At 74.1% G+C, this 47,498-nt stretch carries 48 protein-coding genes and 1 pseudogene; 23 read left to right on the top strand and 26 right to left on the bottom strand.

What is annotated here, in order from left to right; translation table 11 throughout:
- Positions 1-459: 459 nt before the first annotated feature.
- Together ACIBAI_RS24465 and ACIBAI_RS24460 are read right to left on the bottom strand one after the other, a co-directional pair.
- Positions 460-1,869 carry a DUF3152 domain-containing protein gene (locus ACIBAI_RS24465; RefSeq protein ID WP_399037402.1) on the bottom strand — a complete coding sequence of 470 codons (1,410 nt, stop codon included), beginning with the start codon at positions 1,867-1,869 and terminating at the stop codon, positions 460-462.
- 8 nt (positions 1,870-1,877) lie between these two features.
- Positions 1,878-2,972 carry an alpha/beta fold hydrolase gene (locus tag ACIBAI_RS24460; protein ID WP_399037400.1) on the bottom strand — a complete coding sequence of 365 codons (1,095 nt, stop codon included), beginning with the start codon at positions 2,970-2,972 and terminating at the stop codon, positions 1,878-1,880.
- A gap of 253 nt (positions 2,973-3,225) precedes the next feature.
- On the opposite strand from ACIBAI_RS24460, the gene ACIBAI_RS24455 reads away from it, so the two are divergent.
- The 4 genes from ACIBAI_RS24455 to ACIBAI_RS24440 all read left to right on the top strand — a co-directional run bounded on the left by ACIBAI_RS24455 (position 3,226) and on the right by ACIBAI_RS24440 (position 5,196).
- Positions 3,226-3,447 (top strand): hypothetical protein, encoded by a 222-nt coding sequence (locus ACIBAI_RS24455; RefSeq protein ID WP_399037398.1) that lies wholly within the window; start codon positions 3,226-3,228, stop codon positions 3,445-3,447.
- A 197-nt stretch (positions 3,448-3,644) separates the two neighbouring features.
- Positions 3,645-4,310, top strand: coding sequence for a TetR/AcrR family transcriptional regulator (locus tag ACIBAI_RS24450; RefSeq protein WP_344602928.1), 666 nt, complete (start codon positions 3,645-3,647; stop codon positions 4,308-4,310).
- A gap of 171 nt (positions 4,311-4,481) precedes the next feature.
- Positions 4,482-4,709, top strand: a complete 228-nt coding sequence (locus ACIBAI_RS24445; protein WP_344602930.1) for a DUF3107 domain-containing protein — start codon at positions 4,482-4,484, stop codon at positions 4,707-4,709.
- A gap of 217 nt (positions 4,710-4,926) precedes the next feature.
- Positions 4,927-5,196 carry a hypothetical protein gene (locus tag ACIBAI_RS24440; protein ID WP_399037396.1) on the top strand — a complete coding sequence of 90 codons (270 nt, stop codon included), beginning with the start codon at positions 4,927-4,929 and terminating at the stop codon, positions 5,194-5,196.
- 47 nt (positions 5,197-5,243) lie between these two features.
- Here the strand turns inward: ACIBAI_RS24440 and ACIBAI_RS24435 are convergent, their stop codons facing one another.
- Positions 5,244-5,996, bottom strand: coding sequence for a ferritin-like domain-containing protein (locus tag ACIBAI_RS24435; protein WP_399037394.1), 753 nt, complete (start codon positions 5,994-5,996; stop codon positions 5,244-5,246).
- A 481-nt stretch (positions 5,997-6,477) separates the two neighbouring features.
- Between ACIBAI_RS24435 and ACIBAI_RS24430 the strand changes: the two genes are divergently transcribed.
- A complete protein-coding gene (locus ACIBAI_RS24430) occupies positions 6,478-8,577 on the top strand; it encodes a DEAD/DEAH box helicase (protein ID WP_399037392.1) in 2,100 nt (699 codons plus the stop codon).
- Positions 8,578-8,710: 133 nt separating this feature from the next.
- Positions 8,711-9,589 (top strand): alpha/beta fold hydrolase, encoded by an 879-nt coding sequence (locus ACIBAI_RS24425; RefSeq protein WP_399037390.1) that lies wholly within the window; start codon positions 8,711-8,713, stop codon positions 9,587-9,589.
- 38 nt (positions 9,590-9,627) lie between these two features.
- Here the strand turns inward: ACIBAI_RS24425 and ACIBAI_RS24420 are convergent, their stop codons facing one another.
- Positions 9,628-10,524: an NYN domain-containing protein gene (locus ACIBAI_RS24420; protein ID WP_399037388.1), complete on the bottom strand. Its 897-nt coding sequence runs from the start codon at positions 10,522-10,524 to the stop codon at positions 9,628-9,630.
- Between the two features lie 237 nt (positions 10,525-10,761).
- Here ACIBAI_RS24420 and ACIBAI_RS24415 point away from each other — a divergent pair, with 237 nt between their 5' ends.
- Positions 10,762-10,914, top strand: coding sequence for a hypothetical protein (locus ACIBAI_RS24415; RefSeq protein ID WP_344602942.1), 153 nt, complete (start codon positions 10,762-10,764; stop codon positions 10,912-10,914).
- 93 nt (positions 10,915-11,007) lie between these two features.
- Here ACIBAI_RS24415 and ACIBAI_RS24410 read toward each other — a convergent pair whose 3' ends face one another.
- The 3 genes from ACIBAI_RS24410 to ACIBAI_RS24400 form a co-directional block, all read right to left on the bottom strand.
- Entirely contained in the window at positions 11,008-11,613 is a 606-nt protein-coding gene (locus ACIBAI_RS24410; protein WP_344602944.1) for a MarC family protein, read from the bottom strand.
- 101 nt (positions 11,614-11,714) lie between these two features.
- The gene (locus ACIBAI_RS24405; RefSeq protein WP_399037385.1) at positions 11,715-12,572 is read right to left on the bottom strand and encodes a PHP domain-containing protein; all 858 of its coding nucleotides are present in this window, start codon (positions 12,570-12,572) and stop codon (positions 11,715-11,717) included.
- A gap of 172 nt (positions 12,573-12,744) precedes the next feature.
- Positions 12,745-13,386: a DUF6758 family protein gene (locus tag ACIBAI_RS24400; protein ID WP_399037384.1), complete on the bottom strand. Its 642-nt coding sequence runs from the start codon at positions 13,384-13,386 to the stop codon at positions 12,745-12,747.
- Between the two features lie 178 nt (positions 13,387-13,564).
- Between ACIBAI_RS24400 and ACIBAI_RS24395 the strand changes: the two genes are divergently transcribed.
- A complete protein-coding gene (locus tag ACIBAI_RS24395) occupies positions 13,565-14,788 on the top strand; it encodes an MFS transporter (RefSeq protein ID WP_399037381.1) in 1,224 nt (407 codons plus the stop codon).
- A 30-nt stretch (positions 14,789-14,818) separates the two neighbouring features.
- On the opposite strand, the gene ACIBAI_RS24390 is transcribed toward ACIBAI_RS24395, so the two are convergent.
- Complete coding sequence (locus ACIBAI_RS24390) at positions 14,819-15,415, bottom strand: suppressor of fused domain protein (RefSeq protein WP_399037379.1); 597 nt, start codon at positions 15,413-15,415, stop codon at positions 14,819-14,821.
- Positions 15,416-15,964: 549 nt separating this feature from the next.
- On the opposite strand from ACIBAI_RS24390, the gene ACIBAI_RS24385 reads away from it, so the two are divergent.
- Both ACIBAI_RS24385 and ACIBAI_RS24380 read left to right on the top strand, forming a co-directional pair.
- The gene (locus ACIBAI_RS24385) at positions 15,965-17,080 is read left to right on the top strand and encodes a magnesium and cobalt transport protein CorA (RefSeq protein ID WP_344602954.1); all 1,116 of its coding nucleotides are present in this window, start codon (positions 15,965-15,967) and stop codon (positions 17,078-17,080) included.
- Positions 17,081-17,210: 130 nt separating this feature from the next.
- Entirely contained in the window at positions 17,211-17,723 is a 513-nt protein-coding gene (locus ACIBAI_RS24380) for a hypothetical protein (RefSeq protein ID WP_399037377.1), read from the top strand.
- Between the two features lie 22 nt (positions 17,724-17,745).
- Here ACIBAI_RS24380 and ACIBAI_RS24375 read toward each other — a convergent pair whose 3' ends face one another.
- Complete coding sequence (locus ACIBAI_RS24375; protein ID WP_399037375.1) at positions 17,746-18,480, bottom strand: hypothetical protein; 735 nt, start codon at positions 18,478-18,480, stop codon at positions 17,746-17,748.
- A gap of 223 nt (positions 18,481-18,703) precedes the next feature.
- On the opposite strand from ACIBAI_RS24375, the gene ACIBAI_RS24370 reads away from it, so the two are divergent.
- Genes ACIBAI_RS24370 through ACIBAI_RS24360 form a run of 3 tightly spaced genes read left to right on the top strand, consistent with a single transcriptional unit; the run spans position 18,704 to position 21,762 of the window.
- On the top strand, positions 18,704-19,993 hold the full coding sequence (locus ACIBAI_RS24370) for a magnesium transporter MgtE N-terminal domain-containing protein (RefSeq protein ID WP_399037373.1): 1,290 nt from the start codon (positions 18,704-18,706) through the stop codon (positions 19,991-19,993).
- Positions 19,983-20,585, top strand: coding sequence for a DUF1003 domain-containing protein (locus tag ACIBAI_RS24365; protein WP_399037371.1), 603 nt, complete (start codon positions 19,983-19,985; stop codon positions 20,583-20,585). Before ACIBAI_RS24370 ends, ACIBAI_RS24365 begins: the two co-directional genes overlap by 11 nt.
- 43 nt (positions 20,586-20,628) lie before the next feature.
- Positions 20,629-21,762: an Mrp/NBP35 family ATP-binding protein gene (locus tag ACIBAI_RS24360; protein ID WP_399037369.1), complete on the top strand. Its 1,134-nt coding sequence runs from the start codon at positions 20,629-20,631 to the stop codon at positions 21,760-21,762.
- A gap of 84 nt (positions 21,763-21,846) precedes the next feature.
- Here the strand turns inward: ACIBAI_RS24360 and ACIBAI_RS24355 are convergent, their stop codons facing one another.
- The 5 genes from ACIBAI_RS24355 to sigE form a co-directional block, all read right to left on the bottom strand.
- The gene (locus ACIBAI_RS24355; protein WP_399037368.1) at positions 21,847-22,515 is read right to left on the bottom strand and encodes a hypothetical protein; all 669 of its coding nucleotides are present in this window, start codon (positions 22,513-22,515) and stop codon (positions 21,847-21,849) included.
- Positions 22,516-22,808: 293 nt separating this feature from the next.
- On the bottom strand, positions 22,809-23,228 hold the full coding sequence (locus ACIBAI_RS24350) for a sec-independent translocase (protein ID WP_399037367.1): 420 nt from the start codon (positions 23,226-23,228) through the stop codon (positions 22,809-22,811).
- Positions 23,229-23,481: 253 nt separating this feature from the next.
- Entirely contained in the window at positions 23,482-25,350 is a 1,869-nt protein-coding gene (locus ACIBAI_RS24345; protein ID WP_399037365.1) for a trypsin-like peptidase domain-containing protein, read from the bottom strand.
- Positions 25,351-25,570: 220 nt separating this feature from the next.
- Positions 25,571-26,578, bottom strand: a complete 1,008-nt coding sequence (locus ACIBAI_RS24340; protein ID WP_399037364.1) for an anti-sigma factor family protein — start codon at positions 26,576-26,578, stop codon at positions 25,571-25,573.
- Positions 26,575-27,360, bottom strand: coding sequence for an RNA polymerase sigma factor SigE (gene sigE / locus ACIBAI_RS24335; protein ID WP_399037361.1), 786 nt, complete (start codon positions 27,358-27,360; stop codon positions 26,575-26,577). Before sigE ends, ACIBAI_RS24340 begins: the two co-directional genes overlap by 4 nt.
- Before the next feature lie 162 nt (positions 27,361-27,522).
- Here sigE and ACIBAI_RS24330 point away from each other — a divergent pair, with 162 nt between their 5' ends.
- Positions 27,523-28,221, top strand: a complete 699-nt coding sequence (locus tag ACIBAI_RS24330) for an O-methyltransferase (protein WP_399037518.1) — start codon at positions 27,523-27,525, stop codon at positions 28,219-28,221.
- A 147-nt stretch (positions 28,222-28,368) separates the two neighbouring features.
- Here ACIBAI_RS24330 and ACIBAI_RS24325 read toward each other — a convergent pair whose 3' ends face one another.
- The gene (locus ACIBAI_RS24325) at positions 28,369-28,536 is read right to left on the bottom strand and encodes a DUF3117 domain-containing protein (RefSeq protein ID WP_003966491.1); all 168 of its coding nucleotides are present in this window, start codon (positions 28,534-28,536) and stop codon (positions 28,369-28,371) included.
- Positions 28,537-28,912: 376 nt separating this feature from the next.
- On the opposite strand from ACIBAI_RS24325, the gene ACIBAI_RS24320 reads away from it, so the two are divergent.
- Positions 28,913-29,716 (top strand): enoyl-CoA hydratase/isomerase family protein, encoded by an 804-nt coding sequence (locus ACIBAI_RS24320; protein WP_399037359.1) that lies wholly within the window; start codon positions 28,913-28,915, stop codon positions 29,714-29,716.
- Positions 29,717-29,862: 146 nt separating this feature from the next.
- On the opposite strand, the gene ACIBAI_RS24315 is transcribed toward ACIBAI_RS24320, so the two are convergent.
- Positions 29,863-30,459, bottom strand: a complete 597-nt coding sequence (locus ACIBAI_RS24315; RefSeq protein ID WP_399037358.1) for a DNA-3-methyladenine glycosylase I — start codon at positions 30,457-30,459, stop codon at positions 29,863-29,865.
- Positions 30,456-30,809 carry a DivIVA domain protein gene (locus ACIBAI_RS24310; protein ID WP_399037356.1) on the bottom strand — a complete coding sequence of 118 codons (354 nt, stop codon included), beginning with the start codon at positions 30,807-30,809 and terminating at the stop codon, positions 30,456-30,458. Before ACIBAI_RS24310 ends, ACIBAI_RS24315 begins: the two co-directional genes overlap by 4 nt.
- Before the next feature lie 138 nt (positions 30,810-30,947).
- Here ACIBAI_RS24310 and folP point away from each other — a divergent pair, with 138 nt between their 5' ends.
- On the top strand, positions 30,948-31,808 hold the full coding sequence (gene folP / locus ACIBAI_RS24305) for a dihydropteroate synthase (protein WP_399037353.1): 861 nt from the start codon (positions 30,948-30,950) through the stop codon (positions 31,806-31,808).
- 139 nt (positions 31,809-31,947) lie between these two features.
- Here folP and ACIBAI_RS24300 read toward each other — a convergent pair whose 3' ends face one another.
- Together ACIBAI_RS24300 and dapE are read right to left on the bottom strand one after the other, a co-directional pair.
- Positions 31,948-32,706: a TIGR00730 family Rossman fold protein gene (locus tag ACIBAI_RS24300; RefSeq protein ID WP_399037351.1), complete on the bottom strand. Its 759-nt coding sequence runs from the start codon at positions 32,704-32,706 to the stop codon at positions 31,948-31,950.
- 147 nt (positions 32,707-32,853) lie between these two features.
- Entirely contained in the window at positions 32,854-33,933 is a 1,080-nt protein-coding gene (gene dapE, locus ACIBAI_RS24295) for a succinyl-diaminopimelate desuccinylase (protein WP_399037349.1), read from the bottom strand.
- 84 nt (positions 33,934-34,017) lie between these two features.
- Between dapE and ACIBAI_RS24290 the strand changes: the two genes are divergently transcribed.
- Both ACIBAI_RS24290 and ACIBAI_RS24285 read left to right on the top strand, forming a co-directional pair.
- Positions 34,018-34,983 carry a heavy metal transporter gene (locus ACIBAI_RS24290; RefSeq protein ID WP_399037346.1) on the top strand — a complete coding sequence of 322 codons (966 nt, stop codon included), beginning with the start codon at positions 34,018-34,020 and terminating at the stop codon, positions 34,981-34,983.
- A gap of 310 nt (positions 34,984-35,293) precedes the next feature.
- Positions 35,294-35,698, top strand: coding sequence for an ATP-binding protein (locus ACIBAI_RS24285; protein WP_399037343.1), 405 nt, complete (start codon positions 35,294-35,296; stop codon positions 35,696-35,698).
- Positions 35,699-35,951: 253 nt separating this feature from the next.
- Here ACIBAI_RS24285 and ACIBAI_RS24280 read toward each other — a convergent pair whose 3' ends face one another.
- The gene (locus ACIBAI_RS24280) at positions 35,952-37,046 is read right to left on the bottom strand and encodes a bifunctional succinyldiaminopimelate transaminase/glutamate-prephenate aminotransferase (protein WP_399037341.1); all 1,095 of its coding nucleotides are present in this window, start codon (positions 37,044-37,046) and stop codon (positions 35,952-35,954) included.
- 148 nt (positions 37,047-37,194) lie between these two features.
- Positions 37,195-37,515 (bottom strand): ferredoxin, encoded by a 321-nt coding sequence (gene fdxA / locus ACIBAI_RS24275; protein ID WP_014674796.1) that lies wholly within the window; start codon positions 37,513-37,515, stop codon positions 37,195-37,197.
- 141 nt (positions 37,516-37,656) lie between these two features.
- Here fdxA and ACIBAI_RS24270 point away from each other — a divergent pair, with 141 nt between their 5' ends.
- Positions 37,657-38,721 (top strand): GNAT family N-acetyltransferase, encoded by a 1,065-nt coding sequence (locus ACIBAI_RS24270; protein WP_399037339.1) that lies wholly within the window; start codon positions 37,657-37,659, stop codon positions 38,719-38,721.
- 14 nt (positions 38,722-38,735) lie between these two features.
- Positions 38,736-39,590: a tetratricopeptide repeat protein gene (locus ACIBAI_RS24265; protein ID WP_399037337.1), complete on the top strand. Its 855-nt coding sequence runs from the start codon at positions 38,736-38,738 to the stop codon at positions 39,588-39,590.
- Positions 39,591-39,657: 67 nt separating this feature from the next.
- On the opposite strand, the gene ACIBAI_RS24260 is transcribed toward ACIBAI_RS24265, so the two are convergent.
- From ACIBAI_RS24260 to mshB, 3 genes are all read right to left on the bottom strand, one after another.
- On the bottom strand, positions 39,658-41,877 hold the full coding sequence (locus tag ACIBAI_RS24260) for a hypothetical protein (protein ID WP_399037335.1): 2,220 nt from the start codon (positions 41,875-41,877) through the stop codon (positions 39,658-39,660).
- A gap of 184 nt (positions 41,878-42,061) precedes the next feature.
- Positions 42,062-42,472: a DUF6113 family protein gene (locus ACIBAI_RS24255; RefSeq protein ID WP_399037334.1), complete on the bottom strand. Its 411-nt coding sequence runs from the start codon at positions 42,470-42,472 to the stop codon at positions 42,062-42,064.
- A complete protein-coding gene (gene mshB, locus ACIBAI_RS24250) occupies positions 42,469-43,341 on the bottom strand; it encodes an N-acetyl-1-D-myo-inositol-2-amino-2-deoxy-alpha-D-glucopyranoside deacetylase (protein WP_399037332.1) in 873 nt (290 codons plus the stop codon). The genes ACIBAI_RS24255 and mshB overlap by 4 nt, the downstream gene beginning before the upstream one ends.
- A 165-nt stretch (positions 43,342-43,506) precedes the next feature.
- Between mshB and ACIBAI_RS24245 the strand changes: the two are divergent.
- Together ACIBAI_RS24245 and ACIBAI_RS24240 are read left to right on the top strand one after the other, a co-directional pair.
- Positions 43,507-44,028 (top strand): annotated as a pseudogene (locus tag ACIBAI_RS24245) (DUF5753 domain-containing protein); the annotation flags it as partial.
- Positions 44,005-44,307, top strand: a complete 303-nt coding sequence (locus ACIBAI_RS24240) for a DUF397 domain-containing protein (RefSeq protein ID WP_399037516.1) — start codon at positions 44,005-44,007, stop codon at positions 44,305-44,307. The pseudogene ACIBAI_RS24245 and the gene ACIBAI_RS24240, both read left to right, overlap by 24 nt.
- 267 nt (positions 44,308-44,574) lie before the next feature.
- On the opposite strand, the gene ACIBAI_RS24235 is transcribed toward ACIBAI_RS24240, so the two are convergent.
- Entirely contained in the window at positions 44,575-44,769 is a 195-nt protein-coding gene (locus tag ACIBAI_RS24235; protein WP_344609988.1) for a hypothetical protein, read from the bottom strand.
- A 195-nt stretch (positions 44,770-44,964) separates the two neighbouring features.
- Between ACIBAI_RS24235 and ACIBAI_RS24230 the strand changes: the two genes are divergently transcribed.
- Positions 44,965-47,082, top strand: a complete 2,118-nt coding sequence (locus ACIBAI_RS24230; RefSeq protein ID WP_399037329.1) for a prolyl oligopeptidase family serine peptidase — start codon at positions 44,965-44,967, stop codon at positions 47,080-47,082.
- A gap of 128 nt (positions 47,083-47,210) precedes the next feature.
- On the opposite strand, the gene ACIBAI_RS24225 is transcribed toward ACIBAI_RS24230, so the two are convergent.
- A partial coding sequence (locus ACIBAI_RS24225) for an oligopeptide/dipeptide ABC transporter ATP-binding protein (protein WP_399037327.1) occupies positions 47,211-47,498 on the bottom strand: 288 nt, incomplete at its 5' end.

Raw genomic sequence — 47,498 nt, 5'->3', positions numbered from 1 at the left:
GCGCAGGCGCCGGCGGGGGCCCCCCGCTCGGGGGGGGGGTGGGCGGGGTTTGTGGGGTCGCGGCGCGGCTGGTTTGGGGGGGCACCAGGGGGGGGGGGGGGGGGGGTGGGGGCCCCCCCCCCCCACCGAAAGGGGTGAACGGTCGTAACTTTCCCGTGCGGATCGCGTTGCGTCGCGCTAAGGTACGGCTCGGTCACGCACCGTCATGCCGCGGCCCACTGCCGTCGTGCCGCCCTGCGCCGTGCCGCGCCCCCGAGATCGAGCACGGGCACGGCGGCCAGGAGTTCCTCGGGGTGCCGCCCCCGTACCCGAGGCCCTTCCCCGGGGTGCACGTCCACACGGACGCGTCCTTGTCGGGGCATCCGGTGTCCGTGGCGGGGTCGGGCGCCTGACGGCACGACACGCCGGGAAACGTGAACGAACTCACGACGCCTGCCGAGGGGGCGCCGGTGTCGCCCGTCAGCTTCCGGGATAGGGCCAGGGGTTGGCCCTGCAGCGGATGCCGTCGTGGTCGAGGAACTTGGTCTGCTGCTGCATGACCGGGGCGAGGTCGCCGTCCTTGTCGCAGGTCACGTGGGAGTGGCCGAGGCGGTGGCCGACCTCGTGGTTGATCAGCATCTGCCGGTAGGCGTGGATCTCGTCGCCGTACGTCTCCGAACCCTGCGCCCACCGGTAGGCGTTGATCATCACGCGTTCGGTGGCGGCGGAGTCGCAGGACACGTTGTCCACGGTGGTGTCCAGACCGGACTTGGCGCACCACAGGGCGGTGGTGCCGGGACTGGCGAGCGTGATCACGAAGTCGGGCCGCCCGGAGTGGATGCGCTCGAAGGTCCGGGCTCCGTTGTGGGCCCAGCTGCGGTCGTCGTTGAGCGTCTTCTGCACGGCCTGCGCGAAGAGTTCGGCGTCGAGGCCGAGGCCCTGCTCCACGTCCACGCGGTAGGTGAACTTCTGCCCGCGGCCCGGCGCCTTGGCGATGCCGGGCACCGCGTCGAACTTCCCCGAGCCCTTGAGCGTGGCGCTCAGCGGGTACTTGGTGTCCATCTTCTGCTCGTACGTCGGCGTGCCGGAGGGCGCGGGCCGCTCGTCCGCGGGCGAGGCGGAGCCGCGGGCGTCGTGCGCCCGGCCGGTGGCCGACTGCGGCCGTACGTCGCCGTCGCCGCGCTCGTCGGCGACCTGGCCGGCCACGACGACGGCCAGCACCGTGGTGACGGCGGCGGCCGCGATGCCGGTGAGGGTCCGGCCCCTGCCGCCCCTGCCCGGCACGGGGCCGCCGACGGGCGGCGCGCCGCCGGGACCGCGCCCGGTGCCGGGACCGGTGTCCCGGCCGGCGACGGGGGCGGCGGGGGTTCCGGCCGTGCGGGGGCCGTGGGAGGCCGGAGGCGCGAAGACGCCGTCGTCCCCGTCGAAGGCGTCGAGGTACTCCTGCCGCGGTCCCTCCCACCGCTGCCGCGGTATGGGCAGACCGGCCCCGGCCGGTCCCCCGGGCGCCGCCGGTACGCCGTGCCCGGCGCCGGCACGGCTCCCCAGCTCGCCCCAGCCGCCTCCGGGCTCACGCTGCTCCGGGTGGCCACCGCGCACCCCGGGGGCGCCGTGGACGGGCACGGCGTCGGACGGCCGCGGCATCCCGCGCGCGGGCGTGTCGTCGAAGGCCTGCGGGACGCCGTACGCGGGCGTGCCGTCGGCCGGGTGCGGAACCCCCCGGGCGGGCGTGGCGCCGGGCATCGGCGGCACGCCGCCGCCCGGCCCGGGAACCGCGGTGCCCGGGATCCATCCCCGTCCGCCCGCCGGCTCCGGCCGGCCGTCTCTCCCGGTGCCGGTGTCCGCGGCGTTCCCCTTGGGGGCCGCTCCCCGTCGGCTGTGGCGTCCCATCTCGCGCCTCAGCCTCCCGTGCTCTCGCCGGCGCCGCCGTCACCGGCCACGTCCGCCCCGACGGCGCGCTCCCGCGCGCTTCCGGCCGGTCCGCCGGCTCCCTCGGCCGCTCCACGCGCGCTGCGCGCGTCCCGCCCGCCGCCGGCCGGCTGTCCCGTGTCCCGGAGGAGTTCGCGGAACGCGCCGGCCACCGTCTCCGGGTACTCCATCATCGCCACGTGCCCCGCCTCCGGCAGGGTCAGCAGCCGGGAGTTCCGGAAGGCGCGGGCCGCCTTCTGGGCCATGCGGAATCCGACGAGCTGGTCCCGGCCGCCGTAGATGAGCAGGGTCGGCGCGAGGACCCGTTCGGCCTGGCGCCACAGCCCGTGCTGGCCGCCCACCGTGTAGGCGTTGACGATCCCGCGCGCGGAGCGCGCCATCGCGTCCCAGAAGTACGGCAGTCGCATCCGCCGCTCCATCTCCTCCACGGCGTTGCGGAACCCTTCCGGGGTCACCCGTCCGGGGTCGCCGTAGCACAGCGCCATGACCCCGCGGACCCGCTGCTCGGCCGTCCACTCCTTGGTGAGCCGGGTGAAGAGCGAGGCCACTCCGGGCAGGGCCAGCAGCCCCGTCGGCACGGCGGTGCGCTGGACGCGGATCTCCGGAAGGGCGGGCGACACGAGCGTCAGCGTACGGACGAGGTCGGGCCGCGCCGCGGCGACGCGCGTCGCGACCGCGCCGCCGAGCGAGTTCCCGAACAGGTGCACGGGGCCGCGGCCCGCGGCGTCGAGGTAGCGGACGATCGCGCGCGCGTGCCCGGTGATCGAGTAGTCGCCGTCGTCCGGCGGCGGGGAGTCGCCGAAGCCGGGCAGGTCGACGGCCTCGCTGTCGACGGCGTCCGTCAGCAGCGGCATCAGCGCGGACCAGTTCTGCGAGGAGCCTCCGAGCCCGTGGACGTACAGGGCGGGCGGCAGTCCTTCGCGGGCCGGCGGCCTGGACCGCACCGTCAGGGTGACGCCCGGCAGTTGGACCGACCGGAGCCGCTCGCCCTCCGCGACCCTGACGGCGGCCACCCGGGGAAGGACGTTGGCGGGCGGCACGAAGGGCAGCTCGGTCGAAGACATGCGGCAATGTTACGAGACGATCACGCGGCGGTTCGCGTGTTCGCCGTCACAGCCCCCGTTGCCGCGGCCCGATCCGGGTATCCGCGGGTGGGGCCGCGGGTGTCGCGGGCGTTTTCGCGGGTACCGCCCCCCCCGGCACGGATCGGCGGCGGATCGCATAGCGTCGGGATCGGGTGTCTCCTAGGCTCGTACCGAGGGCACCCGCATGTGGCCCCTGCATCCGCCAGGGACGTTCGTAGGAAGGGAGCCCAGCATGGCCGTAGACCCCACCGACCCCGAGACCTTCGAGGACGACGCGACCCAGGACCAGGAGTTCGGCGTCGAGGCGCCCGAGGTCGACGCGGCCGAGCAGCACGCGGACATCGCGCCGGACCGCGACGACCCGCTGATCGGCGTGGACCCGGACCGCGCCAGCGAGGCCGACCTGGCGGAGCAGGCCCGGATCGTCTCCCTGGACGAGGACGACTACCGGTGACACACGGCGGCGGAGGACGTCCCCGGGCGGTGAAGGAGTTCACTTCTGCCCGGCCCGAGCCGGTTTGAAACCTTCTGTCCTCTTATCGTCACCGTCCGGTACGTGAAATCCTGCGCTCGCACCGCGCGCACCACGGTTACCGAAAAGTACGATGGCGGCGCGGCGCACACCGCACATGGACGACTTTGGGAGGCGGCGTGACAGCCATCGAGCAGACAGAGGCGGTACGCCCGCGGGGCACGCGCCTGCCGCGCCGTGCCCGACGGAACCAGCTGCTGGGCGCCGCGCAGGAGGTCTTCGTGGCGCAGGGCTACCACGCGGCCGCGATGGACGACATCGCCGAGCGCGCCGGCGTCAGCAAGCCGGTGCTCTACCAGCACTTCCCGGGCAAGCTCGACCTCTACCTCGCCCTGCTGGACCAGCACTGCGAGTCGCTCATCCAGGCCGTACGGAACGCGCTCGCGTCGACGACCGACAACAAGCAGCGGGTCCGGGCGACGATGGACGCGTACTTCGCGTACGTCGAGGACGACGGCGGCGCCTTCCGCCTGGTCTTCGAGTCCGACCTGACGAACGAGCCCGCCGTGCGCCAGCGCGTCGACAAGGTCACCAACGAGTGCGCGGAGGCGATCTGCGACGTCATCGCCGAGGACACCGGCCTGTCGCGCGCGGAGTCGATGCTGCTCGCCTCCGGCCTGGGCGGCCTCGCCCAGGTGGTGGCCCGCTCCTGGCTGCACAGCGATCGCAGCGTGCCGCGTGACCAGGCGGTCCAGCTGCTGACCTCGCTGGCGTGGCGGGGCATCGCGGGCTTCCCGCTGCACGGCACGGACCAGTACCAGGGAAGCGACCAGCAGCAGCGCTGAGGGGCGGCGCGCCGAGGACCCGCTCCCGCCGGCGCCTCCGGCGCTCGTTCCCGCCGGCTGTTCGCTACCGGCGTGCTCCGCCGGAGCGTGTCCGTCCCCTCACCGGGCTAATGTGTGCTGGGTACGGCGCGGTAGGTCGCGCACTTCACTGACCGTCGGAGGGACATAGCCGTGGAGGTCAAGATCGGCGTGCAGCACGCGCCCCGCGAGATCGTTCTGGAGAGCGGTCAGAGCGCCGAGGAGGTCGAGCGGGCCGTGGCCGAGGCACTGGCCGGGAAGTCGCAGCTGCTGACCCTCGTGGACGAGCACGGCCGCAAGGTCCTGGTCCCGGCGGACCGTCTCGCGTACGTCGAGATCGGTGAGCCGGCCCCGCGCAAGGTGGGCTTCGGCGCACTGTAGGCGCGCGGCGGGCGCACGGGGAAGGGCCCGGCGGGCTTCGGCCGCCGGGCCCTTCCCCGTGTCGTGGAGCCCGCGAGCGGATTCCGGGGGCGGAGTGCGGACGGGCTCCACGGATGGAGCACAGGTCGTCCACGCGGGAGGATTGTCCTCCACGGGCCGGGGGTAGGACGGGCTACGACCGTAACGGGCAGGCCGGCCGTGTGGGAGGGACCCCGACATGCTCCTGGAAGCGCTCAGCTCCGCGATCCTCGGCCTCGCTCTGGCCTGGGCGGCCGCCCACCGCCTGCCGCACCGCCTCCCGGCCCGCGCCCTGGTCCTGCCGACGGGCGTGGCCGGAGGGCTCTTCGGCGCCTTCGTCACGCACAGCGCGCTGGAGGCGGGCGGCCTCCCGCTGATCCTCGTCGGCGCGGCGGTCGTCTCCGCGGCCTCGCTGTCGCTGCTGCTGCGCCCCTCGGGAGGGCTGCGGCGCCGCTCGGCGACCGCCTGATCCGGCCACCGGTGGCGGCGCCCGCCCCGGGCCGCCGGCGACCGGCGTCAGGCCGCCAGACCCAGCGCCGCCATCCGCTTGGTGTGCGCCTCGGTGATCCGGGAGAACATCCGGCCGACCTCGGCGAGGTCGAACCCGTCCGCGACCCCGCCCACCAGCATCGTCGACAGCGCGTCCCGCTCGGCGACCACCCGCTGGGACTGCGACAGCGCCTCGCCCATCAGCCGCCGCGCCCACAGCGCGAGCCGCCCGCCCACCCGCGGGTCGGCGTCGATCGCCGCGCGCACCTTCTCCACCGCGAAGTCGGCGTGCCCGGTGTCGTCCAGCACGGCGAGGACCAGCTCACGGGTGTCGGAGTCGAGCCGCGCGGCCACCTCGCGGTAGAAGTCGCTGGCGATGGAGTCGCCGACGTACGCCTTGACGAGCCCCTCCAGCCAGTCCGAGGGCGCCGTCTGCTTGTGGAAACCGTCGTAGGCCGCCACGAACGGCTCCATCGCCGCCGTGGGCTCCTCGCCGATCCCGGCGAGCCGGTCGCTCAGCCGCTCGAAGTGGTGGAACTCGGCCGACGCCATCTTCGCCAGCTCCGCCTTGTCCGCCAGCGTCGGCGCCAGCTTGGCGTCCTCGGCGAGCCGCTCGAACGCCGCCAGCTCCCCGTAGGCGAGCGCGCCGAGCAGGTCGACGACCGCGGCGCGGTACTGCGGGTCGGCGGAGGCCGCCGCCCAGTCCCGGGCGGCGACGCCGCGTTCGGCCGGCGCTTCGGAGGCGTTGCCAGGCTTGTCAGGCTTGTCAGAGCTCGTCATGCAGCGCACAATAGCCCGCCGGTCGCGCGGCGGAAGCCCCGGCCGATCGGTGTGACGACGCCTACGTGACCAAATCGGCCATGGCATGTGCGCGAATCCGGGGTATGGTGGTAATGCGCCTGCTGAGTACTCCGACGTATTCGACAGGCCACACGTATGAGGATGCCCGGTCGGTGGCCCGATCGGCTCCGACCCGACAGCCCTCCCTGACCGTACGGCAGTGCGCGTACGACGATCGGAGGGAACCCTCAGCGGTACGAGCGCTAGAGCGTCGGCAGTGGTCCCGTGCCACACGGCCCGCCCGCGTGGGCGGCCGACGTCCCCGGCACGGTCACACGACACGACCCCCGCGCTCGCCTCGCACCGCGCACACAGAAGAGGCAGCACCCTGACTACGACGTTTCGAGAACTCGGGATTCTCCCCGAGACGGCCGAGGCCCTGGAAGCCGTCGGCATCACCACCCCCTTCCCCATCCAGGAGATGACGCTGCCCGTGGCCCTCTCGGGCACGGACATCATCGGCCAGGCCAAGACCGGCACCGGCAAGACGCTGGGCTTCGGCCTCCCGCTCCTGGAGCGCGTCACCGTCCCCGCCGACGTGGAGGCCGGACGCGCGCGGCCCGAGGACCTCACCGACGCCCCGCAGGCGCTGGTCGTCGTCCCCACGCGCGAGCTGTGCGTCCAGGTCACCAACGACCTGCTGACCGCCGGCAAGGTGCGCAACGTGCGCGTCGTCGCGATCTACGGCGGCCGGGCCTACGAGCCCCAGGTCGAGGCCCTGAAGAAGGGCGTCGACGTGGTCGTCGGCACCCCGGGCCGGCTGCTCGACCTGGCCGGGCAGCGGAAGCTGGACCTGAAGCACGTCAAGTGCCTGGTCCTCGACGAGGCCGACGAGATGCTCGACCTGGGCTTCCTGCCCGACGTCGAGAAGATCATCGACATGCTGCCGGCCAAGCGCCAGACCATGCTGTTCTCGGCCACCATGCCGGGCGCGGTCATCGGCCTGGCCCGCCGCTACATGTCGCAGCCCACGCACATCCGCGCCACCGCGCCGGACGACGAGGGCGCGACGGTCGCGAACATCAAGCAGTTCGTCTACCGCGCGCACTCCCTGGACAAGCCGGAGATGGTCGCCCGCATCCTGCAGGCCGAGGGCCGCGGGCTGGCGATGATCTTCTGCCGCACCAAGCGGACGGCCGCCGACATCGCCGAGCAGCTCCAGCGCCGCGGCTTCGCCTCCGGCGCGGTCCACGGCGACCTCGGCCAGGGGGCGCGCGAGCAGGCGCTGCGCGCCTTCCGCAACGGCAAGGTGGACGTGCTCGTCTGCACCGACGTCGCCGCCCGCGGCATCGACGTCGAGGGTGTGACGCACGTCATCAACTACCAGTCGCCGGAGGACGAGAAGACGTACCTGCACCGCGTCGGCCGCACGGGCCGCGCGGGCGCGAAGGGTACGGCGATCACGTTGGTCGACTGGGACGACGTCCCGCGCTGGCAGCTCATCAACAAGGCGCTGGACCTGGACTTCAACGACCCGCCGGAGACGTACTCCACGTCCCCGCACCTCTTCTCCGACCTCGGTATCCCCGAGGGCACGAAGGGCGTCCTGCCGCGCTCGGAGCGCACGCGCGCCGGGCTGGCGGCGGAGGAGCTGGAGGACCTGGGCGAGCCGGGCGGACGCCGCGGACGCGGCCGGGACGAGTCCCGCACCGCCGACCCCGAGCGCCCGGCCCGCACCCCGCGCCGCCGCCGGCGTACGCGCAGCGGGGCGCCGCTGGACGCGCCGCCCTCCGGGGCGCGCGAACCGCAGGCCGAGACGTCCGGCGAGGCGGCCGGAGAGGCCGTGACCGGGGACGGCGGGACGGCCCGCGCCCCGCGCCGCCGTCGCCGTATGCGCGGCGGGGTGCCGGCGGAGCAGCCGCAGACGGCGGCACCGGCCGGGACCCCGGCGCCGGAGGCCGCGGAGACCGCGGTGGCGACGGCGGAGGGCGCGATCGCGCAGACGGCCGTGGGTACGGACACGGAAGCGGCCACGGCCGACGAGGCCGCCGTGGGCACGGCTGCCGAGGCGCCCGCCGCGGAGGCCCCGGCCAAGCCGCGCCGCCGCCGCACCCGCAGGACCGCGGAGACCCCGGCCGCCGAGGCCCCCGTCTCCGACGCCGAGGTCCCCGGGAGCGCCCCGGCCGCCGAGGCGCCCGCCGCCCAGCCGCGCCGCCGCACCCGCAAGACCGCGGCCGCCGCGGAAACGGCGGTGGACACGGCCGAGGGGACGACGGAACCCGCCCCGGAGACGACGGAGACCAAGCCCCGCCGCCCCCGCAAGAGCGCCGCCGCGGCGGCGGAAGCCGCCGACACGGCCGAGGCCGCCGAGGCCAAGCCCCGCCGCCGCACCCGCAAGACCGCCGAGCCCGCCACCACCGCGGAGATTCCGGCGCAGGCCACGCAGGAGCCGGAGAGCAAGCCGCGCCGGACCCGCAAGACCGCGGCTTCGGCCGAGGCCGCGGACGACGCGGCCGGGGCCAAGCCCCGGGCGCGCCGGACCCGCAAGGTCGCGGCCGCCGCGGAGCCCACGGAGGGCTGATTTCCCCCGACGGCCCGGTCCCACCCCCGTGGGACCGGGCCGTCGGCGTATCCGCAGGGGCCACGTCCACGGGCCACCGGCCGTCCCGTACGCCACTCGTCGGCTCTCTCGTCCCACCCGCTACCCTCACTCCGTGACCTGGCACGCCACCTTCACCCCGCCTCCCGGAGCCCGCGCCTACCGTCTGCGCACCGGCCGCGGCGAGTTCGCCGTCGTCGACTCGGCCGTGGCCGCGGGTGTGGAGGCGAAGGGCGTCGCGCTGCTGCTGCCGGGGTTCACCGGGAGCAAGGAGGACTTCACCCTGCTGCACGAGCCGCTCGCGGCGCGCGGGTACCGGGTCGTCGCGGTGGACGGGCGGGGGCAGTTCGAGTCGGACGGGCCCGAGGACGACGAGTCGGCGTACGCCCAGCCGGAGCTGGCGCGGGACGTGCTCGCGCAGGCCGAGGCGCTCGGCACGCCCGTGCACCTCGTCGGTCACTCGCTCGGCGGGCAGATCGCCCGGGCGGCCGTGCTCCTGGACCACTCCCCCTTCGTCTCGCTGACCCTCATGGCGTCGGGCCCGGCCCAGATCTCCGTCTCCCAGCAGCAGCGGGTGAAGCTGCTGCGGGACGCGCTCGCCGTGATGACCATGGCCCAGGTGTGGACGGCCATCCAGGTGATGGGCCCGCCGGAGGAGGTCGGCGGCCCCGCCCGCGGCCCCGGCGACCAGGACCAGCTGCGCCGCCGCTGGCTGGGCACCAAGCCCGCCCAGCTCCTCGCCACCGGCCGTCAGCTGTGCACCGAGCCGGACCGCGTCGCCGAGCTCGCCGCCGTACCGCTGCCGTTCCACGTCCTGTCGGGGGTCCGGGACGACACCTGGCCGGTGCCCCTCCTCGACGACATGGCCGTACGGCTGGGCGCGCACCGGACCCTCGTCGACGGCGCCGAGCACTCGCCGAACGTCGACCAGCCGCTGCCGACCGCCCGCGCCCTGGCCGACTTCTGGGACGCCGCGGGCCGACCGGGCGGCTGAGGCCCCGCCGGCGGATCCGCAGGCCGCCGGGAAGCGCCCTAGTACTGGGTCTGCAGGTGGTCCCAGAAGCCGTCCCGCAGCGCCCGGCGCAGGTCGGCCTGGCCGCGCAGGGAGTACTGCAGCAGCCCCTCGGCCTCCACCAGCAGGTCCTGGTCGACCGAGCCGGGCAGGTAGGGGTGGCCCGGCAGCAGTTCCACGAGGGCTTCCCGGCCCCGTTCCACCAGCCATTTCGCGGCGACCTGCGCGCCCACGAACCGGACGTCCTCACGCGTGGGCCGGGCCGTCCCCGTCGCCTCGTACGCGGGGGTCGTGCGCCGGGCGACGTACGGCTTGAAGAAGTCGAGGTCGAAGGTGCGCTGGCTGTCCACCTCCCACAGCAGGGGCTCCGCCTGGTTGCGGCCCTCGGGCGCCTCGATGCCCCACAGATGGACGCGCGCGCCGTAGCCCTGGGCCGCCTCCACCGCGGAGACCAGGTCCTCGTCGCCGCCGAGCAGGGCCGCGTCGCTGATGGCGCGGTGTCTGGCCAGTGACTCCAGGTCGGTGCGGATCAGGGAGTCGACGCCCTTCTGCTGGTTGTTGGCGTTGAGGTTGCCCAGCCGCACCTTCACGTCCGGCAGCTCGGCGATGGACTGCTGCTCGGCCGTGTGGATGCGGCGCCGGGCGCCGTCGTACCAGTAGACCCGCAGCAGCCGGCTGTCCGCGAAGATCGTGCGGGCCTTGTCGATGAGCGCGTCGATCAGGCCTTCGGCGTCCAGGTCGAAGGCGCGGCGGTCCTCGGTCCCGGCGACCAGTCGTCCCGCGGCCGCGTACAGATATCCGGCGTCGACGAAGATCGCGTGGGTCGAGGGCGTCTTCGCCACTTCGGCGAGCATGCGCTGCAGCAGCTCGTTGGTGCGGTCGAGGCGGGCGTTCAGGGCCGCGAGGTTGTCGTTCATCACCTCTATTGTCCCGGCGGTCACGCTGCGAACACAACTGGTACCGGTCCGTCCCGTGACCGGACATCCTCGATCACTTACCGGTCAGTAATTAGACGTTCGAAAATTTTCTTTAGCGTAGGGAATGTTTGTAACACACAGCCCGTTGACTACAGACGGAACACGGGGCACCGCGCACCGTGCGCCAGCCATCCAGTAGTTCTCCTCAGGAGGATGACCAGACGAAGGGAGAAGCGAATGCGCTTCGAAATCATGCGCCTCGACGACGTCGACGGCACGCCCGTGGACACCACTGTCGTGGACGCCGCCTCCGTCAGCCACATCGTGCAGCAGGCCGCCGCCATCGGCCAGCGGCTGTGGATCCGCCCGGCCGACACGCCGGCCTCGTAACCCGCGGAGCCCCCGCACACGCTTTCGGAGCCCCCGCCCGGCATCGACGCCGGGCGGGGGCTCCGCTCGTTCCGCCCCCCGTCGGCCCGGCGCTCAGCCTCCCCTGATCACCTGCGTCACCCCGTTGATGATCTGCTGGACGGCGATCGCGGAGAGCATCATGCCCGCGAGCCGGGTCACCAGGACCACGCCGCCGTCCTTGATGACCCGGATGATCAGCAGCGAGTACCGCATCACCAGCCACAGCACGACGTGGATGGCGAGGATCGCCGACCACACCGACAGCTGCGCGGCGGCGCTGTCGGCCTTCTGCACGGCGAGGATGACCGACACGATCGCACCCGGCCCGGCCAGCAGCGGCATGCCCAGCGGCACGAGCGCGACGTTGACGTCCTTGGTCTGCTTCGGCTCGTCGGTCTTGCCGGTGAGCAGGTCGAGCGCGATCAGCAGGAGCAGCAGCCCACCCGCGATCATCAGCGCGGGCACGGACACGTGCAGGTAGTCGAGGATCCGGTGCCCGAGCAGTCCGAAGACGGCGATCACGCCGCCGGCCACGCAGACGGCCTGGAAGGCCATCCGCCGCTGCGCCCGGCCGGGGCGTCCGGCGGTCAGCGCGAGGAAGATCGGGGTGACCCCGGGGGGGTCCATGATGACGAAGAGGGTGAGGAAGAGGGAGCCGAAGACGGCGGGGTCGAACATGGTGAACCTTGCAGGAGGGCGCCGCCGGCCGCCGTGGGCGGTCGTCGCGCGGGGCGGGGCCCGCGACGCCGGGTACGTGGGACAGGACGGGGACGAGGGCCTCAGGCCCCGCCGGTCCCCGGCACGGGGAACGCCCCGGTCGCCCGCCGCGTGATCTCCCCGTACACCTCGGGGTCCGTCGTGTACTCGCCGAGCACGCAGGTCTTGCGGCTGCCGTGGTAATCACTGGATCCGGTCACCAGGAGCCCCAGCTCCCGGGCGAGCCCGCGCAGCCGGTCCCGGGTCCGGGCGTCGTGGTCCATGTGGTCGACCTCGATGCCGTCGAGCCCGGCGGCGGCCATGTCCGCGATCACCGGCTCCGGCACCGTACGGCCCCGCTTGGCGGCGGCCGGATGCGCGAACACTGCCACCCCGCCCGCGCCCTTGATCAGCCGGATCGCCTCGAAGGGGTCGGTCTCGTGCTTCTCCACGAAGGCCCGCCCGCCGTCGGCCAGCCAGTCCTGCGTGAACGCGTCGCCGACGGTCGGCACGACGCCCAGCTCGACGAGCGCGGAGGCGATGTGCGGCCGCCCGACGGAGCCGTCCCCGGCGATCCGGGCGACCTGCTCCCAGGTGACCGGCACACCCAGCTCGTTGAGCTTGGCGACCATGCTCTTGGCCCGCGGCACCCGGTCGTCGCGCACCAGCTCCCGCTCGGCGAGCAGCGCCGGCTCCTCGGGGTCGAAGAGGTAGGCCAGCATGTGCATGCTGACGCCGTCGACACGGCAGGACAGCTCGGCGCCGGTGACCAGCGTGAGCCCCGCGGGCAGCGCGGCGACGGCCTCGGCGTGTCCGCGCGTGGTGTCGTGGTCGGTCAGCGCGACGACGTCCAGACCGGCCGCGGCGGCCTTGAGCACCAGCTCGGCCGGGGTGTCCGTGCCGTCGGAGGCGGCGGAGTGGGTGTGCAGGTCGATGCGCACGACGCGGACTCCTGGCGGTGACGGAACGGACGACGAGGCTCAAGGATAACCGTATTTTCGCCACCCTCTGTCACACCCACAGCCGCACTGCACCCCCTACACACCCCGCCGGGGACCCGGGGCCGCGCCGCACCACCCACCCGTCGGCTCCGGCTCCGGCTCCGGCGGAGCGCTACGGTTCGAGCAGTCGCGGCGACAGCGCCCCGCACGGGACCAGTTCCACCTCGGCCCCGGCGTCCCGCAGGTCGGCCAGCACCAGCTCGTCGTACATGAGCAGCCCCGACTGCTCGGGCCAGACCACGGCCCACAGCCACATGCCGAGCGCCTCGCCCGCGAAGACGGCGCGGTCGTCGGGGGTGCCGGCGACGAGCCAGAGCGGGGTGGGGCGGCCCGCGGCCAGGACCTTGGCCTGGGGCGGCTTCTCGACGTCCAGGTACGGCCCCGGGTCCGGGGCGTCCAGGCCCGCGTACCGGGCGCCGAGACCGACGCCGAGCTCCTCGGCGACCAGGATCAGCTCCCCCATGCCGCCGAGCGGCCCGGGTCCCGAGCAGGCCACGGCGGTGGCGCGGCCGCCGCTGCGGTCGTCGCCCGCGCAGGCCGCACCGGTGAACAGCCAGCCGACCGGCAGCGGCCACGGCATCCACACCGGCACCTGCGCGCGCCCCACCACGACGCCGAGGGCCTCGACGCTGGGCGGGACCACGGGCTGCACCGGGTACACGGCGCCGTGCACATCGCACTGCCAGGAATCGGCGAAGAGACCGGGAGCCCTGACCCGGCCACCACACTTCGGGCAACTGGGTTCGCCCTTCATAGGGCCCCACGGTCCTACCCCCGCCCCGCCACGTCAAGGACGATCACCCGTCCGGGCGGAGGCCGGAACGGCGAAAATTAGATGCAACTTGCACTAATTAGCAATCCTAAATTACTATGTGCATATACCAACCATCCTGTCGTCCGCAGTCGACTTCCCTGTCGGGATTGGAGCGAGCATGGACCCCTTCGACGCGGGGACCGGCGGCATCCTGCGCCAGCCCAAAGCCGTGTGGGCGACCGCCGGCGCGTCCGTCGTCGCCTTCATGGGCATCGGGCTGGTCGACCCGATCCTGCCGTCCATCGCCCAGGGCCTGGACGCCACGCCCAGCCAGGTCTCCCTGCTGTTCACCTCGTACTTCCTCATCACCGCCGTCGCGATGCTGGTGACCGGCTTCGTCTCCAGCCGGATCGGCGGCCGCCGCACCCTGCTGCTCGGCCTCGCCATCGTCGTGGTCTTCGCGGGCCTGGCGGGCACCTCCGGCTCGGTCGGCCAGCTCGTCGGCTACCGGGCGGGCTGGGGCCTGGGCAACGCCCTGTTCGTCTCGACGGCCCTGGCGGTGATCGTCGGCGCCGCGGCGGGCGGCAGCGCGGCGGCGATCCTGCTGTACGAGTCCGCCCTCGGCCTCGGCATGGCGTGCGGCCCGCTGCTGGGCGCGCTGCTGGGCGACGCCAGCTGGCGCTACCCCTTCTTCGGCACCGCCTTCCTGATGGCGGTGGGCTTCCTGTGCATCACGGCGTTCCTGAAGGAGCAGCCGAAGCCGGCCCGCAGGACCTCGCTGCTCGACCCGGTCAGGGCGCTGGGCCACGGCGGCCTCGCCTCGGCGGCCGCGTCGGCGTTCTTCTACAACTACACGTTCTTCACGGTGCTGGCCTTCACGCCGTTCGTGCTGGACATGACCCCGTACAGGTCCGGCGCGGTCTTCTTCGCCTGGGGCGCGCTGCTGGCCGTCTTCTCGGTCATCGTGGCGCCCCGTCTGCAGAAGCGGTTCGGCTCGCTGCGGGTGCTCGGCGGCTCGCTGGTGCTGCTCGCGGCCGACGTGCTCGTCCTCGGCTACGGCGGCCACACCGCCGCCGTCGTCTGCACGGTCCTGTCCGGCGCCTTCATCGGCGTGAACAACACCGTGTACACGGAACTGGCCCTCGGCGTCTCCGACGCGCCGCGCCCGGTGGCGAGCGCGGGCTACAACTTCGTGCGGTGGTTCGCGGCGGCGGCCGCGCCGTACTTCGCGCCGAAGATCGAGGAGTGGACCGACGCCCGCATCCCGTTCGTGGTCGCGGCGGTCACCGCGGTGGCGGGCGCGCTCGTCGTGGCCGTACGGCGCCGGGCGCTCACCCACGAGGCGCAGGAGCAGGGGCCGCGGCACGCGACGGAGGACGGGGTCGGCGTCTTCGCCAACTGACGGCCCCCGGCCGGGGGTTGGTGAGATTCCTCACTCCAGCGGGACGGACCTGCGGACGGGATCGCGCAGGTCCGTCCCGTGCGTCAGCCAGCGCTCCCGGAGCGCCTGGGCGCCGTGCACCCGCTTCCAGGCGGCCTCGTTCGGCGTCATCGGCAGCAGCGGCAGGAACCGTACGGGGTCCAGCGGCGCGTCCAGTTCTAGGTCCTCGACCAGGCCGCCCGGCTCGGCGACCAGGACGGAGGTGAAGGGGGCGCCCGGCCACAGGGGCCCGCCCACGTCCAGCGAGGCGCCGGGGACCACGACCACGCCCTCGACCTGCGGGGACGCGGCGAGCACGGCGAGCGGGCGGAGCACCTTGTCGGTGTCGGCGCGGCCGGCCCGCACGGAGAGGACCAGTTCGGCGCGGGGCCCCCTGACCGGGTCGGCGAGCATCGCCGCGGGATCGGCCATGGGCTGCGCGGACATGCCGAGGGTGGCGTAGCGCACGACGTCCCCCTCCTGGCCGGCGCCGCGGAAGCGCAGCACCTCGATACGGTCCGCGCCGAGGAAGGTGACCGCGGCGCGGGCGTCCGGTTCGCCCAGGGCGGTGCGCAGCCGGGCCTCGACCAGAGGGAGAACATCTGCCATGCGGCGAGCATAGAACTCGTCAGCACCGGGCAAAGCGACGCCTTGACACGGAGGGCGGCTGATAGTCTTACCCGGTGGTTTCGGGGCAGCACGCAGAAGCGTCGCCATCAGGTCCCGACGCGCTGATGAAATCTCCCCAACGGGGAACCCCTACAGGGGTATGGAACGTCCCTCACGAGGGACCGGCCGGAGGAGGTGGGGCTGTCATGGATCGAAGTCGACCGTGCAGTACCACCCGCTCTTCCGGCCGCTGACGTAGCCGCTCGGTTCTAGCTGGCTGCCACCTCTCGCATTCGGGCCTTCCTACGGAAGAGCACTTCGTCTCGTTCTACCTGATCTGCCTGTTTCGTCCGGTGCGCAGCGGTGCGCATCGGCAGCTGAATCAGTAGCGAAGCTCGCCACCGCGACGGTGCGGTGCTCCCCGCTTTGTGGACGCGCCAAACATCCTTCCCCTGCCCGAAGGGCGGAAGACCCCGAAGGACGTCCCCATTCCGGGTAGTTCCAGCCGTCGTCGGCGCCTTTCGTTGCCGTACGCGAAGGAGCCTGCCAATGTCGATGATCCGCGACCTGCGCGCCGTGGTCCGTCCGTCCCGTCCCTCGCTGCGCAAGGACGGCGGCACGTACGACACCACCCGCGACCCCTCGACCGCCTCCGCCGTCGTCGACTGCGCCGTCTACCGGGAGGGCAGGCGGGTCCAGACCGGCTCGCCCCTCACCCCGCACGAGGCGATGCGCCTGGTGCGCCGCGACGGCGGTTTCGTGTGGATCGGCCTGCACGAGCCCACCGAGGCCGAATTCGCCGGGATCGCACGGGAGTTCGGGCTGCACCCGCTGGCCGTGGAGGACGCCGTCCAGGCCCACCAGCGGCCCAAGCTGGAGCGCTACGACGACTCCCTGTTCACCGTCTTCAAGACCGTCCACTACGTCGAGCACGACCAGCTCGACGCCAACAGCGAGGTCGTGGAGTCCGGCGAGGTCATGTGCTTCACCGGACGGGACTTCTTCATCACCGTCCGGCACGGCGGGCAGGGCTCCCTGCGGGGCCTGCGGCACCGGCTGCAGGACGACCCGGAGTTGCTGGCCAAGGGCCCCTCGGCCGTGCTGCACGCCATCGCCGACCACGTCGTCGACGGCTACATCGCGGTCGCCGACGCGGTGCAGGTCGACATCGACGAGGTGGAGACGGAGGTGTTCTCCCCGGGCCGCAAGGGCACGCCGCGCGGCACGGACGCCGGCCGGATCTACCAACTCAAGCGCGAGGTGCTGGAGTTCAAGCGGGCGGTGGCGCCGCTGCTGCGCCCCATGCAGCTGCTCAGCGAGCGGCCGATGCGGCTGATCGACCCGGACATCCAGAAGTACTTCCGGGACGTCGCCGACCACCTGGCCCGGGTGCAGGAGCAGGTCCTCGGCTTCGACGAGCTGCTGAACTCCATCCTCCAGGCCAACCTCGCGCAGGCGTCCGTCGCGCAGAACGAGGACATGCGGAAGATCACCTCGTGGGCCGCGATCATCGCCGTGCCGACGATGGTGTGCGGGGTCTACGGCATGAACTTCGACCACATGCCCGAGCTGCACTGGCGCTACGGCTACCCGGTGATCATGGGCATCACGGTGGCCATCTGCCTGGGGATCCACCGCACCCTCAAGCGCAACGGCTGGCTGTGAGGGCACCCGGGACCGGCACGGCCGGCGACCGGGCCGGCGGGGCGTCCTGGGCGGGCCCCCGGCGGGCCGGCCGGAGGACGCCGCGCCGCCCCGTCGGCCCGGTCCGGACGACAGGTCCTAGGCTGGGCGCATGACAAGCGAGCTGCTCGACCGGGCTCTCATCGAGGAGGCCACGAAGAAGTCCGGCCTCGTCTGGGTCAAGGCGCCGGGGGCCGCGGCCCGGGCGCTGTGGCACGTCTGGCACGAGGGCGCGGCGTGCGTGGTCGGCGACGGACCCGGCGAGCAGCCGCTGCCGGGGCTGGCCGACGGCGCCGAGGCCGAAGTGACGGTGCGCAGCAAGGACAAGGGGGGACGGCTGGTCTCCTGGACGGCGCGGGTCGTGGAGCTGGCGCCCGGGTCCGAGGCGTGGGAGGCGGCGGTCGCCGAGCTGAAGGGCAAGCGGCTGAACGCGCCCGACGGTGAGGCGATGACCGGGCGCTGGGCGCGCGAGTGCCGGGTGCTGCGCCTGGAGCCGACGGGGGTGACGAGCCCGCTCCCGGACGGCTCCCTGGCCGAGGCCCCCGTGCCGACCCCGGCCACGACGCGCCGGCCGGTCCCGGAGGCCGTCCCCCGGCTGCTGCTGAGGAGGAGGCGGCGGGGGTAGCCCCGGGCCCGCCCCGCGGCGGTCACGACGTCGGCAGCTGCTGCCCGTAGTCCACCGTCTCGTCCTTCGCCGGTTCCTCCAGGGCGAAGTCCGTGCCCCAGTCCGAGAAGCGGAGCGTGCCCGCGTCGCCCCCGCGCACCAGGCGCAGGGGGTAGGGCGTGCCCTCCAGGGAGACGTCCAGCGTGCCGCCGGAGCCCCGGTCGCCGGTGATGCGGATGGTGCGGACGCCCGCCTGCTCGTGGCGGCCGCTCGTCTCCAGGGTGCCGTGCAGGGTCAGCAGACCGTCGAGGAGGACGTCCTTGTCCGTGAACCCGCTGAACTTCTGGTACGAGGGGTCGCCCTGCGGCACCTTCACGTACTTGCCGTCCAGCTTCTCGGCGGCGGCCGCGTCGGCGTCGCCGTGGCTCCAGAAACCGGCGTCGGCCTTGAGGAAGAGCTGTTCACCGAGGCGCAGCAGCTCGAACGACAGCCCCTCGGTGGTGACCGACCCGGTACCGCCGTCGGACTTCAGCCGCATGTCGAGGGTGTACGTCCGCCCGCTGGTGACCACGGTCCCGGACAGCCGGACCGCGTCGGCGGACTCGGCGGCGGACCGGGTCCGGCTCTGGATCTTGTCCGGGGGCAGCTTGCCGACGCCGTTGGTGCCCGCGTCCGGGTCCTCGCTGCAGCCCGTCAACGCCGTCCCGGCCACGACCAGCGCGCACATCGCGCCCGCCAGCGCTGCCCGGCGGGTACGGCCCTGGGGAATCGCAGACACGGATGAGGCTGCCTTTCTGACGGATCCGGCACAGGCCCACAACGGCGTACGGCAGCGTACCGGGGTCCCCCGGCACCCCGTGGAGCCAGTCCTTCCGTGGGCCTCGCCAGGACGTGCCCGATCGGTACGGGCTAGCCTGAAGCCCTCCCGAGCGGGCAATTCGGAAAAGAGACCCAGGAATCGACCCCGGTACGCAACCGTCGTACGAAAAGGAGCCGCGGCCATGGCCTCGGGCGCCCCCCGGATCTTCGTCTCGCACCTCTCCGGTGTCGCCGTCTTCGACCCGGCCGGCGACCAGGTGGGACGCGTACGCGATCTGGTCGTCATGCTCCGCGTCGGCCGGAAACCGCCGAGGCTGCTCGGGCTGGTCGTGGAGCTCGCCACCCGCCGCCGCATCTTCCTGCCCATGACCCGGGTGACCGGCGTCCAGGCCGGCCAGGTCATCACCACCGGCGTGCTCAACGTCCGGCGCTTCGAGCAGCGGCCCACCGAACGCCTCGTCTTCGGCGAGCTGCTGGACCGGCGCGTCACGCTCGTGGAGACCGGCGAGGAGGTCACCGTCCTCGACCTGTCGGTGCATCAGCTGCCGGCCCGCCGGGAGTGGGAGATCGACCGGGTCTTCGTCCGCAAGGGGCGCAGGGGCGGCGCCTTCCGCCGCAGCAGGGGCGAGACCCTGACCGTCGAGTGGTCCGCCGTGACGGGCTTCTCCCTGGAGGAGCACGGGCAGGGCGCCGAGAACCTGCTCGCCACCTTCGAGCAGCTGCGCCCGGCCGACCTGGCCAACGTCCTGCACCACCTGTCCCCCAAGCGCCGCGCCGAGGTCGCCGCCGCCCTCGACGACGACCGCCTCGCCGACGTGCTGGAGGAGCTGCCGGAGGACGACCAGATCGAGATCCTCGGCAAGCTGAAGGAGGAGCGCGCCGCCGACGTGCTGGAGGCCATGGACCCGGACGACGCGGCCGACCTGCTCAGCGAACTGCCCGAGGCCGACAAGGAGCGGCTGCTGAGCCTGATGCAGCCGTCCGACGCGGCCGACATGCGGCGCCTGATGGCGTACGAGGAGCACACGGCCGGCGGGCTGATGACGACGGAGCCGATCGTGCTGCGCCCGGACGCCACCGTCGCCGACGCGCTCGCCCGCGTCCGCAACCCCGACCTCTCCCCGGCCCTCGCCGCCCAGGTCTACGTCTGCCGCCCGCCCGACGAGACGCCGACCGGCAAGTACCTGGGCACGGTCCACTTCCAGCGCCTGCTGCGCGAGCCTCCCTACACCCTGGTCGGCTCCATCCTCGACACCGACCTGCAGCCGCTCGACCCCGAGGCGGACCTGCCCGCCGTCGCCGGGTTCTTCGCCACGTACGACATGGTGGCGGCGCCGGTGGTGGACGAGGCCGGCTCGCTGCTGGGCGCGGTGACCGTGGACGACGTCCTGGACCACATGCTGCCGCAGGACTGGCGCGAGACGGAGTTCAGCTCGGCGGAGAGCGAGGAGGTGGCGGCCGATGGCTCCTGAGCGCGAGACGACACGCGAGCGCGTCCCGGCCGGGGCCACGGCCGCGAACCGCCACCGCCTCCGGCTCGACCAGCCGCGCCCGCGGCGGCTGAGGCTGCTGCCCGAGTACGACCCGGAGGCCTTCGGGCGGCTGTCGGAGCGGATCGCCCGTTTCATCGGCACCGGGCGGTTCCTGGTCTGGATGACGGTGATCGTCATCGTCTGGATCGGCTGGAACACGTTCGCCCCCCGGCACCTCAGGTTCGACGAGTACCCGTTCATCTTCCTGACGCTGGCCCTGTCCCTGCAGGCCTCCTACGCGGCCCCGCTGATCCTGCTCGCGCAGAACCGGCAGGACGACCGCGACCGGGTCAACCTGGAGCAGGACCGCAGGCAGAACGAGCGGTCGATCGCGGACACCGAGTACCTGACCCGCGAGGTCGCCGCCCTGCGCATCGGCCTGGGCGAGGTCGCCACCCGCGACTGGATCCGCTCGGAGCTGCAGGACCTGGTCAAGGAGCTGGAGGACCGGCAGGACGGCCACCGCGACCGGTCCGCGGTTCCGGCGGTCCCGGCCGACCGGACGCGGGGACGTGACGCAGACGACCGCTGACGGGCTTTCCGGGGTCCCCGCGCAGCGCCGTACCATCGTCCTTATGGCTACGGAAGACGCGGTGCGCGAGGCACTGGCGACGGTGAACGACCCCGAGATCAACCGGCCCATCACGGAGCTCGGGATGGTCAAGTCGGTGGAGATCGGCGCGGACGGGGCGGTCGCGGTCACCGTGTACCTGACGGTCTCCGGCTGCCCCATGCGGGACACCATCACGCAGCGTGTCACCGACGCGGTCTCCCGCGTCGCGGGCGTCACCCGGGTCGACGTCACGCTCGACGTGATGAGCGACGAGCAGCGCCGCGAGCTGGCGGCCGCGCTGCGCGGCGGCCAGGCCGAGCGCGAGGTCCCCTTCGCCAAGCCGGGCAACCTCACCCGGGTCTACGCGGTCGCCTCCGGCAAGGGCGGCGTCGGCAAGTCCTCGGTGACGGTGAACCTGGCGGCGGCGATGGCGGCCGACGGCCTGAAGGTGGGCGTGGTCGACGCCGACATCTACGGCCACTCCGTGCCGCGCATGCTGGGCGCCGACGGCCGCCCGACCCAGGTCGAGAACATGATCATGCCGCCGTCCGCCAACGGGGTGAAGGTCATCTCGATCGGCATGTTCACGCCGGGCAACGCGCCGGTCGTCTGGCGCGGCCCGATGCTGCACCGCGCGCTCCAGCAGTTCCTGGCGGACGTCTACTGGGGCGACCTCGACGTCCTCCTCCTCGACCTCCCGCCCGGCACCGGCGACATCGCCATCTCCGTGGCGCAGCTGATCCCGAACGCCGAGATCCTGGTCGTGACCACGCCCCAGCAGGCGGCGGCCGAGGTGGCCGAGCGGGCGGGCGCCATCGCGGTCCAGACCCACCAGAAGATCGTCGGCGTGGTCGAGAACATGTCCGGCCTGCCCTGCCCGCACTGCGGCGAGATGGTCGACGTGTTCGGCACGGGCGGCGGCCAGCTGGTGGCCGACGGCCTGACGCGTACGACGGGGACGACGGTGCCGGTGCTCGGCAGCATCCCGATCGACGTCCGCCTCCGGGAGGGCGGCGACGAGGGCAGGCCGGTGGTCCTGACGGACCCGGAGTCCCCGGCGGGCGCCGCTCTGCGGTCGATCGCGGGGAAGCTGGGGGGACGGCAGCGGGGCCTCGCGGGGCTGTCGCTGGGGATCACCCCGAGGAACAAGTTCTGACGGCCGGCCCGGAGGGGCGCGCGGCCGCGCGCTGACCCCGGGCCCCGTGGCGGGGGGCGCCGCACCACCGGCGGCGCCCCTTCGTCATGCGTAGGCGGCGATGTCCTGGATCGCGGCGAAGCCGAGCCCGTACGCGCTCATGCCCCTGCCGTAGGCCCCCACGTGCACCCCCGCCTGCGTGGAGCCCGCCAGCACCCAACCGAACTCGGACTCCCGGTAGTGGAAGGACGTCAGCGCGCCGTCCACCGGCAGGGACAGCGTCGACCACGCCGGTCCCGCGAGGTCGTCGGCCAGCTCCCACGCCGTCTCGGTCTGCTGCTCCAGCCAGTCGTCCCGCAGGGAGTGGTCCAGCTGGCCGGGCCGGGCGAACGACAGCAGCCCCACACCCGCGAGCCAGGCCGCCGAGGAGACCGACGTGGCCTCCAGCAGCCCCGTGCCGTCCGGGCTGCGCCGGACGGGGTTGGCGGCGACGGTCACGACGACCGCGAACTTCTCCTTGGCCTCGTCGTTCCCGGCCGCGTACTCGGTGCGCGGCGACGGTTCGTCGCCGTGCCCGATCGAGCCGTACTCCACGGTCCCGTCGGCCCCCGTACCGACCTGCATCAGCCAGCGTGGTCCCGTGAAGGCCTCGTCGAGGCCGTACCACGCGAAGGGCGCACGCAGGTAGCCGTCGACCGTACGCCGGCCGGAGGGGACCTGCTGTCCGTCCTCCGCGGCCGGCGCCTGCGCGACTGCCTGACTCGTCGTCTCCATGTGCCCGGACGCCTCCTCGCTCTCGTCGGACCGGAACGGCCCGCCCCCCATCGGGCGGCGTTGCTGGTTCGCGTACGGCCCGCACAACAACTTGGCAGCATAGCCACACCGCTCCGGGCAGCAGGGAGAACGCCCGGCGCGCAGGGCGCCCGGAGGCCGCGTCCGGGCCGTGCGCACCCGGCAGCGGGTATGAGACGCGTCACGTGCGAGGAGGCCGGGTGCGGCGGGACGCGGGTGCCGCCCGGCGGTCCGGGCGGCGTGGGTCCGCCGCCGGGGCGGCGCGGGCGTACGGCTCAGGTGGCGTCGGCGTCGAAGGGCGGGCGGTCGTCGCGGCCGGCGGTCCCGGGCTTCTTCACCAGGTCGACACCGCCGCCGGGGGCCGGCTCGGGGTCGCGGCCGTGCACCGCGTCCGTGACCTCCGCCATCTCCTTCTTCAGGTCGAAGCCGTTGCGGATCTCCTTCAGCCCCAGGTCGTCGTTCTCCAGCTGCTTGCGGAGGAACGTCTTGGGGTTGAGGTCCTCGAACTCGAAGTCCTTGAACTCCGGGCCCAGCTCCTGCCGGATGTCCTGCTTGGCGCTCTCCGAGAACTCACGGATCTTCCGGATCGTGCGCATCACGTCCTGGATGACCTTCGGGAGCTTGTCCGGACCGAAGACGAGCACGGCGAGGACGATGATCGTCACCAGCTCTAGCGGTCCTATGTCATTGAACACCTGAAGCTCCTAGCGTGTCCTCGGTCCTCGGCCCTCGGTGGTCCGTGCGGTCTTCCGTGGTCCGGGCCGGATCCACGGTACCCGGCGATCCCGTACGACCGGTACCGTCCCGAGGGTTCGGAATACGGCCGCGTGGGCGGGTTTCCGGCTTGTTCGCCTTGTCGCGGCCGGAACGCCACCGGGACGCGGGGCCCGCTGTGGGGTTGCTGTGATTCTCGCCGTGATCTCCGCGGGGCCGCTCGGCCGTGCCGTCTCAACCGCCGTCCGAGGAGCCGAGCACCAGGGAGACCGTCCGTTCCGCGCCGTCGCGCTCCAGGGTCAGCTCCAGGCGTTCGCCGGGGCGGTGCGCGCGGGTCTTGACGATGAGTTCCTCGCCGGAGTGGATGCGCTGTCCGTCGACCTCGGTGATGAGGTCGCCCGCCCGGATGCCGGCCTGGTCGCCGGGGCCGCCCTCGGTGACCGGGGGCCCGCCGTCGCTGCCCTTGGTGCCGACGCGGGCGCCGTCGCCCGTGTAGTTCATGTCGAGGGTGATGCCGATGACGGGGTGGGTCGCCCGGCCGTTGTTGATCAGTTCCTCGGCGACGCGTCTGCCCTGGTTGACGGGTATGGCGAAGCCGAGCCCTATCGAGCCGGCCTGGCCGCCGTCGGGGCCGGTGTCGCTGTCGGCGGAGCGGATGGCGGAGTTGATGCCGATGACGCGGCCCCGGGAGTCCAGGAGGGGGCCGCCCGAGTTGCCGGGGTTGATGGGCGCGTCGGTCTGCAACGCGTCGACGTACGACACGTCGCTGCCGTCGCCCTTCTCGCCGCCCGCGGTGATGGGCCGCTCCTTGGCGCTGATGATGCCGGAGGTGACGGTGCCGTCCAGCTCGAAGGGCGCGCCGATGGCGACGACGGGGTCGCCCACCTGGACGTTGTCGGAGTTGCCCAGGGGCAGGGGGCTGAGCCCGCGCACGCCGGTCACCTTCACGACGGCGAGGTCGTATCCGCTGTCCCGGCCGACGACGGTGGCTTCGGCGGTGGCGCCGCTGGTGAAGGTCACGGAGATCTCGCCGTCGTCCCCGGCCGGCTCGACGACGTGGTCGTTGGTGAGGATGTGCCCGCGGGTGTCGAGCACGAAGCCGGTGCCGGTGCCCTGCTCCTCGCCGCCGCTCACGTGCAGGGTGACGACGCTGGGCAGGGCCCGGGCGGCGATCCCGGCCACGCTGCCCGGAGCCCGGCCGGCCGGCTCCTTCCCGGCCTGCGGCAGCTCCACGGCCCCCACCCCGCCGTTCCGCTCCAGGTACGCGCCGGTGACGCCGCCGACGCCGCCGGACACGACGGCGAGCAGCAGGGCTCCGGCGGCCAGTGCCCTCCGGCCTCGCCGCCGCCGCTGCTCCCGGCTGGGCACGGCGGCCCCGTTCTGCTGGAGAGGGGCGAGGGGGGCGGGGGACGCCCAGGGGTCGTAGCGCTGCCAGGGGGTGGAGGGCGTGGGGGTCCCGGGGGCCGGGGGCCGGGTGTGGGAGGCGGTGGGGGGCGGGGCGAGGGGGCCGGGGGCCGGGGACGCCGGTGCCGCCGGTGCCGCCGGGGCCGCCGGGGCGGGTGTCACCGGGCCGTGCGCCGGTGCTGCCGCCGGGTGCTGGACCGGCGGGGCGGGGGCCCAGGGGCCCGGTTCGCCGTACGGCGGGGTGCCGTACGGGTCGGGGTCGTGCAGGGGCCTGGGCGGCTCGGCGACCGGGGCGGCGGGCGCGCCGGACCCGCCGGGGCCGGCCGCGGGCTCCGGCGGCTCGGTGCGCGCCGGGGGTCCGGGGTCGCCGGCCCGTCGGCTCGCGGCGTCCGCCGCGAGCCGGTGCGGCTCCCCGTCTCCCCCGTCGGCCTCCGTGGGGCCGCCGGCCGTCGCCGGCCGTTCCAGCTCGTAGTCGCCCTCGTGGCCGTTCTCCCGGCCGTCCGCGCCGGTGCCCGGGGACGCGTCGGGCCGCTCCGGCCCGAAGTCGCCGTCGGCCGGGTGCGCGCGCATCCGGCCCGTACCCGTCCCGGCCGGTGTCTCCTCCCCGGACGCCGGCGCGGTCCCCCCGGTCGGGCCGGAGGGGACCTGCGGGCGGGGCCGGTTCCACCACTTCGCCCTCGCGGGTTTCCCCTCGTTCATGCTCTCCCCACAGCTGGCCGCGGCACGGCCCGTCGGCGGTGGCCGCAGATCGTCGTCTCGGTGGCTCCGTGCGCCCCGGGTGCGCCGGGGCCGGTGCCGTGGCCCCGGCCCGTGCCGGGCCTCGGCAGGCGCGTCCCCGCGGCTCCGTGCCCGGCCGGCTGCCCGCCGGGGCGCCACCTCGGATTCAATCAGGTTCGCGGGCCGGCGCGCAGAGGGCGCCTCAGGGAGTGCGCCCGGAGGAGGAGGGGGAGGGGGACGCGTCGGGCACGGGTGCGGAGAGCAGGCCGGGGGCCGTGACTCCGGGGGCCGCGGGGACCGCGGGCCATGCCGTCAGGGCCGGCGGCGGGGTGGCGTCGAGCGGACGTATCAGCGGGGACATGGCTGCGGCACCGGCCACCACCGGCGCGGTCAGCGGGTGCTCCACCCGCTGGTCCCGGCCCGCCAGGGGGGCCGGCAGCCCGGGCAGCAGCGGCGCGGACAGCCCGGTCGACGCCACGGGGCTCTCCCCGAGCGACTGCTGCCCGCCCTGGGCCTGTCCGAGCAGCGGGCCGACCGAGCGGCGGCGCTGGGTGTCGGGGGCCGCGGCGGAGCCCGTGGCCGTCCGCGCCGGTGTCACGTTGCTGCCGGTTCCGGAGCCGCCCCGCGCCTCCGCCGTGCCGTCGGGCGGGCCGGACGCGACGCCGCCCAGCGCGATCGCGGCCAGCGACACCGCCCCGGCGGCGGCGAACGCGAACCGCAGCCCGCGCGAGGCCGGCCGCTCGGCCTCGTGGCGGCCGACGTCGTGGATGCGGAAGCCCTTGCTGCCCGAGGAGGTCAGCGCGGGGCCGTGCGACCGCGCGGGGACGTAGTCGAACTCGAAGCGCTCGCCCCGCTTCGTGCCGAAGGCTCCGGGGGATCCGAGGGCGCCGAACCGTCCGGACGGTCCCCCGGGGAGGCCGTCCCGGTCCGGCGGCGGGTCCGCGCCGTCCAGGTCACCGCCCGCGGGAAGCCCCTGCAGGCGGGCCAGGAAGCTCTCGGAGGGCGGCGGCGGGGCCGCCTCCGCGAAGACGTTCTTCAGCCGGCGCTGCGCGTCGACCTCCGCCTTGCACTTGGCGCAGGTCGCCACGTGCGCCAGCACGCGCTCCCGCGCGTCATGACCGAGCTCTCCGTCCACCAGGGCGGAGAGCCGGTCCCCCAGATGCTCCTCTGCGAGGTGTCCCTCGGCAGGTTTCGGCCGTGACCCACTCACGCGCTCGCGCCCCCTCCTCCCAGTGCGGGAACACGGGGCACGAAGGAGCGGCGCTCGGCCCGGGCCTGAGGAGAGCGGTGCGCGAGGGCCTTGCGCAGCTGGGAGCGGCCGCGGTGGATCCGGGACCGGACCGTGCCGAGCTTGACGCCGAGGGTCGCGGCGATCTCCTCGTACGACAGTCCCTCGATGTCGCACAGGACGACCGCGGCGCGGAACTCGGGGGCGAGGGTGTCGAGGGCCTGCTGGACGTCCGCGTCGAAGTGGGCGTCGTTGAAGACCTGCTGGGGGGTGGGTTCCTTGCTGGCCAGCCGCTCGGCGGCGTCCTCGCCGAGCGCGTCGAAACGGATGCGCTGCTTGCGGCGGACCATGTCCAGGAAGAGGTTCGTGGTGATGCGGTGCAGCCAGCCCTCGAAGGTGCCCGGCGTGTAGGTCGACAGGGACCGGAAGACCCGGACGAAGACCTCCTGGGTGAGGTCCTCGGCGTCGTGCTGGTTGCCGGTGAGGCGGTAGGCGAGGCGGTAGACACGGCCGCTGTGCGTGCTGACGATCTCCTCCCACGTGGGCGGAGTCCACGCCTGCCCGTCCGCGTCGGTGGCGAAGGTCGCGGTCTGGGCACGGCCTGCGGCGGAACCGGTGGCGTGACTGTGGTCAGCAGCGGTGTCGTTCACGGATTTCGGCCTGCCCGCCGGCCCGAGGAAGCGCCGTAGCACTCCTCCCCGATCCACAGGCGCAGCCGCACCTCCCCTGTCGGCTCTGGTGGTGTCCAGTGGAGCCCCTACCATAGCCACCTCGCCCGTTAGCTCCGGATAAGCGGTTTTACGAGAGTTTGCTCTGGGCTGACACGGCTCGTACGCCTGCGTCAGCACTTGCTCGGCGTCCCTGTCCACCCATCGCCCCCGTCACGGCTCCGGTCGCTTTCGTCATCCCTTCAAACGACCGGTCCCATCTGCGGGTTCCCGGCGCCAGCGGATACAGTCACGCCGAGGCAACCACGGGAACAGGAGAGGGTCATTACCGGCAACCGGCAGACGAGCTGGGCGTTCGCCGACGCCTATGTCGCCGAGGACGAAGCGCTGCACTGGGCCCGCGACCGGGCCCGTGAGGCAGGGCTGCGCTCGGTGTCGCCCGGCACGGGCGCGGCCCTGCGGTTGCTCGCCGCCGCCGTGGACGCGAAGGCGGTCGCGGAGATCGGGACCGGCTGCGGTGTCTCCGGGATCCATCTGCTGCACGGCATGCGGCCGGACGGGGTGCTCACCACGGTCGACCCGGAGCCGGAGCACCAGCAGTTCGCCCGCCAGGCCTTCCGCGCCTGCGGCTTCGCCAGCAACCGGGCCCGCTTCATCCCGGGCCGCGCCCTGGACGTCCTGCCCCGGCTCGCCGACGCCGGGTACGACCTGGTCTTCTGCGACGGCGACCGCCTGGAGGTCATGGAGTACCTCGCCGAATCGTTGCGTCTGCTGCGGCCCGGCGGGCTCGTCGTCTTCGAGGGGGTCTTCGCCAACGGCCGGACGGTGGACTCCGGGCCGCAGCCCACGGAGGTGCTGCGGCTGCGGGAGCTGCTGCGGGCGGTGCGCGAGAGCCAGGAGCTGGTGCCGTCGCTGCTGCCGGTGGGCGACGGGCTGCTGTGCGCGGTCAAACGCTGATCCCCGGCCGGCCGCCGTCCCCGGTCGCCCGCTGTTCCCGGCCGGCCGCCCGCGGCGAGGGGGCAGCCGTCGGGGAATCCGGCAAAACAGCCGCCCCGGCACCTCGTGCGGCGCCGGGGCGGCTGAAAGGGTACGGTCGCTTGCGCGTCAGCCGACGACCTTCTTGAGGGCGTCGCCGAGCGCGTCGGCCTCGTCCGGGGTCAGCTCGACGACGAGCCGACCGCCGCCTTCGAGCGGAACGCGCATGACGATGCCCCGCCCCTCCTTGGTCACCTCGAGCGGGCCGTCGCCCGTCCGCGGCTTCATGGCCGCCATGCTCGTTCCCCTTCCTGATACCAGCTCATCGCGTCAAAGCCGACGGCCCCCGAGGGGCATGCGCGGTCCGTGGGACACGCGACACCGGCATCGAACACATTGCTTCCTGGCCATTATCCCGCATCTCAGGACCCGATGACCAACATCGGTGGGCATCGCTTGAGCAACGCGCGCGAGCAAAACCACTCAATCCGGCGATGTGACTGCAATACCGCGCCGCCGCACACATGTCCGTAGAACAGACGTGGAGCGGAATTCTTTGACGCAGGTCACACATCGCGTCCGGTCCTCGGGCGGTGATCTCCGTCATGCTGTCCGCAGACACCGGACGTACCGGCCGGTACGTCCGTCAGCCGCGACACGGAGGGGATACGCCATGGCCGACACCGTGCTCTACGAGGTGAGCGACGGGCTCGCGACGATCACGCTGAACCGCCCGGAGGCGATGAACGCGCTGAACATCGAGACCAAGGTCGCCCTCCGGGAGGCGGTCCGGTCCGCGGCGGCGGACGACGCCGTACGGGCGGTGCTGCTGACCGCCGCCGGGGAGCGGGCGTTCTGCGTCGGCCAGGACCTCAAGGAGCACATCGGGCTGCTGGCCGCCGACCGGGAGTCGGGTTCGGGGCAGACGATGAGCACGGTGCGGGAGCACTACAACCCGATCGTGCGGGCGCTGGCGGAGGCGCCAAAGCCGGTGGTCGCCGCGGTGAACGGGGTGGCGGCCGGGGCGGGCTTCGGGTTCGCGCTCGCGGCGGACTACCGGCTGGTGGCGGACACCGCGGCGTTCAACACGTCGTTCGCCGGGGTGGCGCTGACCGCCGACTCGGGGATCTCCTGGACGCTGCCGCGGGTCGTCGGGCCCGGGCGCGCCACGGACCTGCTGCTGTTCCCGCGGAACATCGGCGCGCAGGAGGCGTACGAGCTGGGCATCGCGAACCGGGTGGTGCCGGCGGCCGAGCTGCGCGCGGAGGCCGAGAAGACGGCGCGGGCGCTGGCCGGGGGACCGACGGTGGCGTACGCGGCGATCAAGGAGGCCGTGGCGTTCGGTCTGGGCCACTCGCTGGCCGAGACCCTGGAGAAGGAGGACGAGCTGCAGACCCGGGCGGGGTCCTCGGAGGATCACGCCGTCGCGGTGCGCGCCTTCGTGAACAAGGAGAAGCCGAAGTACCTGGGGCGGTGAGCCGGCCCCGCGGGCCGCGGCGGCGCACGCCCCCGGAGGGCCGCGCCGCAGGTCCCCGCCGCCCTTGCCGCCCCCGGCCCGCCCGGGGACGGCTCGGGCCGGACATGACCGAGGGCCCGGGCCGGGCCGGGGCGGCCCGGGCGTCGTCAGGCCCCCGGCCCGCGGCCTCTGGCCGCGCAGTCCGCCAGGTGGTCGTCCACCAGGCCGCACGCCTGCATCAGGGCGTACGCCGTCGTCGGTCCCACGAACCGCAGGCCCCGCTTCTTCAGGGCCTTGGCCAGGGCCGTCGACTCGGGGGTGACCGCCGGGAGGTCGGCCAGGGTCCTCGGGGCCGGGCGGCCGGCCGGGTCGGGGGCGTGGGACCAGACCAGGGCGTCCAGCTCGCCGGGGGACCACTCGGCGAGGGCGCGCGCGTTGGCGAGGGTCGCGTCGATCTTGGCGCGGTTGCGGATGATGCCGGGGTCGGCGAGCAGGCGTTCGCGGTCCTCGTCGGTGAAGGCCGCGACCGCGGCGATCCGGAAGCCGGCGAAGGCGGCGCGGAAGCCGGGGCGGCGGCGCAGGATGGTGATCCAGGACAGGCCGGACTGGAACGCCTCCAGGCTGAGGCGTTCGAACAGGGCGTCGTCGCCGTGGACCGGGCGGCCCCACTCCTCGTCGTGGTAGGCCACGTAGTCCTCGGTGGACAGCGCCCAGGGGCAGCGCGGCACGCCGTCCGGGCCCGCGAGGGCGGCGCCCGGGGTCACCGCTGCTCCTCCTGGCCGGGCTTGTCCGTGGAGACGGGGTGCGCGGCGGCGCGGGCCCCGGCCAGGGCCGCCTCCAGGTCGGCGATGCGGGCGTCGCGCTCGGCCAGTTCGGCCCCGAGGCGGCTGAGGACGTCGTCCACGTCGGCCATGCGGTAGCCGCGGACGGCGAGCGGGAGGCGCAGGGACTCCACGTCGGCGCGGCCGGCCGGGCGGTCCGGGGGCAGGAGGTCCCGCAGCCGCTCGGGCGCGGCCTCGGGCAGCGGGCTGTTCTCGCCGCCGCCCACCACGGCGAGGGTCACCGCGGCGACCACGACGGCGAGCGCGACGACCAGGAACAAGAACATAACCATCGCTTGGGGTCCCCACGGTCGGATGAGTCGGAGTCGGATGTGTCAGGCTCCGATCGTGCCATGCGAGTCCGACCGTTAGGGTCGCAGGCGGCCGGAGAACGGGCCGTACTCAGGACGTACGAGGAGAGGTCACAGGGGATGCTCAGGCTGGGCAGGCGCGAGTTCGAGCCGCACGAGCCGGTGATCATGGCGATCGTGAACCGGACCCCGGACTCCTTCTACGACCGGGGGGCGACCTTCCACGACGAGCCGGCGCTCGCGCGCGTGGAGCAGGCGGTGGCCGAGGGGGCCGCGATCATCGACATCGGCGGGGTGAAGGCCGGGCCGGGCGAGGAGGTCACGGCCGAGGAGGAGGCGCGGCGCACGGTCGGGTTCGTCGCCCAGGTGCGGCGGCGGTTCCCGGACGTCGTGATCAGTGTGGACACCTGGCGGGCCGAGGTCGGGGAAGCGGTGTGCGAGGCGGGGGCGGACCTGCTGAACGACGCGTGGGGCGGGGCCGATCCGCGGCTGGCGGAGGTCGCCGGGCGGTACGGGGTGGGGCTGGTGTGCACGCACGCCGGGGGCGCGCAGCCGCGGACGCGGCCGCACCGGGTGGCGTACGACGACGTCATGGCCGACATCATCGACGTGACCGTGGGGCTGGCCGAGCGGGCGGTGGCGCTGGGGGTGCCGCGGGAGTCGGTGCTGATCGATCCGGGGCACGACTTCGGGAAGAACACGCGGCACAGCCTGGAGGCGACGCGGCGGCTGGGGGAGATGGTGGAGACCGGGTGGCCGGTGCTGGTGTCGCTGTCCAACAAGGACTTCGTGGGGGAGACGCTGGACCGGCCCGTGAAGGAGCGGGTGCTGGGGACGCTGGCGACGACCGCGGTGTCGGCGTGGCTGGGGGCGCAGGTGTACCGGGTGCACGAGGTCGCCGAGACCCGGCAGGTCCTGGACATGGTGGCGTCGATCGCGGGTCACCGGCCGCCCGCGGTGGCGCGCCGGGGGCTGGCGTAGGGATCCCCCTCTCCGCCGCGGCGCCCCCGTGGGCCCGGGCGGGGCCGGCCTCCGCGACCGGTGCCCCGGCGGGCCACGAGAACCCGGCAGGCGAGCGGCGGGACCCCGCGGGCGGGCGGCGGGAGCCCGGAGTCCGGGCCTAGCGGCCCGCCTCCTTCGACACCATCGCCACGGCCTCGTCCACGTCGTCCGTGACGTGGAACAGCAGCAGGTCGTGCTCCGCAGCCTTGCCCTGGGCGACCACGGTGCTCCTGAGCCAGTCGACGAGGCCGCCCCAGTACCCGGTGCCGAACAGGACGATGGGGAAGCGGGTGACCTTCTGGGTCTGGACCAGGGTCAGCGCCTCGAAGAGTTCGTCGAGGGTGCCGAGGCCGCCGGGCAGGACCACGAAGCCCTGCGCGTACTTGACGAACATCATCTTCCGGACGAAGAAGTACCGGAAGTTGAGGCCGATGTCGACGTAGGGATTCAGCCCCTGCTCGAACGGAAGCTCGATTCCGAGGCCGACCGAGATCCCCTTCGCCTCGCAGGCGCCCTTGTTGGCGGCCTCCATGGCGCCCGGGCCACCGCCCGTGATCACCGCGAAGCCCGCCTCCACCAGGCCCCGTCCGAGCCGCACCCCCGCCTCGTACTCCGGGGAGTCCACCGGCGTGCGGGCGGAGCCGAAGACGCTGATGGCGGGCGGCAGTTCGGCGAGCGTGCCGAAGCCCTCGATGAACTCCGACTGGATGCGCAGCACGCGCCAGGGGTCGGTGTGCACCCAGTCCGTGGGGGCGCGCTCGTCCAGCAGCCGCTGGTCGGTCGTGCTCGCCTGGACCTGCTGCCGTCTGCGGAGGACCGGACCCAGGCGCTGCTCATCCGGCGGCTGCTTCTTCCCCGCGGGGTTGCCGGTAGCCATGTGCGCTCCCTCCGTGTTGGGGTCTCCCCTGCCCGGGCGGAGCCTGCGGCTCGGGGAGGGGGTGTTCCGCCCCAGCGTAGATCGGCTCCGGTTACGTCCGAGGGACCTCAGCATGTCCGCCGTGGAGCGCGGTAAACACGGCCGGGATCACGCCGTCAGCCAGGCCCGCAGGCGCTCCTCCCCCGCCAGGACCTTCGCCGTCTCCACCCGCTCGTCCCGCCGGTGCGCCAGGTGCGGGTTGCCGGGGCCGTAGTTGACGGCCGGGATGCCGAGCGACGAGAAGCGCGCGACGTCCGTCCAGCCGTACTTGGGCTGCGGGGTGCCGCCGACCGCCTCGACGAAGGCCGCGGCGGCCGGGTGGGACAGGCCGGGCAGGGCCCCGGGGCTGTGGTCGTCCACCACGAACTCGGCCACTCCGCAGTCGGCGAACACCTCGCGGACGTGGTCGATCGCCTCCTGCTCCGTGCGGTCCGGCGCGTACCGGAAGTTGACGGTCACTTCGCACGCGTCCGGGATGACGTTCCCGGCCACCCCGCCCGAGATGCCCACCGCGTTCAGGCCCTCCCGGTACTCCAGGCCGTCGATCACCGGGTGGCGCGGCTCGTACGCCGCCAGCCGGGCCAGGATCGGCGCCGCCGCGTGGACGGCGTTGGAGCCCATCCAGCCGCGCGCGGAGTGGGCCCGCTCGCCCCTGGTGCGCAGCTTCACCCGCAGCGTGCCCTGGCAGCCGCCCTCCACCTGGCCGTCCGACGGCTCCAGCAGCACCGCGAAGTCGCCCCGCAGCCACTCCGGGTGGGCCTCGGCCACGTGCCGCAGGCCGTTGAGGTCGGCGGCGACCTCCTCGTTGTCGTAGAAGACGAAGGTCAGGTCGCGGTTCGGGGCGGGGACCGTGGCCGCGATGCGCAGCTGGACCGCCACCCCGGCCTTCATGTCGCAGGTGCCGCAGCCCCACAGCGTCCCGTCCCCGTCCAGCCGCGAGGGGAGGTTGTCCGCGATCGGGACCGTGTCGATGTGCCCGGCGAGGATCACCCGCTCCGCCCGCCCGAGGTCGGTGCGGGCCACGACGTTGTTGCCGTACCGGTCGACGGTCAGGTGCGGCAGGGCGCGCAGGGCGTTCTCGATCGCGTCCGCGAGGGGCTTCTCGGAGCCGCTGACGGAGGGGATGTCGACGAGCTGCGCGGTCAGCCGCGCGGCGTCCAGGGTGAGGTCAAGCGGGGTGTCGGCCATGGCCCCGACCCTAGCGCTCCGCGCCCGCGCGCACGGTCCGCACCCGGCACGGCGGCCACCGCGCCCTCCAGTACCTTGTTACGCGTGCTACAGCCGTCCCCCCCTCGCAAACGCCATGGCCGCCTCTACCGCACCGGGGCGGCCTTCACGGTCCTCCTGTCGGTCGCCGGATACCTCGCGGTGCAGTACGTCACCGGGGGCACGGGCGCGCCGGGCTGCAAGGTCGTCTCGGCCGGCGACGACGGGGCCGTCTACGAGTTCACCCCCGAGCAGGCGGTGAACGCGGCGACGATCACCGCCGTGGGCACCGCGCGCGGACTGCCCGAGCGGGCCGTGACGATAGCGCTGGCGACCGCGCTGCAGGAGTCGGCCCTGCGCAACATCGACCACGGCGACCGGGACTCGCTGGGCCTGTTCCAGCAGCGGCCCTCGCAGGGCTGGGGCACCCCAAAGGAGATCATGGACCCGACGTACGCGGCGGGCATGTTCTACGACCACCTGGTCGAGGTGCCGGGCTACACGCGGCTGCCCCTGACCGTCGCCGCCCAGCGGGTGCAGCGCAGCGGCTACCCGCAGGCGTACGCCAAGCACGAGCCGGACGCCACGCTGCTCGCCGCCGCCCTCACCGGCCGCTCCGCGGCCACGCTGACCTGCGAGGGCCGCCCGGCGGCGACTCGGGCGGCGGGCCCGGACGCGGTGCGCTCCGCGCTCGTGCGGGACTTCGGGCGCGATGTGCTGGAGCCGGCCGGCGCGGAGGTGGGCGGGGACGCGGCGCCCTCGCCGTCGCCGTCCGCGAGCGGTGCGGGCGACGGGCGGACCGTGACGCTGCCGGTGACCGCCGGTCCGGGGCAGAGCCCGCGGCAGCGGGGCTGGCAGCTGGCCCACTGGGCGGTGGCCAACGCCTCCGAGCTGCACATCCAGCGGGTGACGTACGCCGGCCGCGAGTGGACCGCCGGGCACACCGACAGCCGGTGGCGGCCGCTCGGCCCGGACGGCGCCCGGGGCGCGGAGCGGGACGCCGCAGCGGTGCGGATCGTCACTGCGCAGTAGTACGCCCCCTCACCCGCGCGGATTACCCGGGCGGGGGCGAGGGCCGGAGCGCGCGGGTTCTCGCGCCGCCTTCCGCGAGTACGCCGGAATCCTTGGGAGCAAAGGGCCGCGAGGACTCGGCGGCCTTTCCCGGCGGGCGTTTTTCGCCCGTTTTGATCCGCCGGTGACGATCCGGCGCATTGCCAACTCTTTACGTTGGCGCGCCGCAACCTTCGTGGGTTTCGAGCGGTAGTCACTGCGTCCGAGCCCGGCCGGTCATCCGCCGGGCGCGGCCGGACACCTCATCGTCCTCTCCCGTCGAAGGAGCATCATGTCCCTCCCCCTGACCCGCCGGATCGCCCGTGCCGCGCTGCTCGTCGCTGCGGGAGCGGCCGCCGGGGTCGGTGCGGCCGGCTCCGCCAGCGCGGCCCCCGAGCTGCCCGCCGCCCCGAACCTCGGCGGGCTGACCGCCCTGGACGGGGCGAACGTCGGCAACACCGTCGACGGCACGGCGCGCGGCGTCACCAAGGCCGCGGGCGACGCCGGCGGCAAGGCCGTCAAGAACGCGGGCAAGACCGGCGGCAAGGCCGTCAAGAAGGCCGTGCCGACCGTGCAGCGGGCCGCCGGGGACGCGGCCGGCTCCGCGCGGGGCGTCCTGGGCGAGACCGCGAAGTCGGCGACCGTGAGCGGGCTGCCCACGGACTCGCTGGCCAAGGGCGGGCTGCCGCTCGGCTAGGACCGGCCGCCCGGATCGGGCCGGCCGGGAGGTGCGGCGCCGGCCGGCCCGGTCCGAGCGGGGTCCGGCGCCCGCGGCCGCGGGGCGGAGGAGGGAGCCGGCGCGGGGCGTCGGCGCGTGACCACGACGCCGCGGACGCGCGGGCCGGGCCCGGCGACGCCGGGACGGTTCCACGGGCGCACAGCGCGAGGCGGGGTCCGGGAGAGGCTTCCCGGACCCCGCCTCGCGCTGTGCGTCCGGCGGTGCGGCGTGCTCACGCCAGCCGGGCCACCGCCGCCCGTACCCGCTCGTCCGTCGCCGTCAGGGCGACCCGTACGAACCGCTCGCCCGCCGTGCCGTAGAAGTCGCCCGGCGCGACCAGGATGCCGCGCTCCGCGAGGTGGGCCACGGTGTCCCAGCAGGACTCGTCGCGGGTGGCCCACAGGTACAGACTGGCCTCGCTGTGCTCGATGCGGAAGCCGTGGGCCAGCAGGGCCTCCCGCAGGGCCGTGCGCCGGGCCGCGTAGCGCTCGCGCTGGACGCGGACGTGCTCGTCGTCGCCCAGCGCCGCCACGACCGCCGCCTGCGTCGGCGCCGACGTCATCATGCCGCCGTGCTTGCGGATCTCCAGCAGAGGGCCGAGGACCGCCGGGTCACCGACGAGGAAGGCGGCCCGGTAGCCCGCGAGGTTCGAACGCTTGGACAGGGAGTGGACCGCGACGATGCCCTCGTGGGAGCCGCCGTTGACGTCCGGGTGCAGGACCGAGACCGGGTCGGCCTCCCAGCCCAGTTCGAGGTAGCACTCGTCGGAGAAGACCAGCACGCCGTGCTCGCGGGCCCAGGCGACGATCCGGGTGAGCTCCTGCCGGGACAGGACCCGGCCCGTCGGGTTGGACGGGGAGTTCAGCCACAGCAGTCTCAGGTTCGCCGGGTCCAGCTCGGTCGGGTCGTCGTAGACCTCGTAGTCGGCGCGGGCCAGGCGTGCGCCGACCTCGTAGGTCGGGTAGGCCAGGCGCGGGTACGCCACCTTGTCGCCGGGGCCCAGGCCCAGCTGGGTGGGGAGCCAGGCGACCAGTTCCTTGGAGCCGACGACCGGCAGGACGTGGCGGTGGGTGACGCCCCGGGCGCCGAGGCGGCGCTCGGCCCAGCCGGTGATCGCGTCGCGCAGTTCGGGGGTGCCCCAGACGGTCGGGTAGCCCGGCGAGTCGGCCGCGGCGACCAGCGCCTTCTGGACCGGCTCGGGCACCGGGTCGACCGGGGTGCCGACGGACAGGTCCACGATGCCGTCGGGGTGGGCGGCGGCCGTCGCCTTGTAGGGCGCCAGCTTGTCCCAGGGGAAGGTCGGGAGACGGTGGGAAACTGCGGACACGGCTTTCTGGCTCACTTTCTCGTACGTACGGGCCGCCGGGGGCCGGCTCGTACGGCAAACGCCTCGGTCCCGTGCGGCGCGATCGGGGCGATCAGGCCGTACGGGACCGAGGCGGCACGGTGCGGGCCGCTCGCGGGCCGCCCGGGGCTTACTCGCCCTGCGGCGGCAGCGCTGCGACGAACGGGTGGTCGCGCTCGATCAGCCCCAGCTTGCTGGCGCCGCCGGGCGAGCCGAGCTCGTCGAAGAACTCGACGTTCGCCTTGTAGTAGTCCTTCCACTCCTCCGGCACGTCGTCCTCGTAGAAGATGGCCTCCACCGGGCAGACCGGTTCGCAGGCCCCGCAGTCGACGCATTCGTCCGGGTGGATGTACAAGGACCGCTGGCCCTCGTAGATGCAGTCGACCGGGCACTCCTCGATGCACGCCTTGTCCTTGACGTCGACACAAGGCTGCGCGATGACGTAGGTCACGCTGTCGTTCCTCCTCGATAGGGCGCTGGCGGGCCTCCCACAGGCTCCGCCGCCTGGCGCGCGGGAGCGCGGCGTCGTCGATGCCCGCCCCTAGTATCTCCGTTCTTGGGCATGATCCGAACAGGAGGGGTGAACCGACCTGTGGAAATCTCAGCCGCCGGGCGCCTCGAGGTCCGTGTCACCGCTGCTGACGTGGGCAAACGAGTCTCCGTACGACGCTTGAGCGAACCCGGTGCCGAACGGGAGAAGTTCACCGACACGGTGGGCGTTCTCACATCATGGGACAAAGGTGTGCTGCTGATCACACGGAAGGACGGCGAGACCGTCCGGATTCCGGAAACGTCCCTGGTCGCGGGCAAGGTCGTCCCGTCCGCACCGGCGCGTCGGCGCGGGCCCGCCGCCTCGTACGAGGAGCTGGCGCGCGTCGCCGCGCGGGCCTGGCGGCCGGTGGAGAGCGAGCGGCTGGGCGAGTGGGAGCTGCGGGCGGCCGTCGAGGCGGGGCCGCGCGGCGGGGTGCCCGCCGGGCGGCGGACGGGCTTCACCCGGCGGGCCAACTCGGTGCTGCCGCTCGGCGACCCGGGCGTGCCGCTCGACGAGGCGCTCACCGCCGTGCGGCGCTGGTACGGCGAGCGCGGCCTGCCCGCGTACGTCCAGGCCGCGACCGGGGCCGAGGGCACGCAGGAGGTGCTGTGCGCGGAGCTGGAGCGGCGGGGCTGGGTCCGGGAGGTGACCGCCGAGCTGTGGACCGGGGGGCTGGCCGCGGTCGCCGACCGGGCCGATCCGGCGGGGGTCGTGCTGTCGCGGACGGCGGACGCGGCGTGGCTCGCGCGCTACCAGCGCGAGGGGGTGGGCGAGGTGGCGCTGAAGGTGCTGGGCAGCGGGCCCTCGGTGTGGTTCGCGACCGTGCCCGGGCAGGACGCGCCGGCCGCGATCGGGCGGTGCGTCGTGGACGGGCGGTGGGCCGGGTTCGCCGCCGTCGAGGTGGATCCCGCGCTGCGCCGGCGGGGGCTGGCCACCGCCGTGCTGGCCGCGCTGGCCCGGCGGGCGCTGGACGAGGGCGCCTCGGCCGCCTGGCTGCAGGTGGAGACGGACAACGCGGCCGCCCGGGCGCTGTACGCCGGGATGGGCTTCGCCGCGCACCACGCGTACCACCACTACCGTGAGCCGGAGGGCGCCGGGTCCGGCCCGTCGTCCCCGTCGGTGTGAGGGGGCACGGGCCGGTGACGTCTTCCCCCTTCCCCCCGCCCTGCGAACGGTCCGCCGAGCTGCGCCGGCGGTTCGCCGAGGAGGCGCGGTCCGAGCGGCCCGACCTGGCGGCGCTGTGCCTGCTGCTGGGCGCGCAGGCGGACGGCACGCTGGACGAGGCGGGCATCGACGCCGCCCAGGCGGAGCTGGACCGGCTCGCCGGGCGGCTGCCGTACCGGCCGGGCGGGCCGCGGGCCTGGGCCGGGGCGCTGCGGGAGCTGCTCGGCGACCGGTACGGGTTCCACGGCACCGCGGCGGACTACCGGCGCCTGGAGTCGTCGCTGCTGCAGCACGTGCTGGTGCGGCGGCGCGGGCTGCCCATCCTGCTGTCGGTGGTGTGGCTGGAGGTGGCCCGCAGGGCGGGGGCGCCGGTGTACGGGGTGGCGCTGCCGGGGCACTTCGTGGTCGGGTTCGGGCCCCCGGGGGAGCAGGTGCTCGCCGACCCGTTCGACGGGGGCCGGGTGCTCACCGGGACCGACGCGGAGCTGCTGGTGGCCGGGGCGACGGGGGCGCCGCCGAGTCCGTCGATGCTGACGCCGGCCGATCCGCTGGACGTGGTGGCGCGGATCCTGAACAACATCCGGGCGTGGGCCGCCGCGCGGCCCGAACGGTCGGACGTGTCCCTGTGGGCGGTGGACCTGTCGCTGCTGCTGCCGTCGCATCCGGCGCGGCTGCGTCACGAGCGGGCGCGGCTGCTGGTGCAGCGGGGCGAGTTCACGGCGGGCGCGGCGGAGCTGGAGGCGTACGCCGAGGTGGTGGCGGCGGTGGACCCGCCGGCGGCCGAGCGGGTGCGGCAGCAGGCCCGGGCCGCCCGGGCCCTGCTGAACTGAGGCCGGGCGGCCGCACACGGCACGGGGCACCCGGTGGTCGCCGGGTGCCCCGTGGTGCGGCCGAGGGTCAGCTGGGGTCGGTCTCGATGACGCCGACGCGGTCGGTCGTGCTCTTCAGCGCCGGGCGCAGGGCGCTGATGACGTCCTGGACCGTCACCGGGGTCTTCTGGCCGGTGCCGCGGGTGATCAGCACTCCGTCGAAGGTGTCGCCGTAGAGCTCCTTCAGCGCGGTCTGGTCGTAGTACTCGACCAGCTTGCCGTTCTGGGCCTTGACGCCGAGGAACTTCCACAGCGACTTCTCGGGGCTGAACGCCACGGTGTGGGCGCCGTCGGCCGTCTTGACGGTGACCAGGCCCGACATCGCCGGCTCGGCGAACTCCTTCATCATCCGGTCGACCTCGGCGTCCGGGACGGTCGGCTGCCGGGTGGTCGTCGGGACGCTGACCGGGGAGGACGTGCCGGTCTCCACCTGGGTGCGGTACGCCTCCCGGAGCGCGTCGGCGGACTTGTCCGCGTCGACGCCCTTGCCCGCCTTGCCGTACACGGCGACGGCCTTGCCGGACTCGAACCGGATCGTGCCCTCGGTGACCGAGCCGGAGCCGCCGGCCACGTTCGCCAGGGCGGCCTGCAGCTTCTCCTCGTCGACGGGCATGACCGGGTCGACGACGCGGTGGTTGCCGAACAGGGAGCCGATCACGGAGACCGGGTTGTAGTCGCTCCTCGCGGCGGCGTCGACCGTGGCGTCGGTGTCGAACTGCAGCCCGGCCTGGTCCGGTTCGAGGGAGACGCTGTTGCCGCCGACCGTCAGCTTCAGCGGCTTGTCCATCCGGTCGTCGAAGGCGTCGTCGAGCTTCTTGACGGCGTCGTCGCGGGTGCCGCCGCCGATGTCGACGCCGAGCACGGTGGTGCCCTTGGGCACGTCGGAGTGGTTCATCAGCAGCCCGGCGCCGTAGGCGACACCGGCGAGGAGGATCACGCCGCCGCCGAGCAGCACCAGCTTGCTGCGCCCCTTCTTCTTCGGCTTCGCGGAGCCCGCCGGGGACGGCTCGGGGAGCTTCGGGGGCGTGTGCTGCAGCGGCCCGTCGGCGGGCGTGCCCGGCCCGAACGGCGTGGTGCGGCCGGCGGTCGGCACGACCGGGATGCCGCTGGTGACGGTGTGCCCGGAGACGTTGTCCGCGGGGGTGCCGTAGCCGGGGGCGCCCGGCTCGGGGGCCGGCTTCTGCGGGGTGAGGATCGCGGTGTCGTCGCTCAGGCCGCCACCGGGACCGCGGCCGACGCCGGGGCCGGGAACGCCGCCGGGCACCGTGCCGTTCTGGCCGGGGGCGCGCATCACGGAGGGGGCGCCGGGAGCGCTCTGGCCACCGGGGCCGCCCGGGCCGCCGGGCCGGCCGGCGCCGTCGGTGGCGCCGCCGCCCATCGGCGGCACCATCGGCCCGTCGCCGGTGACCGGGCCGGTGGTCGGACCCGCGGGGGCCTGCGGGCCCGGCCGGCGGACCGGCTCGTCGAAGCCGCCCGGGCCGCCGTGGCCGGCCTGGCCGTTGCGCGTGTCGCGGTCGCCCGGGCCGCTCCGGCCGCCCTCCGCGAAGTACGGCAGGTCGTCGTGGCCCGGTCCCGTGCCGCCGGAGTCCGCGCGGGAGCCGTTGCCCAGCGGGCCCGCCGCCAGGGCCTCGGTCACGTCGAAGGAGCCGGTGCCGCCGCCGTGCCCGGGCGCCACGGGTCCGCCGGTCGCGCCGGGCAGGCCGGCGCCGTTGGTGGCACCGGGCCGGGAGCCGCCGGGCGCGTTCCCGGCGCCGGCCGTGCCACCGGGCCGCGCACCGCCGGGCGCGCCCGCGCCCTGGCCGGCCGGGTCGCCGGGCCGGCCGGCGCCGTCGGTGGCGCCGCCGCCCTGGCCGCCCTTGCTCACCGGAGGCTTGCGCGGCGCGAACCAGTCGCTGGTCTTCTTCTCCTCGGCGGGCTGGGCGGGTGCGGCGGGAGACTCGACGGCGCCCATGGACGCGGTGGCGTCCGGCGCCGGTGCCTCGACGTCGGTGCCGGAGCCGTTCGCGCCCTCGCCGTCCGCGACGGGTTTGCGCACCACGACCGGCGGGATGGGCCGCGATCCGGGGATGTTGATCCGGATCCGGGTCGTCAGCGTCGTCTCGGTCTTGCGGTCCTCCGGCCGCGTGGCCGAACGGCCCGCGCCGTCACCGGACGCCACAGGGGTCCCGTAGGGCGGCGTGCCCGACGGATATGCGGCTCCGCCGCGCCCGTTGGGCCCGGAGGACGGACTGTCAGTTTCACGACTCAAGGCAGGTTCTCCCGGTTGGCTCCGCCGCCCGTCACGATCTCACGGTGGGGGGTCCCCCTGCTCCAGGAGCTGGGGAAAGCTCGGCGGCGCGCACCACCATACTGGCCACTTCTGACCGGTATTCCAGGGCCACTGGGGAAACCCCCACCGGACCCGCACGCACACGCCACGGCGAAGTGGTACGTCACTTGCCAAGTCGGACCGGACCGCCGCCGGGTTGCCGCCCCGGCGCGAGGGTGGCGCACATCACAGCCACGACGATGCCGCCGAGCAGGAACAGGTAGGAGCCGCCGCCCGCGGCGAAGACGAAGTCGCCCTCGGGGCGGCTGGTGGTGAGCAGGACGACGGCGAGCATCCAGCCGGCGGCGGGCGCGACGGCCCCGGCCCGGCTGCCGACGGCGCGGGCCGCGCCCAGGCAGAGTCCGGCCTCCCCGGCGAGGGCGAGCAGCAGCCCGCCCGGGAACCACGCGGGCTGCACCAGCGCCCCGGCCACGCCGGCCGCCGCACCGAGCACGAACAGCCCCAGGTAGGCCGCGACCCGCCCGGCGGAGGGCGGTCGCAGCGGCTGGGCCAGCATCGGCGCGCGGTCGCTCATGACGCGTCCCCGATGCCCAGGCCGAGGCCGGCGAACAGGTCGGTCTCCCGCACCCCGGAGCCGCGCCGCCCGCGCACCAACTCGTAGTACTCGGTGGTGAACAGGGGCTGCGCCAGCTCGTTCGAGAGGACGAAGTACGGCTCCGCCACCGTGATCTGCGTGGCGTGCGCGCGCATCGCGGCGGCCTTGGCGGCGGCGTGGGCGGTGCCGTCGATCTCGGTGGTGATCCGCTCGTCGGGCACGACGCCGGGGACGTCGTCGACCGTGGCCGCCTCGGTGAAGGGCAGGCCGGGCAGGTCGTCCCGGAGCCGGGCGAAGGACTCCTCGGCGACGGAGCGGGGCACGCGGTTCCAGTAGACCTTGGCGACGGGGCAGCCCGCCTCCTCGGCCAGTTCGACCGCGCGCATGGCGACGCGGTGGGCCTGGACGTGGTCGGGGTGGCCGTAGCCGCCGTTGTCGTCGTAGGTGACGAGGACCTGGGGGCGGACCTCGCGGATCACCTCGACGAGCAGTGCGGCCGCCTCGTCGACGTCGGCCTGCCAGAAGCAGGCGGGGTCGTCGTTGTCGGGCAGGCCCATCATCCCGGAGTCGCCGTAGCGCCCGGCACCGCCGAGCAGGCGGACGTCCTCGACGCCGAGGGCGCGCATCGCGTCCCGCAGCTCCCCCGCGCGGTGCTGTCCGAGGGCGGGGCCGCTCAGGTGGGCCAGGCCGGGCGGGATGACCTCGCCGCGCTCGCCGAGCGTGCAGGTGACCAACGTCACATGGGCACCCTCGGCCGCGTATCGGGCCATGGTGGCGCCGTTGTTGATCGACTCGTCGTCCGGGTGGGCGTGCACCAGCAGCAGACGCCGGGGGGGCAGTTCCGTCATGGCCCCAGCCTATGAGGCGCCGGATCGCCGTTCACCGCGCCCCGGCCCGCCGGCCCGCGCCGTCGAGCACGGGGGCGACGGCCGAGGGGAGCGGACGGGGCCGGTTCCCCGTTCGCGGATCGGGCACCTCGGAAGTCGGCCTCTTCCGCGCCGTCGTCCCGGTGGCGGGCGGCGGGGATCGGGGTCTGCGAGTGCAGCAGCATCGCGGGCCTTCTGCGGACGCCCGAGTACGCACGCGCCCTGTGCGAAGTGCGCCGGCCTCCTTGTCCGGCCGAGGATCGTGGAGCGCTTGACGGCCGCGCGCATGGCACGGTTGTCGATCTCCGGTCGCTCGCCGGCTCCCTTCCTCGGCTTCGTCCCGGAGGAGGCGGCCCTTCGCCGCAGCGTCGGGGCACAATGGCGCGGAAACAGCAATTCGAACACTTGCTGGAAATAAAACAGTTGAACAACGTCTCACTCCAGGCCGTGCCGATGGACGGTCGCCCGTCCCGGCATGAGCGGCAGGATCGAGTCGCTGAAGTCCGAGGACGGAACAGCGGTGGGGCGTTCCGACGGCGCATTCAACGGCCGCCCGGCCTCCGAACCGAGGCAATCGCGCATTCTCGAACCCGCTATGGCACGATCCGGGCGCAGGCTCTTCCGCCCGGCGAGGCGCTGGCCCTCATCGAGCGACTGCCGGGAGACACGATCCGCAAGACCTCCGCCGGGGACGCCTCCGGCCTGGCGTGGTTCAGGAGCAGTCACAGCAGCGGCCCGGAAGGCGACTCCTGCGTCGAGAGCGCCACCGAGCCCGGCGCCGTCCACGTCCGCGGCTCGAAGAACGCCGAGGGTGCCCGGCCGGCCTTCTCCCCCGCCGCCCGGGCCGGCTTCGTGCCGTACGCGGTCGAGGGCCGACCCGGCGGCTCCTGCCCGGTCCGGGGCTCCGGTACGTCCAAGTCCCGCTGGGGAAACCGGCGTTGGCCGTGAACGCGTCAGGGCGTGCCGGAGCGGCCGGCGGACCCCGGTGAGGGGCGTGAGGGTCCCGTCGGCATGCGTGGTCGTCCGGATCGGGGCGTGCGGCCGACCGGCGGCCGGGGCGTCCCGGTCCGTGCGCCGTCCTCGTCCCCCGTGCGCCCCCGGTCCGCCGGGCTTACCGAGCCCGATGCGGGGAAGCCGGATGGAGGGACGGGTGAGACGCTGACCCCGGCCGGGGCCCGAGGGCCGGCCCCGGGTCCCGGCCGGAGGACGCGGTGCTCAGAACTTGATGCTGCCGATCATCCCCGCGATGTTCGTCGTCAGCTCACTGATCGTGGGCGCGACGGTCGAGGAGGCGAGGTAGAAGCCGAGAAGCATGCAGATGACGGCATGCCCGGTCTTCAATCCTGACTTCTTGATCAGCAGGAAGACGATGATCGCCAGCAGCACCACCGCCGAAATCGAGAGTGCCACGGCGGCTCACCTCCAAAGAACCCAGGGACGAGGGGGGTCGGACGGGGTCGGACGGGTCGGTCGTGGGGGCAGGTAAATCCGTACAACAGCAAGCAGGTTCATACCCACTATGCGCTAGTGATCATAACTATCCGTCCGTGCGCATCGGTCGGCGCACGGCCGCACAAGGGGGCGCATGGCCAATATGGTCGGGGGATGCAGACCGAGGCTGACTCTTTCCCCCGACGGCACGCCCGGACCCAGCGGTTCACGCTCGGCGCGCCGCGTTCGTTCACTGTGGCTCCTGACGGCTCACGTGTCGTCTTCCTGCGCTCCGGTTCCGGTACGGACCGGGCGAGTTCGCTGTGGGTGCTCGACCTGGCGGACGGCACCGAACGCCTCGTGGCCGACCCGCGCGTCCTGCTGGGCGGCGTGACGGAACGGCTCTCCCCCGAGGAGCGGGCACGGCGCGAACGCAGCCGCGAGGGCGGCGCCGGCATCGTCGGCTACGCCACCGACGCGGCCGTCGAGCTGGCCTCTTTCACCTTGTCAGGGCGGCTTTTCACGGCCGGTCCGGGGACCGGCGCGACCCGTGAACTCCGCGTCCCCGGACCGGTGATCGACCCCCGGCCCGCCCCCGACGGGCGGCACGTCGCCTACGTCGCCCGGGGCGCGCTGCGGGTCGTGGGGGCCGACGGCGAGGGCGACCGGGCGCTCGCCGCCCCGGAGTCGGAATCGGTCACCTATGGATTGTCCGAATTCATCGCGGCCGAGGAGATGGGGCGTTCGCGGGGTTTCTGGTGGTCCCCGGAGTCGGACCGGCTGCTGGTGGCGCGCGTGGACGACACGCCGGTGCGGCGGTGGTGGATCTCCGATCCGGCCCACCCGGAACGTGATCCACACCACGTCCGCTACCCGGCGGCGGGCACGGACAACGCGGACGTGCGGCTGTTCGTGATCGGCCTCGGCGGGGAGCGCACGGAGGTCGTCTGGGACCGGGCCCGTTACCCGTATCTGGCGCGAGTGCACTGGTCAGCGGCGGGTGCGCCGCTGTTGCTGGTCCAGGCGCGCGATCAGCGCAGCCAGGTGTTCCTGGCCGTGGACCCCGACTCGGGGGCGACCCGCATGGTGCACGCGGATGATGATCCAATTTGGCTGGAACTTTTCGCCGGGGTGCCGTGCTGGAGCCCTTCCGGGCAGCTCGTGCGGATCGCCGACGAGGGCGGCGCACGGGTGCTGGCGGTCGGCGAACGGCCGTTGACCGGCCCGCAGCTGCACATCCGGGCGGTGCTGGACGTGTCCGACGACGACGTGCTGGTCTCGGCGTCGGCGGGCGAGGAGGCGGCCGATCCGGAGACCGGCCAGGTGCACGTCTACCGGGTGAACGAGCTCGGCGTGGAGCGCCTCTCGCAGGAACCCGGCGTGCACTCCGCGGTGCGTGCCGGGGGCGTGACCGTACTGGTCTCCGCCACGCTCGACCGGCCGGGCGCCCGGGTGCGGGTGCTGCGGGACGGGAAGCCCGTGACGGCCGTCCCGTCGTACGCCGAGGATCCCGGCATGTCCCCGCGGGTGACGCTCACCCAGGGGGGCGCACGCCGTATTCCGTGCGCCGTGCTTATGCCTCGGGACTACGCCGGGGACACTCCCCTGCCGGTTCTCATGGACCCCTACGGCGGTCCGCACGGCCCGCGGGTGGTGGCCGCGCACAACGCCCACCTGACCTCGCAGTGGTTCGCCGACCAGGGTTTCGCGGTGATCGTCGCCGACGGCCGCGGCACCCCCGGCCGCTCCCCCGCCTGGGAGAAGGCGGTCCACCACGACCTCACCGTCTCCCTCGACGACCAGGTCGAGGCGCTGCACGCGCTCGCCGGGACGTACCCGCTGGACCTGTCCCGGGTGGCGATCCGCGGCTGGTCGTACGGCGGCTGGCTCGCGGCGCTGGCGGTGCTGCGCCGCCCGGACGTCTTCCACGCGGGCATCGCGGGCGCCCCGGTCACCGACTGGCGGCTGTACGACACGCACTACACGGAGCGGTACCTGGGGGATCCGGCCGCGCAGCCGGCGGCCTACGCCAAAAGCTCCCTGGTCACCGACGACGGGCTGTCCGCGCCCGCCGAGCCGCGCCGCCCGCTGATGATCGTGCACGGCACGGCCGACGACAACGTGGTCTTCGCGCACGCCCTGCGCCTGTCCTCGGCGCTGCTGGCCGCCGGCCGCCCGCACGAGGTGCTGCCGCTGTCCGGCGTGACCCACATGACCCCGCAGGAACAGGTCGCCGAGAACCTGCTGCTCCTTCAGGTCGACTTCCTCCGGCGGGCCTTGGCCCCGGCATAGCGGGGCGAACGCGGGCGAACCGCGTTAACACACAGGCAACTTCACGGAATCCGTACCGATATACGGACGCGGGAGGCTGAACAGCGTACGGCCGTGCGGGTGCCGTAAACGGGCCGGGGTGCGCCATGTCACCCCGGCCCGTTGCCGTGCGCCGCCGCCGGGACCACCTGCTTCTCCTCGGCGAAGTGGCAGGCCGAGGCGTGGGCGGCCGGGGAGCCGGTGCCCTTGAACCGCTCGGGGACCGCGAGCAGCGGCACCTCCTGGGCGCACCGGTCCTGCGCCTTCCAGCAGCGGGTGCGGAACCGGCAGCCCGAGGGCGGATTGGCCGGGGAGGGCACGTCACCGGTGAGGATGATCCGCTCCCGGTGCGCACGGGCCTCCGGATCCGGCACCGGCACCGCCGACAGCAGCGCCTG

Source organism: Streptomyces sp. NPDC051041, from assembly GCF_044456065.1.
GTDB classification, from domain to species: domain Bacteria; phylum Actinomycetota; class Actinomycetes; order Streptomycetales; family Streptomycetaceae; genus Streptomyces; species Streptomyces glaucus.
The sequence above is the reverse complement of the archived record's forward strand: the minus strand, read 5'-3'. Positions and strand labels throughout refer to the sequence as shown.

Bases quoted from the DNA above. Each gene is read 5' to 3' on its own strand.
- ACIBAI_RS24465 (WP_399037402.1), bottom strand. From the start codon at position 1,869: ATGGGACGCCACAGCCGACGGGGAGCGGCCCCCAAGGGGAACGCCGCG.
- ACIBAI_RS24460 (WP_399037400.1), bottom strand. From the start codon at position 2,972: ATGTCTTCGACCGAGCTGCCCTTCGTGCCGCCCGCCAACGTCCTTCCC.
- ACIBAI_RS24455 (WP_399037398.1), top strand. From the start codon at position 3,226: ATGGCCGTAGACCCCACCGACCCCGAGACCTTCGAGGACGACGCGACC.
- ACIBAI_RS24440 (WP_399037396.1), top strand. From the start codon at position 4,927: ATGCTCCTGGAAGCGCTCAGCTCCGCGATCCTCGGCCTCGCTCTGGCC.
- ACIBAI_RS24435 (WP_399037394.1), bottom strand. From the start codon at position 5,996: ATGACGAGCTCTGACAAGCCTGACAAGCCTGGCAACGCCTCCGAAGCG.
- ACIBAI_RS24430 (WP_399037392.1), top strand. From the start codon at position 6,478: ATGACGCTGCCCGTGGCCCTCTCGGGCACGGACATCATCGGCCAGGCC.
- ACIBAI_RS24420 (WP_399037388.1), bottom strand. From the start codon at position 10,524: ATGAACGACAACCTCGCGGCCCTGAACGCCCGCCTCGACCGCACCAAC.
- ACIBAI_RS24415 (WP_344602942.1), top strand. From the start codon at position 10,762: ATGCGCTTCGAAATCATGCGCCTCGACGACGTCGACGGCACGCCCGTG.
- ACIBAI_RS24410 (WP_344602944.1), bottom strand. From the start codon at position 11,613: ATGTTCGACCCCGCCGTCTTCGGCTCCCTCTTCCTCACCCTCTTCGTC.
- ACIBAI_RS24400 (WP_399037384.1), bottom strand. From the start codon at position 13,386: ATGAAGGGCGAACCCAGTTGCCCGAAGTGTGGTGGCCGGGTCAGGGCT.
- ACIBAI_RS24395 (WP_399037381.1), top strand. From the start codon at position 13,565: ATGGACCCCTTCGACGCGGGGACCGGCGGCATCCTGCGCCAGCCCAAA.
- ACIBAI_RS24390 (WP_399037379.1), bottom strand. From the start codon at position 15,415: ATGGCAGATGTTCTCCCTCTGGTCGAGGCCCGGCTGCGCACCGCCCTG.
- ACIBAI_RS24385 (WP_344602954.1), top strand. From the start codon at position 15,965: ATGTCGATGATCCGCGACCTGCGCGCCGTGGTCCGTCCGTCCCGTCCC.
- ACIBAI_RS24380 (WP_399037377.1), top strand. From the start codon at position 17,211: ATGACAAGCGAGCTGCTCGACCGGGCTCTCATCGAGGAGGCCACGAAG.
- ACIBAI_RS24370 (WP_399037373.1), top strand. From the start codon at position 18,704: ATGGCCTCGGGCGCCCCCCGGATCTTCGTCTCGCACCTCTCCGGTGTC.
- ACIBAI_RS24365 (WP_399037371.1), top strand. From the start codon at position 19,983: ATGGCTCCTGAGCGCGAGACGACACGCGAGCGCGTCCCGGCCGGGGCC.
- ACIBAI_RS24360 (WP_399037369.1), top strand. From the start codon at position 20,629: ATGGCTACGGAAGACGCGGTGCGCGAGGCACTGGCGACGGTGAACGAC.
- ACIBAI_RS24355 (WP_399037368.1), bottom strand. From the start codon at position 22,515: ATGGAGACGACGAGTCAGGCAGTCGCGCAGGCGCCGGCCGCGGAGGAC.
- ACIBAI_RS24345 (WP_399037365.1), bottom strand. From the start codon at position 25,350: ATGAACGAGGGGAAACCCGCGAGGGCGAAGTGGTGGAACCGGCCCCGC.
- sigE (WP_399037361.1), bottom strand. From the start codon at position 27,360: ATGGTAGGGGCTCCACTGGACACCACCAGAGCCGACAGGGGAGGTGCG.
- ACIBAI_RS24325 (WP_003966491.1), bottom strand. From the start codon at position 28,536: ATGGCGGCCATGAAGCCGCGGACGGGCGACGGCCCGCTCGAGGTGACC.
- ACIBAI_RS24320 (WP_399037359.1), top strand. From the start codon at position 28,913: ATGGCCGACACCGTGCTCTACGAGGTGAGCGACGGGCTCGCGACGATC.
- ACIBAI_RS24310 (WP_399037356.1), bottom strand. From the start codon at position 30,809: ATGGTTATGTTCTTGTTCCTGGTCGTCGCGCTCGCCGTCGTGGTCGCC.
- folP (WP_399037353.1), top strand. From the start codon at position 30,948: ATGCTCAGGCTGGGCAGGCGCGAGTTCGAGCCGCACGAGCCGGTGATC.
- ACIBAI_RS24300 (WP_399037351.1), bottom strand. From the start codon at position 32,706: ATGGCTACCGGCAACCCCGCGGGGAAGAAGCAGCCGCCGGATGAGCAG.
- dapE (WP_399037349.1), bottom strand. From the start codon at position 33,933: ATGGCCGACACCCCGCTTGACCTCACCCTGGACGCCGCGCGGCTGACC.
- ACIBAI_RS24285 (WP_399037343.1), top strand. From the start codon at position 35,294: ATGTCCCTCCCCCTGACCCGCCGGATCGCCCGTGCCGCGCTGCTCGTC.
- ACIBAI_RS24255 (WP_399037334.1), bottom strand. From the start codon at position 42,472: ATGAGCGACCGCGCGCCGATGCTGGCCCAGCCGCTGCGACCGCCCTCC.
- mshB (WP_399037332.1), bottom strand. From the start codon at position 43,341: ATGACGGAACTGCCCCCCCGGCGTCTGCTGCTGGTGCACGCCCACCCG.
- ACIBAI_RS24230 (WP_399037329.1), top strand. From the start codon at position 44,965: ATGCAGACCGAGGCTGACTCTTTCCCCCGACGGCACGCCCGGACCCAG.